Origin of the sequence: Citrobacter sp. Igbk 14 (genome assembly GCF_028069825.1) — a bacterium.
GTDB lineage: Bacteria > Pseudomonadota > Gammaproteobacteria > Enterobacterales > Enterobacteriaceae > Citrobacter.
The window spans coordinates 1-43311 of record NZ_JANEWM010000037.1; the positions used below are offsets into that span (position 1 = coordinate 1).

The following is a 43311-nucleotide window of genomic DNA, read 5'->3' on the forward strand; positions in this document are numbered from 1 at the left end:
TTATAAAATCTGCCATAATGACAGATTTCTTTAATTTATAATTAGAGATTTGCAACGTTATGATATACTTTTTGAACATCATCATCATCTTCAAGGGCATCAACAAGTCCTTCAAAGATTTCTAAATCTTCTGGTGAAAGTTCAATTTCTGATTGAGCTATCATTTCTAATTCTGTGGTTGAGAATTCAGTAATACCCGCTGCTTTGAGGGCTGCAATTCCTTTATGGAGGTCTGTAGATTCAGTGTAAATAATGATGTTGCCTTCTTCTTCGGTGACATCACGAACATCAACTTCAGCTTCAAGCAAAATTTCAAAAATATGGTCAGGGTCAGTGCCTTTAAATACGATCACACCTGTATTATCAAACATGTAGCTGACAGAACCTGCCGCCCCGATATTCCCGCCTTTTTTATTGAAGATTGAGCGAATATTAGCAATCGTGCGGTTAACGTTTGAAGTCAGGGTTTCAGCGATAATCATGGAACCACTTGGACCAAAGCCTTCATAACGTCCTTGCAAGAACGTTTCGCCGCCGCCACCTTTGGCTTTATCAATAGCTTTATCAATAACATGCTTTGGAACCTGGGCTTGTTTCGCACGTTCAATAACGAATTTTAAAGCTGTGTTTAATTCTGGGTCTGGTTCACCTTGTTTAGCCGCAGCATAGATTTCCACACCGAATTTTGAATATACTTTAGACGTTGCACCGTCTTTAGCCGTTTTTTTACCAACAATATTGGCCCATTTACGTCCCACTGGAATAGTCTCCTCGAAAATTTATTTACATGACAGGCAGGTTAATAACCAGCCTGTTTTTCCCGCCATATTATATCACTATATGTAAATTCTCGTCTATGAGAAATAAAAACATCCAAACCTTACGGAGTGTTACTTTAATTTCATCAATAATTAACATTATGGATAAGTTATTCCAAAATTTTATTCTGGTTCGTCTTTTTTTATTTTTAATAATGGAGTCGCAGCAATAATAGATAAGACAAGAGGATCAAAAGTAATAACCCCGGCACAGTCCCGCGTTCACTTTTTATATAAGACGTTCACATTTGCTTCTGACACAAAGCCACTTTTGCGCCCACATACCTGCCCAGTCTGACTGAATGCAAAAAAAACCGAAACACTGCTTTTGAAAAGCGCAGCGTTTCGGCATTCATTCACTCTGAAGGACGTCAGACTTTCAGCAGTTTCACCGTCTCGTCGATGTCGATTTCATCTTCCGAGAAGATCAGCGTCGTGCCCTGGAAGGTTGTGATCGCCAGCTTTTTCAGCGTACGCATTTCACCTGGCTTCACGTCTGATTTCGGTCGGATGCTGTTCATCAGCACGCCGACAGACAGCACCGCGTTTTCTTTGTCGATACGGGTTTCAACCGGCACTTCTTCGCTGTACACCAGGTAAGACTTGATCGCTGTGAGCTTCAGGCGCTCGCCCGCGATATAGATGTACTTGCTGTCGGGTATGACTTTCACCGCATAGGCAGACAGGCCTTTGTTGTTGGTGGTGGGTTCAAAAGTCACCGCCGCGTCTTTCTTGATCAGCTCAGGATTAGCAACCTTAATCACATGAAAATAGCGGTTGTCGCCGTTTTCATCTTTGATAAATCCAAAGCCTTTATCTTTAAACCACGTTGTGATTGTTCCGTTCATTGCTGTTTCCGCCTGATTAAACCGAATACTCGTAGAGTATACCTACTCAATTTGCGCGCAGTGTAAAACACAGGCCCCGTCTTTGGCTACTCGTTACCCCAGCGATTGAGGAACTCCGCGATATCATCAATACGCTGTGCGTCGACGCCGGCCACAGTTGCCATCTCCTGCTGCGCGTCTTCGCTGATCTCTTCGTTGTTCATCAAACGGGTGATCAGTTGCTGGAAGTAGTGCGCCAGCGCATCGCGTTCGGCATCGCTTACCGGCTTTGCGGCCTCGGTCGCGTACTCATCGGCGATATCATAATATTTTAGCGGAATGTCGTTGTTCATCAGGTGCTCCGGGGTAAATGCGTGTGCCAGCAGTTGCCTGCCGCGTCTGGGGTGAATGATAGCACTGTTATTTCATGGTTCGCGATCTGTTTTATTCACTGTAATACGTTGTATTTATCCGCTATATTTTCTGGAACCACTTCCCATTTAATAAATCTGCCCATACTTGATTGACTGTATTTTTATTCAGTTCGGTATAATAGTGGAGGATTAAATAGTGTTATAAAAAAAACATAAGCTTAGTTTAAATCAACTCTCTTTAATCATTTTCCAACGCATTAAATAACTCAGACGATAACCCGGTGATTAAACACAGCCAATAAAGATTCGTTCGGTAGGCCTGATAAACGCCCCGCCCTCTCCTACCGACATCATTGCGTTGCTATTGGCCCAATCCCATCGGTAGTCGCCCATTTGCCCACATTCATCTTCTGGACAACACTCTACGATGACACCACTGACCCAACACGTAGAGCGCACACCATGAACATCACGCAAATCCGTAATGCCACACAGCACATCACCTTTGGTGGAATGACTTTTCTGGTCGATCCTATGCTAGCCGCGAAAGGCGCATATCCGGGTTTTGCCGGAACCGCACGTGCCGAAATTCGCAACCCAACCGTCGACCTGCCCATCGACATCGATACCCTGCTAAATGTCGATGCGCTGATCGTGACCCATCTGCATGAAGATCACTGGGACGAGGTTGCCGCTCGAGTCGTGCCGAAAGACAAACCAATCTATGTGCAAAATGACCATGATGCACACGTACTGCGGGAGCAGGGTTTCACACAACTCACCGTGCTGACGCACAATACCGTGGTCGGCGCTATCACTCTGCGTAAAACCGGCGGCCAGCACGGCTCAGATCGCGCCTATGCCATTCCACAAATGGCAGAGCGCCTGGGTGATGCCTGTGGCGTTATCTTTATGCATCCGGCGGAAAAAACGTTGTATCTGGTCGGGGACACCGTCTGGCGCGACGAGGTGGAAGCCAACATGCATACCTTCCAGCCAGGCGTGGTGGTTCTGAACGCGGGTTTTGCGCACGTCATCGGGTTTGGCCCAATAATCATGGGCGCGGAAGATGTGCTGAAAACCCACTTCACACTACCCGAAGCACAAATTGTGGCGACCCATATGGAGGCGATTAACCACTGTCTGTTGACCCGCGCGGCCCTAAAAGAGTACGCCCGCGACAACCAGATTGCGCAATATGTCCACGTGCCGGAAGATGGGGAAACCCTGACATTTTAATCTCTACAAAGGAATCGTATGCAACCGCTTACCGTCGCTATTGTCGCCGTGGAAGATTTCAGCCCGTTTCACTTCTCGGTGCCGTGCATCATTTTCAGTGACAAAATGGCGGCGAAAAAGCGCTTTGAGGTACAGATGTGCGCCGAAACACCGGGCATCATCTCCTCGCAGGATGGTTTCTCCATTACCGCAACCCATGGCTATGAAGCGGTGGAGGCAGCCGACATCGTGGTAATCCCTTACTGGGGCACCACCGCGCATCGTCCACCACAAAGCCTGCTTGATGCGCTCAACCGTGCGCGGCAAAACGGCGCACAGATTGTTGGGCTGTGCCTGGGGGCGTTTGTCCTCGGCTATGCGGGGTTACTGGATGGTAAACGGGCAGCTACGCACTGGGAGTTCGAGCAGGATTTTCAGGCGCGCTTTCCTGCGGCCCACCTGGATATCAACGCACTGTACGTGGATGACGACGGCATAATTACCTCGGCAGGTACCGCTGCTGCGCTGGATTGCTGTTTGTACGTGATCCGCCAGCGTTTTGGCAGCACGGTGGCGAATCAGATTGCCCGTCGGATGATTGTGCCACCGCATCGTGAGGGCGGTCAGGCCCAGTTTATCGAACAACCGGTAGCGAAAAATACCCAGGATCAACGCATCAACGCCCTGCTCGACTATTTGCGCCAACATCTCCACGAGCCGCATAATCTCGACGTTCTGGCGCAGCGGGTGATGATGAGTCGTCGCACGCTGACCCGTCATTTTATGAAGGCCACCGGGTCAAGCGTGGCGGAATGGCTGATTACCGAGCGTCTGCGCCGCAGCCAGATTTTGCTGGAATCCAGTCAGCTACCCGTTGAACGCATTGCCGAACAGGTAGGTTTTCTCTCCCCTGTCACCTGGCGGCAGCATTTTAAATCCCACTTCGGCGTCAGTCCGGCTGAATGGCGTAAAACCTTTCGCGGCGATTAACCTCTTTTTTGCGCCAGCCAGATGGTGTGCCCGGTACAGTGCGGATCTTCCATCACCCTCTCTATCACCGTAAAGCCGTGTGCCGACAGCAATGCATGGTACTCATCAGGCGCGAGGCTGGCGTGAAACAGCGGCTCGCCCTCAAATTGTCCCATGGCGATGCCATTGCCCGTGCCGCTGGTAAACATCAGCGCGCTGCCGGGATGGCTGAGGCGGTCAAAAATGGGGAACATCTTTTGCTGGTCCAACTGGGTTAAATGGAAAAAGCTGTCCCAGGCGATCAGACCGTCAAAGGTTTCATCAAGCGTTAGTTCGCGCATATCCTGCTCCAGCCAGCGCTGCCCGGGAAAGGCGAGCCGGGCACGCGCCAGCATCGGCGCCGAGCCGTCAATCCCCGTTAGCTGCAAACCTTGCTGGATAAAATAACCGGCAATCGGCTGACCGTTTCCGCAGCCAATATCCACAATATGGCCCTGCCCGCCCATCACCGCGATGAACTTATCCAGCCAGTTTTTTTCAAACAGCGCCTGAGAACGCTGGCGGGCAAAAGCCTCCGCATGACGCCGGTAGATAGAAAGAATGTTGTTTGCCGCAGCATCGCTCACGATATCCTCACTTTTCTGCTGTTCTATCATTATGTTAAGCATAAAGGCTGTTGACCTGCCAGCGCCCAATTCATGTCCCTGGAATGCAACTCGCAGAACCCGACCACAAATAGCCAAAAATAGTCTGCGCTGTGGCATGATAGCGCGTGGATAACGTCATGATCAGGGTGAACAATGTGAAACCGGTAACGCTATACGATGTCGCAGACCATGCAGGCGTCTCTTACCAGACCGTCTCACGCGTCGTAAATCAGGCCAGCCACGTTTCCACAAAAACCCGGCAAAAAGTTGAGGCCGCGATGGCGGAGCTCAATTACATTCCTAACCGCGTCGCGCAGCAGCTGGCAGGCAAACAGACGCCGTTAATTGGTGTCGCCACATCGAATCTTGCTCTGCATGCCCCCTCGCAAATTGTGGCCGCCATAAAATCCCGCGCCGACCAGTCCGGCGCCAGCGTGGTGATCGCCATGGTTGAGCGTAGTGGCGTTGAGGCGTGTAAAGCCGCGATACACAACCTGCTTTCTCAACGCGTAACCGGGCTTATCATCAACTATCCGCTGGATGAAGAAGACGCCATGATGGTCGCCGCCACCTGCGGCACGGTGCCCGTATTGTTTCTCGATGTCTCTGACCAGGTGCCGATTAATAGCGTCGTTTTCTCCCATGATGACGGCGCGCGACTCGGCGTTGAACATCTGATTCAACACGGACATCAGCGCATTGCCCTGCTGGCCGGGCCGCACTCATCGGTCTCCGCCAGGTTAAGGCATAGCGGGTGGCATAAATACCTGGCTCACCATCAGCTACGTCCCATTGCGGAACGTGAAGGTGACTGGAGCGCCCTGTCCGGCTTTCATCAAACCATGCACATGCTTAACGACGGTATCGTTCCAACCGCTATGCTGGTCGCCAATGATCAAATGGCGCTGGGCGCAATGCGGGCAATCAGCGAATCTGGCCTGCGAGTTGCAGCGGATATCTCCGTGATCGGCTACGACGACACCGAAGACAGTGCCTGCTACATCCCGCCGCTGACCACCATCAGGCAGGATTTCCCCACTCTCGGGCAGACCAGCGTTGACAGGCTGTTGCAGCTTACGCAGGGCATGTCCGCCCCCGGCAATCTGCTGCTGCCGGTCACGCTGGTCGAACGGAAAACCGTACTGCCGCCTGACACACAAACCGCCACGCCACAGATGCTGGCGGAGTCGTTGATGCAACTGGCGCGTCAGGTCTCTCTGCTGCCATCCGGCGAACGCTAATTACTGTGAGTCAGTTCACCCATTAAACCCGCCCGGCTTTACAGCGTCTCATCGCACGCCTTATGTTTATTGAATTGTGAGCGAATAACAAACATGAGATACCGCTATGACTCTGAGCTCGGACTCACTCGCCGCCGTACTGGCGCGCCGTGACTGGGAAAACCCCGGCGTCACACAGATAAACCGTCTGGAGGCACACCCACCATTTTGTAGCTGGCGCTGCGTGGATGATGCCCATAACAACCGGCCTTCTTCCCAACGGATTTCGTTAAATGGCGAGTGGCAGTTCGCCTGGTTTGCCGCACCAGAGGCCGTGCCAGAAAGCTGGCTTGAGCATGATTTACCGCAGGCCGATACCCTCTGCGTACCGTCTAACTGGCAGATGAGCGGTTATGATGCGCCAATCTACTCCAATATCACCTATCCATTCCCGGTCAATCCGCCCGCTGTTCCGACGCAGAACCCCACCGGATGTTACTCGCTCACATTTAGTATCGAAGATGCGTGGTTAGATGAGGGTCAGACGCGCATTATTTTTGACGGCGTGAACTCCGCGTTTCATCTGTGGTGCAACGGTCGTTGGGTCGGCTACGGTCAGGACAGCCGCCTGCCGTCTGAATTTGATCTTCGCGATTATCTGCTGCACGGCGAAAACCGCCTGGCCGTCATGGTGCTGCGCTGGAGCGATGGCAGCTATCTGGAAGATCAGGATATGTGGCGCATGAGCGGCATCTTTCGCGACGTTTCTTTGCTGCATAAACCCACAACACAGATCCGTGACCTACGTATCAACACCCGCTTTAATGATGATTTCAGCCGCGCGGTGCTGGAAGCGGAAGTCCGGATAGCAGGCGACGAGCGTGAAGATGTACGCGTAACCCTGCAATTGTGGAACGGCGAAACGTTGGTTGGCGAACTCACCTCACCGCCCGGCAGCGAGATTGTTGATGAACGCGGCGCTTATCACGATCGCACTACGCTGCGCCTCAACGTTCAACACCCGGCGTTGTGGAGTGCCGAAACGCCTAATCTGTACCGCGCCGTGGTGCAGCTTCATACTGCTGACGGTACGCTGATTGAAGCCGAGGCCTGTGACGTCGGCTTCCGCGAGGTCCGCATCGAAAACGGCCTGCTGTTGCTGAATGGTCAACCGCTGCTGATTCGTGGTGCTAACCGCCACGAACATCACCCGCAAAACGGTCAGGTGATGGACGAAGCGACGATGGTGCAGGACATCATCCTGATGAAACAGAACAACTTTAACGCCGTGCGTTGCTCACATTACCCAAACCACCCGCTATGGTACACCCTGTGCGACCGCTACGGCCTGTATGTGGTGGATGAGGCCAATATCGAAACCCACGGTATGGTGCCCATGAATCGCCTGAGCGACGACCCTACATGGCTTCCTGCCATGAGCCAGCGCGTCACGCGCATGGTACAGCGTGACCGCAATCACCCAAGTATCATCATCTGGTCGCTGGGCAATGAGTCCGGTCACGGCGCGAACCACGACGCGCTGTATCGTTGGCTAAAATCGGAAGATCCCTCTCGTCCGGTACAGTACGAAGGCGGCGGCGCGGATACCGTAGCCACCGACATTATTTGCCCGATGTACGCCCGCGTAGACCAGGATCAGCCCTTCCCGGCGGTCCCCAAATGGTCAATCAAAAAATGGCTGTCGATGCCCGGCGAACTGCGCCCGCTGATCCTCTGCGAATATGCTCACGCGATGGGTAACAGCCTCGGCGGCTACGCCAAATACTGGCAGGCATTCCGCCAGTATCCGCGTCTGCAAGGAGGGTTCGTCTGGGACTGGGTCGATCAGTCGCTTATTAAATATGACGACAACGGTAATCCATGGTCAGCCTACGGCGGGGATTTTGGCGACACACCGAATGACCGCCAGTTCTGCATGGACGGGCTGGTATTTGCCGACCGCACGCCGCATCCGTCGCTGTATGAGGCCAAACACGCGCAGCAGTTTTTCCAGTTTACGCTGTTACCGGGTGACGAGCGCCAGATTGAAGTACGCAGCGAATACCTGTTCCGCCACAGCGATAACGAAATCCTGCACTGGTCCATCACCCAGGACGGCAACCCGCTGGCCGCCGGAGAAATCGCTCTGAATATCGCCCCACAGGGCCGCCAGCTGATCACCCTGCCGGCTATCCCGATGCCGGAAACCGCAGGCCAGCTGTGGCTGACGGTTCGCGTGGAACAACCCCAGGCTACTGCGTGGTCAGACGCCGGGCATATCAGTGCCTGGCAGCAGTGGAAGCTGGAAGAGAAACTCAGCCTGGCGCTTAAACCTCGCGCCAACACAGCGCCACAGCTGACGACCCGCGATGATACATTTACGGTAATCGTCAGCGATAAACGCTGGGAATTCTGCCGCCAGACAGGTTTATTGACACAATACTGGCTGGCCGAAGAAGCACAACTGTTAGCGCCGTTAATCGATCAGTTTACCCGCGCGCCGCTGGATAACGATATCGGCATCAGCGAAGTCACGCGCATCGATCCTAATGCCTGGGTCGAACGTTGGAAGGCCGCAGGCCATTACCATGCTGAGCCACTACTATTGCAATGCGAAGCCGAAGCGCTGTCGAACAGCATCCTTATCACCACCGCGCATGCCTGGCAGTATCAGGGTGAAACGCTGTTCGTCAGCCGTAAGTCATATCATTTCGACGGCCACGGCGAGATGCAGATTACCGTGGATGTCGATGTAGCCAACGGCACGCCGCACCCGGCGCGTATCGGCCTGAGCTGCCAGTTGGCGCAGGTGGCTGAACGGGTGAACTGGTTAGGCCTTGGGCCGCACGAGAACTACCCGGATCGCCTGAGCGCTGCCTGTTTTGATCGTTGGGAACTGACGCTGGATGAGATGTATACGCCGTACGTCTTCCCGAGTGAAAACGGCCTGCGCTGCGGGACACGCGAATTACGCTACGGGACGCACCTGTGGCGTGGTGACTTCCAGTTCAACATCAGCCGTTACAGCCAGAAGCAACTGATGGAAACCAGCCATCGTCACCTGCTGCAGCCTGAAGCCGGAACATGGCTCAACATTGACGGTTTCCATATGGGCGTCGGCGGGGATGATTCGTGGAGCCCTTCAGTGTCGCCGGAATTTCAGTTGAGCGCAGGGCGTTATCATTATCAGCTGAGTTGGCGCTAACTCTGCGCCGGATGGCGCGGCGCTCATCCGGCCTACGGTGCGCGGTTTCGTAGGCCGAATAAGGCGAAGCCGCCATCCGGAAACGCCTTACTCCTCGATCGCCTGGCGGATTTGCTGCAACGATGTCGGATCGTCAATGGTGGTCAGATCGCCAGGATCGCGGCCTTCGCAGATCGCCTGGATCGTACGCCTGAGCATTTTTCCGGAGCGTGTTTTCGGCAATTGTGACACAAACCAGACATGTGCCGGGCGGCCAAAGTTACCAATCTGACTGTCCACCAGCGCCATAATCGCCTTCTCTTCAGAATGCGCAATGTCGCGGTCTTCCAGACTGTCACTCTGCTTTGGAATGACAAACGCGACGGCCACCTGCCCTTTTAGCGCATCTTTCACCCCCACTACCGCTACCTCAGCAACGTTCGGATAGCTGGAGATACTCTCTTCTATCTCGCGCGTGCCCAGCCGGTGCCCGGCGACGTTGATCACGTCATCCGTACGCCCCAGAATGAAGTAGTAACCGTCGTCGTCACGAATGCCCCAGTCAAAGGTGGCGTACACCTGGCGGGAGAACAGCGACCAGTAGGTATTCACAAAGCGTTCGTCATCGCCCCAGATGGTCTGAATGCAACCCGGCGGCAGCGGCCCTTCAATCACCAGCATCCCCTTCTCATTTGCAGCACAAGGTTCGCCAGTCACTTCATTGAGGAGTTGCACGTTGTAGCCGTACATCGGCACGCCAGGACTGCCCAGGCGCGACGGTCGGTCGTCCAGCCCGCGGGCAATCGCCATAATCGGCCAGCCAGATTCGGTCTGCCAGTAGTTGTCGATAACCGGAACACCCAGTGTTTGGGTTACCCAGCTTGCCGTCGGTTCATCCAGCGGCTCGCCGGCCAGATACAGCACTTCCAACGAGGAGAGATCGTGATTACGGATCTGCGCGGTCGGAAATTTCTTCAGCACACGGATGGCGGTCGGTGCCGAGAACATCCGGCTGACCTGGTATTTTTCAACGATTTTCCACCACACGCCGCAGTCCGGCCAGGTTGGCAACCCTTCGTACACCACTGTCGCCATCCCCGCCAGCAACGGGGCATAGACGATGTACGAGTGTCCCACCACCCAGCCGATATCCGACGCGCAGAAGAAAACACCGCCCGCTTTGCCACCAAAAATGGTGTCCATCGAGGTGGCCAGCGCTACCGCATAACCGCCTACATCACGCTGCACGCCCTTTGGCTTACCGGTTGTACCGGACGTGTAGAGAATGCAGGAAGTTTCATTCGATTCCAGCCAGACCACCGGCACGCGTGCGCCGAGATGCTGTTGGCGCAGCGCGGCAAAGTCGAGGTCGCGTCCTTCAACCCACGCCATTTTCGCCAGGCCACGATCAACCAGTACCACATGGCGCGGTTGATGCTGAGCCTGCGCAATCGCATCATCAAGCAGCTTTTTATACGGCAGGATCTTGCCGCCTCGCGCCCCGGCATCCGCCGATACGATGACCTTTGGCTGGGCATCGTCGATCCGCGCCGCCACACTGTGCGAGGCAAATCCGCCAAATACCACGGAATGGATCGCCCCAATCCGCGCACAGGCCAGCAGCGTAATGTGCGCCTCGGCGATCATCGGCATATAAACCAGCACCCTGTCGCCGCGCTGTACGCCCAGCGACAGCAACATCGCCGCCGCGACGTTTACCTCGTCATACAACTGACGAAAGGTAAATGTGCGCTCTTCTTCGGTTTCCGATGAAACCGCGATCAGCGCCAGCGCGTCAGGCTGTTTCTCCAGCCAGCGGTCGATGGCGTTATGGCACAGATTAGTCGTCCCGCCACAAAACCAGCGAGCAAACGGTGGATGACGATGATCCAGTACCTGAGCAAACGGCTGCTGCCAGTCAATACGCTGGGCCTGCTCGGCCCAGAACGACTCAGGTTGCGTAATCGAACGCTGATAAAAATCGCTATAAGACATAATGCTCTCCTGTTGAACTTACGCCTTGCCGCACGCAGGTTTAGATAACGAACAAATCAAGGTATTCGTTGACTGGCATCTGCTCCAGGCTTGCTCTGTTCAGGGAGACATCCAGAATGCGCTGCTGCTGACGGGTCGGGAACTGACGCGCCAGGTTGATTTTGAATTTTTCGACCAGTTTCGGCATCCCGTCATGACGACGACGCGCGTGGCCGATGGGGTACTCCACCACCACTTCTTCAAAACGTGATCCATCGGTAAATTCCACGGTGATGGCATTTGCGATGGCGCGTTTTTCCGGGTCGTGATAGTCCGCGGTAAAGGTTGGGTCTTCGAAGCAATTGATCTTCTCGCGCAGCGCATCAATGCGTTTGTCCTGCGCCACACCGTCTTCGTAATCCGCTGCGGTTAAGCGTCCGAACAGCAGCGGGATAGCCACCATATACTGAATGCAGTGGTCACGATCCGCCGGGTTATTCAGTGGACCTTTTTTATCGATGATACGAATACAGGCTTCGTGCGTACGAATGGTCACTTTTTCGATATCCGCCGCCGTTTTACCCGCCGCCTGCAGTTGTTCATACAGCGTCATCGCCGCTTCAACCGCTGTTTGTGAGTGGAACTCGGCCGGGAAGGAGATTTTAAACAACACGTTTTCCATCACGTATGAGCCGTACGGACGCTGGAAGCGGAACGATTCCCCTTTGAAGGAGACATCATAAAAGCCCCAGGTTTTTGCTGTCAGCGCAGACGGGTAGCCCATCTCGCCGGTTTTCGCCATCAGCGCCAGACGCACTGCGCGGGAAGTCGCATCGCCTGCAGCCCAGGATTTACGCGTGCCGGTATTCGGGGCATGGCGATAGGTACGCAGCGACTGTCCGTCGACCCACGCCAGCGACACCGCATTGAGGATCTCATCGCGGGTCAATCCGAGCATTTCGGCAACAACGGCGGTCGAGGCGACTTTCACCAGCAGGACGTGGTCAAGTCCAACGCGGTTAAAGGAGTTTTCCAGCGCGATACAGCCCTGAATTTCGTGGGCTTTAATCATGCCGGTCAGCACTTTTTTCATGGTTAACGGCGCTTTTCCCGCCGCTACCGCATTGCGTGACAACCAGTCAGCCGTCGCCAGAATACCGCCGAGGTTATCGGAAGGATGGCCCCATTCAGCGGCCAGCCAGGTGTCGTTGAAGTCCAGCCAACGGATCATCGCGCCGATATTAAATGCCGCCTGAACGGGATCGAGCTGGAACTGAGTGCCCGGCACACGAACGCCGTTCGGCACCACCGTACCCGGCACAATCGGCCCTAACAACTTTTTACAGGCCGGATATTCCAGCGCTTCCAGGCCGCAGCCAAGGGTATCAAGCAGGCAATAATGTGCAGTGTCATACGCCACCTTTGAGGTGATCTCGTAATTCATAACGTAGTCAACGATATCAACAATTTCACGGTCAAATTCAGGGCGAACGTTCGAAATATGTGCAGACATAGGGTACATTTCCTGTTTTTTTATCTTTAGAGGTTTGGCATTAGCAACGTTTTTCAATTGCGACGAATTCGCGATCTTCCGGGCCAACATAATTGGCAGAAGGACGGATAATTTTGTTGTCCTGACGCTGCTCGATAATGTGCGCCGCCCAGCCAGTAACACGGGCGATGACAAACAGCGGTGTGAACATTTCGGTGGGGACGCCCATCATGTTGTAGGAGACCGCCGAGAACCAGTCGAGGTTAGGGAACATTTTTTTCGTTTCCCACATCACCGCTTCCAGACGGTCGGCGATGTTGTACATTTTCAGCGAACCGCCTTCCTGAGAGAGCTGTTTCGCCACACGCTTAATCACCTGATGGCGCGGGTCGGCAATGGTGTACACCGGATGTCCAAAGCCAATCACCACTTCTTTGTTTTCCACACGTTTGCGGATATCCGCTTCGGCTTCATCCGGTGTTTCATAGCGCTGCTGGATTTCCAGCGATACCTCGTTGGCTCCGCCGTGTTTCGGGCCGCGCAGTGCGCCAATCGCCCCGATAATCGCGGAATACATGTCTGAGCCAGTACCGGCGATCACTCTGCCGGTAAAGGTGGAGGCGTTAAATTCGTGCTCGGCGTACAGCACCAGCGAAATATGCATCGCCTTTTCCCAACTTTGCGACGGCTTTTCGCCATGCAGCAGATGCAGGAAGTGGCCGCCAATCGAATCATCGTCAGTTTCCGGCTGAATGCGCTCGCCGTTGTGGCTGTAGTGATACCAATACAAAAGGATTGAGCTGAGTGAGGCTAAAAGTTTGTCAGCGATGTCGCGCGCGCCAGAGACGGTATGCCCCTCTTTTTCCGGTAACGTACAACCTAACGCGGAGACGCCGGTGCGCATGACGTCCATTGGGTGTGATGCTGCCGGCAGCGCTTCCAGCACGGTACGCACGTTAGCGGGTAAGCCACGCAGCGCTTTTAATTTGCTCTTGTAGGCGTTGAGCTCATCGCGGGTAGGCAATTTTCCGTGGATCAGCAGGTGCGCAACCTCTTCAAATTCACACTGCTGCGCCAGGTCGAGAATATCGTAGCCACGATAGTGTAAATCGTTACCGCTTTTACCAACGGTACACAACGCCGTATTTCCGGCGGGTACGCCGGACAGCGCGACGGATTTTTTCGGCTTAATGACATGGGTACTGTTTTGCAGGATCGTTGTGTCGCTCATGTTGTCCTCGTTATTTTTTATATATAGGGTATTGAGGGTATGCATCGCGTAGTACGTTGTAGGCCGGATAAACGTAGTGCCATCCGGCATTGCCTGATGGCAGCTGCGCCTTATCAGGCCTACGGCTTCGTGGTGTACAGCGCGTCAAGTTTCTCTTCGAACTGGTAGTAGTTGATGCTTTCGTACAGCTCGTTACGCGTCTGCATAATGTCGATCACGCTCTTTTGCGTACCTTCCTGGCGCAGCACGTTGTATACCCGTTCAGCGGCGCGGTTCATGGCACGGAAAGCAGACAGCGGATAGAGCGCCATCGCCACATTTGCACTGCGCAGCTCATCGGTGGTGAACAGCGGTGTCGCACCAAATTCGGTAATGTTAGCGAGGATCGGCACCTGCACCGCGTCTGCAAACTGGCGGTACATAGACAGCTCGGTGATCGCTTCCGGGAACAGCATGTCAGCGCCCGCTTCGACATACGCCTGCGCACGATCGATAGCCGCCTCTAACCCTTCCACCGCCAGCGCATCGGTACGCGCCATGATGACAAAGTTGGGATCGGTGCGCGCATCCACGGCGGCGCGGATCCTGTCGACCATCTCTTCTTTCGAGACGATCGCCTTGTTCGGACGATGGCCACAGCGCTTAGCGCCAATCTGATCTTCAATGTGCAGCGCAGCAGCACCGGCTTTGGCAATCGACTTCACGGTTCGCGCCACGTTAAATGCCGACGATCCAAACCCGATATCGGCGTCCACCAGCAGCGGTAGCGGGCAAACGTCGGTGATACGGCGGATATCGGTCAGCACATCATCCAGCGTAGAGATGCCGAGGTCGGGCAATCCCAATGAGCCGGCCGCCACGCCGCCGCCTGACAGGTAAATTGCCTGGTATCCGGCGCGTTGGGCCAGGAGCGCATGGTTGGCGTTAATGGTACCCACGATTTGTAATGGATTTTCTTTGGTGAGCGCAGCGCGGAACGCCTGCCCTGGGGAGTGTAGAGACATATCCCGTCCTCTTGTTATCAACTTGTTATCGTTCGTTGATTAACCTAAAGCAAGGGGTATGCCAAAGACCTGAATTTTTGCTCAAATTCTATTTTTCATTTTTAAAACAAAGAATTACATTTAAAATCTGCATTTTTTATGTACAAAAGCGTGTCAGCTATCGTTTCATGAAACCGAGATGAACGTTTCATTGCAACATTTATGAAACACAACTAAACCCAATATTCGGTTCCTTACTTTTTGAGTTGGTTATGGCTGATACGCATCTTCCGCCGCGGATGAATGACGACAAACCGGTTATCTGGACGGTCTCCGTTACGCGTCTGTTTGAACTGTTCCGCGACATCAGCCTGGAGTTCGACCACCTAGCGACCATCACCCCTATCCAGCTCGGTTTTGAAAAAGCGGTCACCTATATCCGCAAGAAGCTGGCGACCGAGCGATGTGATGCGATCATTGCGGCGGGCTCCAACGGTGCCTATCTGAAAAGCCGCTTATCAATTCCAGTGATCCTGATTAAACCCAGCGGCTTCGATGTGCTACAGGCATTGGCGAAAGCGGGAAAACTCACGTCATCGATTGGCGTCATTACCTATCAGGAAACCATTCCTGCGCTTCTCGCCTTTCAAAAGACCTTCAATTTACAGCTTGAACAGCGTAGCTATATCACCGAAGAAGATGCCCGAGGACAAATCAACGAGCTGAAGGCCAACGGCACGCAGGCAGTGGTCGGGGCGGGACTCATTACCGATCTGGCGGAAGAAGCCGGTATGACCGGCATCTTTATCTATTCAGCTGCTACCGTGCGCCAGGCCTTTGTCGATGCGCTGGATATGACGCGCCTGACGCTACGGCGAAATGGTCAATACGCGTCTGGCGATACGCTGCGCACCCGCTATGCACTGGGAGATATGCGCGGCCACTCTGCTCAGATGGAACAGGTACGGCACACCATAATGCTCTATGCCCGTTCTCGCGCACCGGTGCTGATTCAGGGCGAAACGGGGACGGGGAAAGAGCTGGCGGCGCAGGCCATTCATCGTGAATATTTCACCCGTCAGGAGAATCGACGCGGTAAACCCTCACCACCGTTTGTTGCCGTCAACTGCGGGGCAATCACCGAATCCTTACTGGAAGCGGAGTTGTTCGGCTATGAGGATGGTGCTTTTACCGGCTCACGGCGGGGCGGACGCGCGGGTCTGTTTGAAATCGCCCACGGCGGAACACTGTTTCTTGATGAGATAGGTGAAATGCCGTTGCCGTTACAAACCCGGCTGTTGCGCGTACTGGAAGAAAAAGAGGTCACCCGGGTAGGTGGACATCAACCGATTCCGGTAGAGGTACGGGTGATTAGCGCCACGCACTGCAACCTGGAACAAGAGATGAAACAAGGCGAGTTTCGTACCGATCTGTTTTATCGCCTGAGCATTCTGCGCCTCAAACTCCCCCCGCTACGCGAACGGCTACCCGATGTTTTACCGCTGGCGGAAGGCTTTTTAAAACAGTCACTGGCGGAATTAGATGTGCCGTTTTCTGAGCCTGTGCGTAAAGGACTGGGGCTCAGCCAACATATGCTGCTGAATTACGGCTGGCCGGGGAATATTCGTGAGCTACGCAATATGATGGAGCGTCTGGCATTATTTTTAAGCGTTGAGCCACAACCAGAACTTAACGTCCATTTCTTGCAGCAATTATTGCCCGAGCTGGCGACTGTCGCCGAAATACCCCAGATATCATCATCACTGACACCACAACAGGTGCTGGCACAATTCAACGGCGATAAAACAGCGGCGGCACGATATCTCGGTATCAGCCGAACCACGTTTTGGCGCAGGTTAAAAGAATAACCCGCCAGTACAGAGGCTGGCGGGTATTTTATCTTTCAATGCAGCGCATTATTTTTTCTTGTAAATATTAGCTGTGCCATGGATTTTGTTATCCGTTTGGCCGGAGGTTAATACCACCACATCAGCGCCTTTCTCTTCGGCTTTCTTCAGCAGCTCTTCTTTAGCATCTGCAACAGAAACTTCATTACTCGTTGAAATATCACCGATTTTTGTGTACTGCGACTCAACCTTTTCAAACTCAAGTTTTGTCATAAATTCCGCAGCATAGGCGTTGGAAAAAACTAAAGCTAACGCACCAATAAGTACTTTATATCCAGTTTTCATATCAAAGCTCCAGGTTTTGTTATATATGCCATCATCGACCCCTGAACATCCATCATGCGAGTCAAGGATGATTAATAAGTAGTTCAGCCTGATTAAAAGATCCAGAGCCAACGGAAATATAAAGAAATCTTGCGCCGTAGCTACAACAGGCGATCCAGCGCTGCCGCGTTATCCAACGATTCCGGTGACACAAATAGTGTTAATGATGACATTGAGAAATTAACTGCGTTTGATGGTGCACTGTGAGTGAATACTCAGAATATTGATTGCACTAAAACTATAGTAGGTGCAGATTCTTAAATGACCTGCGGGTAAACATTCATTTTCTCACTGATGGAATCGTTGTCTATGGAACCTCTGCACGCCGTCGTGCTCACCGTTAGCCTGTTTGTTTTAACCTTTTTCAACCCCGGAGCAAACCTGTTCGTGGTGGTGCAAACCAGCCTGGCGTCGGGACGACGCGCGGGTGTAATGACCGGTCTGGGCGTTGCCTTGGGCGATGCGTTCTACTCCGCGCTTGGCCTGTTTGGTATGGCGACGCTTATCACCCAATGTGAAGAGATATTCTCACTGATAAAAATCGTCGGCGGTGCCTACTTACTGTGGTTTGCCTGGAATAGCATACGCCATCAGGCCACACCGCAAATGCCCACCTTACAGCAACCAATCTCCGCCCCCTGGTACGTATTCTTTCGTCGCGGGCTGTTAACGGATTTATCCAATCCGCAAACCGTACTGTTTTTTATTAGTATTTTCTCGGTCACCTTAAGCGCAGAAACCCCAACCTGGGCCAGGCTGATGGCATGGGCAGGCATTGTGCTTTCTTCTGTTATTTGGCGTATTTTTCTCAGCCAGGCGTTTTCTCTTCCTGCGGTGCGTCGTGCATATGGTCGTATTCAGCGCGTTGCCAGCCGGGTGATTGGTGCCATCATCGGCGTCTTCGCCTTAAGGCTGATTTATGAAGGTATTCGCCATCGTTAATGCGTAAAGAGAGTTTCACTTGACCATCGTGAGGTAATTGTCCGTAATACCGCCTGAATTTTTCAATCACATTTGAGTGGCTGTGAGATGGAACAGGTTGATCCCGTAAACGACACATTACTCCTTACAGAATGGCGGGCGCTAATACGCCAGACATCCCCTGAAGTTCATACGATCCTCACAGGGTTAAGCGACGATGAGATCCGCCATTTAGTGACCGTTTTTTATGACTACATGCTCTCTCACGCGGAGAGCGCGTTGTTTCTGAATACCGAGCAGGTCAGTACGCGCCTGAGCGGCAGTATGTTTGACTGGTTGCGCAGCGTGCTCGGCAGCGCATATGAAGACCCCCCGCTCTTGCTGGCAAAACAGCGTGAAATAGGTGTGGTACACGCCCGTATCGGCCTGCCTATCGATCTGGTTAACCGCGGGGCGCGTAAGCTAAAAGAAGAGCTGTATCAGTTGCTGAAAAGTAAGGCAGACTACTCTGTCAGCCTGTTGAGCGATGCTATCTGTTTCAGCAGCCTGGCGATGGACACCGCACTGGAGGCCATGACCGTTTCCTACTCCCCGAGCTATCAAAACTCGATGCACACGCAGGAGCAGTATCGGCTGCAGACCATTTACGACGACGTCAACGTCGAGCGCGAACGGCAAATCCGTTCGTTTACCGATTGGGAAAATCAGTTTATCTACAACATTGCGACCGGATTACCGTCCGGTGATCTGGTGTTCCTGGCAGACTCTGATTTTGGTATGTGGTTCTCCCATAAGGGAAAACACATTCTTGGCAGCGGTAATCTGCTGGCAGAAATGGAATCCGTGATCGCTGAAATCGATAACCGTCTGACACAGACGCTCTCGAATCAGCATCAGCCTGGCGAAGCCGAACGGATGAGCTTATTGCAGGATGTCCGACAGCTCTCGGCCAAAATCCATTTTCTCCTCGCCTCAATGTTTGAAGCGCTGGTCAAACAGGAAAATGGCAAAGATTCGCTGACCCAGCTGCTTAATCGCCGCTTTATTCCGACGATTATGCGCCGTGAAATCTCGCTGGCGTTACATTCACGAAAACCCTTTACCCTGGCAATGCTGGACATTGATTATTTTAAGCAGATCAACGACAGCTACGGACATAACACTGGCGATATGACGCTGAAAAACGTCGCGGCCGTTATTTATGAGCACATCCGCAGCAGCGATTACGTATTCCGCTATGGTGGTGAAGAGTTTATGATCCTGCTGGTCGAATCAGACGAATCGCAGGCCTCGATTATTCTGGAAACGCTGCGCAAGAAAATTGCCGAGCTGCGTATCGCCGCGTCCGTGACTGAATCCTTCTCTATTACTGTCAGTATCGGCGTTGCCGAATATGACTATCACCCCGACTACAAACAACTGGTTGATAAAGCCGATCGCGCGCTCTATCTGGCGAAAAGCCATGGCCGTAACCGCGTAGAAACGTACCAGGAATGACTGTCGTCCCCCACAGATAAATAAATACCCCATTCAGGGTATTTATCTGACCTGTGATAAATATCGTGCTGTTATTTTTATACATGCCCATTAGCGTGATAGAAATGGCAGCCGATTAATAAGATGCAAATCAAATACACTATATCTTTATAGCGGTAGCATATCCCGGTGATGAGTCTTCCTGAATGCAGGGGGAAATATGAGGGATAATAAGAGATCATGAGCGGGAAGAAGAAAACGCGCTGGCAGCGCCGCCCTGGAACCGTCGGAGGGAAACTGCCGTGGAATGACTGGCGCAATGCCAGTAGCTGGAGAAAAGCCACCCAGTTTCTCCTGTTGGCCATCAATATCTATATTGGCGTGACGTTCTGGTATTGGGTTCGCTATTTCGAAACAGCCGGTACCAGCGTTTATATCCCAAGACCCGGCGGTATTGAGGGATGGCTTCCCATTGCCGGTCTGATGAATATCAGATACACACTGGAAACCGGTTTTCTTCCCCCCATTCACGCCGCTTCCATGCTGCTGCTGGTTGCCTTTATCCTGATGAGTTTGCTGTTAAAAAAAGCGTTCTGCTCGTGGTTGTGCCCGGTGGGGACGCTGTCTGAGCTGATAGGTAATCTGGGCAAAAAAATAGTGGGTCGCAACTTCACCCTGCCTCGCTGGCTGGATCTCCCTTTGCTGAGCCTGAAATATCTGCTGCTGAGCTTCTTTCTGTATATCGCCCTGTCGATGCCAGCACAGGGGATTCAGTATTTTCTGATGTCAGCTTACGGCATGATTATTGACGTTAAGATGCTCGATTTCTTTCGTCATATCGGCACGACAACGCTCATCGTGGTGGCGGTTATCAGCATTATGAGCCTGTTTATTCGCAATGCGTGGTGCCGTTATCTGTGCCCTTATGGCGCACTGCTTGGTCTGTTCTCTTTGCTTTCGCCGTTTAAGATCCGCCGCAATGCCGACAGCTGTATCGATTGCGGCAAATGCGCAAAGAACTGCCCGTCGAATATTCCGGTCGATCGCTTAATTCAGGTACGCACCGTTGAGTGCACGGGATGTATGACCTGTGTGGAATCCTGTCCGGTAGCCTCGACGCTGACCCTGTCACTGAAAACACCGCCTGGCGCACAATCAGGGCACAGCGCAGCGCCGAAACCATGGTGGCGACAAGGTAGGTTATCAGGGTGGACAATGACGCTACTGCTGCTCGGTATTTTGTTTGCCGCCGTAGGCTATGCGGTGTACGCCAACGTCTGGCAAACGCCGGTGCCGGATCATATGTATTTCCAGTTGATCCCGAAGGCCAGAATGATCGGCCATTAATGGTTTGATCTGTCTGCCTTTATGCCGGGTGGTGACGACACCCTACCCGGCCTGCACATCGGGTATCACCGGCTTACTTCTTCGCCCCGGATTTACCAATACCCCGATACAGTTCGTTAATCCGCTTCACAGATTTAATGGACCGCTGCGGCGCGGTAGACGCGACAGACAGCACGATCATTTCCAGACACACCAGTACCGTACCGTGAAGCGGCATTTTCCCATTCTCGCCGCCACGTGGCACGTTAATCACCACATCTGCTTCTTTACTAAAACGGGAGTCCAGCGCGTTCGTCAGTAAAATAACCGGGACACCCAACCGCCTGGCCTCACGAATGGTCGTCAGCCCTTCCCGGTGCGGTGATTTTTGCGCCATCATGATCAGCACATCTCCCCGCTGCAATGCGATCAGTTGCTCCGCGAGGTTAATCCCGGTGCGATTAAACGCTACCGCAGGCAGGCCAATACGGCTAAGCAGACGCGCGGTATAATCCGCCAATACGCCGGATGCGCCAATACCAAAAATCCCCACCTGACGGGCTTCTACCAATAATGCCACCGCCTGCGCAATTGCATAGCGGTTTTGCGGTGTAGAAAGGGCTTCACAGGTGCGCTGATGGCCCTGCAAGACAAAATCAATACTGGAGTTCACATCGCAAGAGAGCGTATTCACCGTGGTGGTCATCTTCTCTTCTGAGGTCACGCCAGGACCAAACCAGTGTTCAATGGTCTGCTTTAAATCGCGCAACCCGGCAAACCCCAGCGCCTGAATTGCCCTGACCACCGTCGCATCAGAGGTTTGAGTGGCGGCTGCGATTTCGATCGCCGTAAACTCCAGCACCACTTCGCGGTTCTCGTTGATATAACGCGTCACGGCCTGCATACGTGGCGAGAGTAAATGCGCCCTGGCGCGAAAACGGTCACCATAGACATCAATACGATTTTTGGCTTTTTTCGCCGTCAGCATGATTATTTAGCCTCCGGTAGCCATCGTCCGGCGATGTGCGTTTGCACCTGCGCCACCATCAGGCTCAGCGAGGCATAGGAATTGGATATCGCCTCTTCACGGGAGAGTAAAACGTAATGTCCGCGCTGGCAGGCGGTCAGGAACTCACACCAGCCAGGCATCACCGCATCCATCGCCGCGATTTCATCCTGCGGTTTACCGCCGGTATCGCCACGCCAGGTCGCGAAGACAAAATCTGCATCCAGTTCAGGCAGACGTTCCGCACTGACATCAATGCGCCCACCCGGCGGAATGCTGTCAATAAGCTTCGGGAAGGTGAAGCCAGCATCGCGTAACACTCGCCCCAGGGAATGATAGGTGTGCAACGCATTAATTTTGCCCTGATTGGCCTGTATTACCGCCACAGAGATGTGCTGCGTATCGACCGTCCGCTTGAGCTGGGCAATTTCTTCACGGTAGCGCCGTTCCAGCAATGCCAGCCGGTTCTGCGTACCTGTCAGTTGCGCCAGCTTGCGGTAGATCTCCGGTGCACCGCCATCGAGATGGTCGATACTGACCGTCGGCGCTATTTTTTCCAGTTGCTCAATCGGCGTGTTACGGCTGGGTTCGGTGATAATTAAATCCGGTTTCGCGGCGACAATAGCTTCAATATCAATGTCTGCCGTACCGATATACGTCATGTTCGAATTATCAAAATCCACGCCGGTCAGCAGCACGCCGGAGCGTAAAAAATGGCTGCCATCCGGGCGCGTTCGGCCGTGACTGGCCACCGGAGGCACGCCCAGCTCGATCAGCGGAATAGTGATGTCGAGATCGTGCAATGACACAATGCGCTGCGGATGTAGCGGTACGTTCACCACCCGCCCGAGATCGTCAGTAAATGACTGAACAGGCCCCGCCGCCTGGACGGTGCAGCCGACCAGCAGCAGCAATGAAAAGATTAAGCGCATATACCCTCTTAACAATTACAAACGATCCCGGCGACGCCAGAGCAACAGTAAAAAGAACGGTCCACCGACCAGGGCAATGACGATCCCGGCTGGGATTTGCAGTGGTGCAAACGCCAGACGACCCACGGTATCGGTCACCAGCACCAGCAACGCACCGATCAACGCACTGCCCCACAGCAGCGCTGTTTGTCCGCCACGCAGCCAGAATCGTGCCATGTGTGGCGCCATCAACCCGACAAAACCGAGGCTACCCACACAGGCAACACTGGCGGCGGTGAGTACAACCGGCGCGAGAAAACGCAACAACGCCAGTCGGGGTAGATGTACACCCAGCCCCGTTGCCGTCGCATTGCCAAGCAGCGCCACATCCGAAGCTCGCGCCGTGGCAAATAAGATAATGGCCGCAGGCAACGTCCAGACCAGCGCCACCAGCAGCAGTGGCCAGGTGGCGGCATGAAGGCTGCCCGTCAGCCAGACCAGCGCAGTCTGTACGTCACGGACATCGGCGGTGGTCATAAATACGCCCATTCCCGCTGCAAAGAACCATGACACACCAATGCCTATCAACACGAAGCGAGGCCGGGAGAAATCACGGGCCAGCAGCATCACCAGTGTGGCGACCAGTGCGCCGCCGGCTATTCCCGCCAGGGGCCGCCAGACCAGACTAGCGGACGGGAAAAGCAGCACCAGGGCCAGCACCACCACGCAACTTCCTTCTTTGACACCGATAAGCCCGGGATCGGCCAACCCGTTGCGGGTGATCGATTGCATTGCCGCCCCGGCCAATCCGAGCATCGCCCCGCACTGAAGCGCCATCAGCAGTCGCGGCAGTCGAACATCCCAAACGACATACTGTTGCTGAGCCGTCAACACCTGAGGATCAAACAACGCCCGTCCGATAGCGGAAGCCGGAACCGGGAGCGAACCCTGCATCACGCCGAACAGCAGTAATGCGATGGCCAGCACCGTCAGGCCGAGGCTGTACAGCACGGTTTTGGGACGAATGACACGAGAAAATCCCCCCACCCGCCATGCACGAAGCCCTGCACGCTGCAGCATATCGTTCATTTCAAAAACCTCGACGCAATGAAAATAAACGCCGGAGCACCCACCAGGGCGGTCATGATCCCTGTAGCCAGCTCCTGCGGAGCCAGCACCGTGCGGGCGGCAATATCCGCCAGCAGCAGCAGCGCCGCACCCAGCAATGCCGACGTCGGTAGCATCTGACGAATATCGTCTGTTACCAGACGGCGGATAACGTTAGGTACTAACAGGCCGATAAACCCCAGCGGCCCCACGACGGAGACTGCCGCACCGCACAGCAGCGCAATGGCGATCATCGCCAGCACGCGTATGCGCAGAATGTTCACCCCTAACCCACAGGCCATACGGTCGCCGAGGGCCAGAATATTCAGGCCCGGCGCGATAGCGAGCGCCAGCACCATACCGGCAAGCGACGGGGGAACGGCGCTTTTGACACTTTCCCAACTCAGACCCGCGAGATCCCCCACCAGCCAGGTGCGCATTGCCAATAGGGTTTGTTCATCCAGAATCAGGATCGCCGCAGTCAGCGATGACACCATGGCCGACAACGCCACGCCGCACAACGTGACCTTCAGCGGCGTTAAGCCACCGCGCCCGGCAGATGAAAGCGCCATCACCAACGAAAAGAGTGCCGCAGCACCGCCTGCCGCCAGCAATGGCTGGCTTGCCCCCGTCACGCCAAGCGCGGCACACAACACAACGACAAACGCCGCACCGGCATTCAGTCCCAGAATATGCGGCTCTCCCAGCGGATTACGAATCAATGCCTGCAACAGCACACCCGCAACACCTAACGCCGCGCCGACCAGCATCGCCGCCGTCATACGCAGCAGACGTAAGGAGACAATAATCCGGTGGTCAAAATTTTTCGCGTCAAAGTGGAACAGCGCCTGTACGACGGTCTGCGGGCTGATAGTGCGTGCGCCAACACCCAGGTGCACCACCGCCAAAACACACAACAGCAGCGTTAACATGGGGAGCGCCAGCATAAACCGGCCACGGCGACGAGCCTGTGTGGTTGCCATGACCGTCATTGCGCTTGCCCGCCCGGCGCGCGGAACGGCATAAAGAACGGTTTGCCGGTGAGAGGATTCACAGACATCTGCACGTCGACGTCAAATACATGCTTAATCAACTCGGGCGTGCAGTTTTCGCCATCATGCACGACGCCCTGCAACGTCCCCTGCTTGAGGAACACCAGCATGTCCCCGTAATTCACGGCAAAATTCAGGTCATGCAGGACCACAACCACTGTACGGCCATGATGGCGAGTCAGTGAATGCAGCAGTTCGAGGATCTCTACCTGATAGCGCAGATCGAGAAACGTAGTCGGCTCATCCAACAAGATGACCGGCGTTTGCTGTGCCAGCGCCATCGCAATCCAGCAGCGCTGACGTTGCCCACCGGAAAGGCTCTCTACCGGTAAATGCGCAAAATCAGCAGTTCCGGTCAACTGGAGTGCCTGCTCCACGGCGCGCTCGTCATCGTCCGTCCATTGCGAAAGCATGTTCTGCCAGGGAAAACGCCCGCGCGATACCAGTTCGAAAACGGTGAGTCCTTCGGGCACCAATGGGGATTGCGGCAGGATCCCGAGCTGGCGTGAAACCGCTTTGGTGGGCTGCTGATGAATGGCTTTGCCATCCAGTAATACGCTGCCACCGTGCAGTTTCAACATACGGGCGATTGTGCTTAACAACGTTGATTTACCCGAGCCGTTCGCCCCTACCAGCACCGTCATTTTGCCTTGTGGGATAGTAAGACAGATATCGTGGACAATGGTGTTATGGCGATAACCCGCAGAAAGCTGTTGTAGTTCAATGCCCGTTCTGTGGGCGGTATTTTCCACATGCTGTGGCATGTTCACTCCTGCGCCGCCGCATGGCAAAGCCTGCATGCGTAACTCTCTAAATAAAAATAAAACTCATTCTCTTTGTGATCTTGCTGGCTTGCACTGTAGTAGTCAAGCAATTACACCCTGTAGTTACATCACTTGTAACCAACAACTAAAGCACAAATAAAAACCGCTGAAAAATCAATAAAAATCATTCTTTTTCAATGTATTGAAAATTAAATACCCTCAAAAAAAAGACGGTTAAATTGCGGTGAATCGCCTGTAGTTTCTTTTTCATTTTTACATTTACTACTACAAACGCCCATGATTGAATGATTCTCAATTACACATCTGACGCCAGTAACGCTGGTTTACAGATGGATAAATGCAGGGCTGGCAAGCCGGGCAATGAATTGAATCAACCTGTTTCCCTGCCCATTTTTGGCAGGGTCTTTTGCGGAATAAATAAAATAATGGCTGAGTTAACGACTTACTTTTCGGGGATGAAAGGGCGGGCATTGTGCTCTGCTCTCTTTCTGGGCATGACAACAACATCTACGGTATTAGCAGCGGAGAAAGAGACAACTCCGCCTAAAGGGGAAGATACCATCACTGTTCGGGCAGATGCGTCTTCTGCCGATCAGGCCGTAACATCGGGTTACCAACCGCTGAGCTCGTCCACCGCGACGCTGACATCCATGCCATTGTTGGATATTCCACAAGTGGTGAACACTGTCAGCGATAAAGTTCTGGAAGATCAGCATGTCACGACGCTGGACGAAGCGCTGTATAACGTCAGTAACGTTGTGCAAACCAACACATTAGGTGGCACACAGGATGCGTTTGTCCGCCGCGGCTTCGGCGCAAACCGTGACGGCTCGGTGATGACCAACGGTCTGAAAACCGTGTTGCCGCGCAGCTTTAACGCCGCCACCTCACGCGTGGAAGTGCTGAAAGGCCCGGCCTCAACCCTGTACGGGATTCTCGATCCCGGCGGGCTGATTAATGTCGTCACCAAACGTCCGGAAACGCAGTTTGGCGGGTCGATTTCAGCAACCTCCAGCAGCTTTGGCGGCGGCACAGGGCAGTTTGACGTGACCGGGCCGATTGAAGGCACGCAGTTGGCCTATCGCCTGATCGGCGAATATCAGCATGAGGATTACTGGCGTAACTTCGGCACGAATCAGAGCACTTTCATCTCCCCGTCCCTGACCTGGTTTGGCGACAACGCCACCGTCAACGTGCTCTACTCACATCGCGACTATAAAGCCCCGTTCGATCGCGGCACCATTTTCGATCTCAACACCAAACACGCGGTGAATGTGGATAGCAAAACCCGTTTTGATGAGCCGTTTAATATCACCGATGGCGAATCAGATCTGGCGCAGTTGAATGCCGAATACCGTTTCAACAGTGAATGGACAGCGAAATTCGATTACAGCTTTAGCCAGGATAAATACAGCGATAATCAGGCTCGCGTGATGGCTTATGATTCTGCCACCGGAAATCTGACCCGCCGTGTAGATGCCACTCAAGGCTCCACCCAGCGCATGCACGCCACGCGTGCCGATTTGCAGGGCAACGTCGATATCGCTGGCTTTTATAACGAGATCCTCACCGGTGTCTCTTATGAGAACTACGATCTGCTACGCACCGACATGATCCGCTGTAAGAACGTAAAAGGGTTCAATATTTATAATCCTGTCTACGGTACGTTGGGTAAATGTACTAACGTTTCTGCCGCTGATAGCGATCAGACCATTCAACAAGAGAGCTATTCTGCGTATGTGCAGGACGCGCTGTACCTGACCGATAAATGGATCGCCGTCGCCGGGATGCGTTATCAGTACTACACCGAATACGCTGGCAAAGGCCGTCCGTTCAACGTCAATACCGACAGTACCGACCAACAGTGGGTGCCCAAATTCGGTATGGTTTACAAACTGACGCCGTCCGTATCGCTGTTCGGTAACGTGTCGCGATCCTTCATGCCGCAATATTCTATTGCCAGTTATATTGGCGAACTGCCACCTGAAACCTCAACAGCGTATGAAGTGGGGGCAAAATTCGATATCTTTGACGGTATCACCGCCAATATTGCTCTGTTTGATATTGATAAACGCAATGTGCTGTACAACGAAATGATCAATGGCGAAACCGTGGCGAAAACGGCGGGTCGCGTGCGTTCACAAGGCGTGGAAGTGGATGTCGCCGGTTCGTTGACCACCAACACCAATATCATCGCCAGCTACGGTTATACCGCCGCGAAAGTGACGGAAGATCCTGATTACAAAGGTAAGCCGCTGCCTAATGTACCGAAGCATACCGGCTCATTATTCCTCACCTACGATATTCAGAATGCCTTTATGGGTAATACCCTGACGATTGGCGGTGGGGGTCATGGAGTGAGTCGCCGTTCCGCAACCAATGGCGCAGACTATTATCTGCCGGGCTATTTTGTCGCCGATGCCTTTGCTGCTTATAAAATGAAGCTGCAGTATCCGGTCACCTTGCAGCTCAATGTGAAAAACCTGTTTGATAAGACCTATTACACCTCATCCATTGCCACCAATAATCTGGGTAATCAGATTGGTGACCCACGAGAAGTGCAGTTCACGGTGAAAATGGAATTCTGATCTTCTTCATCCATTAACCCTGCCAATTCTGGCAGGGTTTCCCGCTTACTCCACCATTTTAAGATAATTGCACTTGTGCTGTCGCCGCCCCGTTTATACAACCCTAAAGATCACCTGTAATACGATGACGTTTATTTTGTTATGGGCGACTGGGGACCACAATAATGCATGGGATAACATTATGACTAAAACAAAACTGACGCTGCTATTACCTTTATTTTTAGCTGGCTGTTCAATGAGTGACGGGGAATTAAGAAATACCTATGCTCAGCATTATCAGCAGCCTGCGGCTTACGTTGAAGTCTATAAGCAAAAAATAGCCGGCATGGATATTAATGCGCTGGCGCAATATGCCGCTACAGAAGATAAGAAAAAAATGCGCGGGCAGCCAAGACTGAAAATTGACGAATTCATTACCATTGAGAACGTTCAGGCGAAAGATAATCGGGTAGTCTACGATTATACGCTTTCAGAACGCTGGCTGGCGCTGTCTGCAGATAAACAGCACGAGAAGCAGAGTAATATGAATAAAGATTTGATCTACCGAACCTGTTCGTTGGAGACAGTACGTCTGGCGCAGGCAAAAGGGCTGGAAGAAGAACATAACTATTACAGTCAGTATCCTGACAAGTTAGCCTTCACCCTGAGAACCAGCGCGCAGATTTGTATGCAAAACGGTTTTACAAAATAGCCGCACTCACTATGCCTGATACGCTGTGCTTATCAGGCCTACAATTTACACGCTGCTGTAGGCCGGATAAGGCGCCAGCGCCGCATCCGGCTAAAAAGAGAGACTCAGAATTTCCAGGATACGCTGCCAACAATGCTGCGTTCTGCGCCAAAGTAACAATAAGAAAGCGAGTTGCAGGCCGCGACATAGCGTTTATCGGTCAGGTTGTTAACGTTGAGCTGCGCACTCAGTCCTTTTATACCGATGTTCGTTAAGTCATAACCCACCGCCAGATCCACCAGCGTATACGATGGCAGGGTGTGAGTATTCTGGCGATCGCTGGTAATACCATTAACGTAGCGCACGCCTGAGCCCAACGTCAGCCCCTCCAGTGAGCCACTTTTCACATCGTAGCTTAACCAGGTGCTGGCCTGATTGCGCGGTGCATAAACGGCACGCTTACCCTGTTCTTCCGGGCTACTTTTCTTATAGCGAATATCGGTGTAGGTATACGCCGCCTGCAAACGGAAACTGTCCGTCAGTTGGCTAATAGCTTCCAGCTCCACCCCTTCAGATTCAATTTCGCCAATCGAACGGTACGGATCGGTCGGCTCTTCTTTGGTGGCAATATTGGTCTGATTAATGCGGAACACCGACGCGCTAAACTGGCTATTCAACCCTTCCGGTTCATATTTCAGCCCGGCTTCCCACTGCTTGCCTTTCATCGGTTCCAACAGGTTACCGTTCTCATCAGCAAAACTGGTTGGCGTAAAGGCGGTGGAATAGCTGATGTACGGCGCAACACCGTTATCGAACAAATAAAGCAGAGCAGCGCGACTGCTGAAGTTATTTTTGTCCAGATCGCTGCGAGTGCCGTTTTGCTTATCAATATTCGATATGCTCACCTGATCGTAGCGGCCACCGAGCGTTATACGCCAGCGATCCCATGACATCTGATCCTGCAAATAGTAGCCCGTCTGGCGCAACTTGTGCTTCTCGCGTGCATACATATTGATGTAATCCGGCTTCGCCCCGTACACCGGGTTAAACGCATCGATCGGCGGAAATGCCCCGTAATAGCCGGTAGTATTGTTACTGCGATCCTGATAATCGATGCCCACCAGCAAGCGGTGATTGACCTGCCAGGTATCAAAACTACCATCCAGTTGATTATCCAGGGTAATCGCCGACATTTTTTCGTCTGAGCCGGAATAACCGCGATTAAGCTCTGTTTCATTCAACCAGCCCGCCGCATACACCTGGTTCAGTTCAACGTCGGTATGCAAATAGCGTAACTTTTGCCGCACCGACCAGCCGCTATCAAACATGTGCTCAATGTTGTAGCCGACCATATTTTCACGGCGATCGTATTTGTCGTATTCGTCCTCGCCTTCGTAGAAGGTGTTGGCGATCTTCTGCCCATAGTGTGGCACAACGGTGCCGTCATACGGCAGGCCAGAGTGGCTGCCACCTTCCGGGTCACGGTGCAGATAGGCCATCAGGTCAAGACGCGTCTGATCGGTGATGCGCCAGGTCAGACTGGGCATCAGCGCGTAGCGCTCTTCTTTCAACGGGCCAAACTGCGAATCAGCATAGCGCGTCATGCCACTCAGGCGCGCCGCCACGCGGTCGTTATCGTCCAGCGCCCCGGTGACATCAAACGCGGCGCCTCGCTGATTGTTGTTTCCGGCAAACAGTTTCACTTCTCCGCCCGCATCAAACGACGGTTTACGCGATGTCAGCGCCACGATCCCGCCCGGAGAAGATCGGCCGTACAGCACGGAAGCCGGGCCGCGCACCACTTCAATATTGTCGAGAAACCACGGATCGACCACCAGCGAACTGTGCGAGTTAGTGTCGCCCATCATTTTCAGGCCGTCGAGATAGACGTTGTCCAGACTACCATCGGAGAAACCGCGCAGCACAATGTAGTCAAAGCGGTTGGAGGCACCAATCTGGTTACTGTACACCCCAGGCGTGTAGCTAACAGCCTGCCGCACGCTGGTTGCACCTTGCTCTTCAAATTGTTCACGGGTAACGATAGAGACCGATTGCGGCGTTTCGATATCCGGTGTGGCAAGCTTGGTTGCCCCACTTTGCATTTGCGAGGTGACAACCACCGTATCGTTTTTTGGTGTTTCCTGCGCCAGCAGAGGAAAAGCCACACTGCCGGTCACCCATCCTACCAGCAGCGCCAACCGAGTCTTCGCGAACATGAACATCTCCCAAGGCATATCTAATTGTAAATGAGAATTATTGCCATTTTTGTATCAGGAGTCGCTATGCCGAATGCCAGGTTGCGTATGCGCAACGCCAAATTATTAATCTGCCACGCGCATAAAACGGGAAAATGGATTAGCAAAGTTTGAGAACATCACCAGGCGGGAAGCCATAGCGACGACGAAAGGCTGTAGAAAAGTTGGTGGCGTGCTGGTAGCCAGACATCCATGCCGCTTGCTGTACGCTATACCCTTCCAACAAATAGCCACGCGCGCGCTCCAGGCGGCAGTCACGCAGGTAGTCAAACACCGAGCAGCCATAGGCCATGCGAAATTTACTGCGCAAACTGCTGGGGCTCATCGCTGCGCGCTGCGCCAGCTCGTTAAGCGTGTAGTCATTTTCAGGGGTTTGCTCCAACAGGCGACGCACACTTTCCAGCCGTTGCTGCTCGCCACTGGCAGCGAGGCATGTACCGCTCTCTACCTGACAAACACTGAGACCGTGACCAAATAATTGTAAAATCAGCCCTTCCAGCATCAACTGGCGGGAAACCTGGCTGAGCGAGCCCTGCTGCGCATATTGTAATCCGCTGAGTAAAAACCCCGGCACCTGCCAAATAAGCGTTGGCGTCTGGCAGCTTTCCCACTCACGCATAAGGGATTCGAGTAATCCTGTGCGCCATGCCCCGTCAGGATATAACCCAAGTGATAGCGTTCGTAGCTTGCAGTCTGCAGGGTGGCGGGCGCTCATCGCCTGGTGTTCACTCAGAGGCGAACTAAACGCCATGCCAGAACGTACCACATGTTCCTGCCCGTTGAGCGTCAGTATCACGCAACCTTCCAGCACCACCAGCATATACAAGGGGCTACTGTGCCGGGAGGTGGTTTCATACGGTTGCAGCACCTGTACATCAGAGTGTGTGACGCACATCCCGCAAGGGAGCATCATCTCCTCGACTTCCCCTTGCAACACAGCACTGGAACACGGAAGACCCGGTTTTTTCGCCAGCAACGGAAAACGGTAATCGATCCCGTAACGCTCACCAAAATCCCTAAACTCACTGACGGAGAAGGTGCGGGTAAAACGTCCGGATGTATTCTGGGCGGTGGTGTTGTTCATGCTGTCTTCTGCACAGGAAATAGAATTTGCAACGTACGACTGGTGGCAACATTACCATTACCCGCACAACACAACAATAATAATGAGAATTGTTATCAATATGGTGTTCGGCGGGTTATTCCAGCCAGAGCAGTTCTGCCATGTCAGCCTCAGGCACAGCTTCTTTTAACCAGCGATACAACAACTCAATATTTCGAAGCCGGGTTGACGCTTTTGGCCAGACGAGGTAATAGCCTTCTCCTGTCGCGACCGCCTGTTTAAACGGTAACGCCAGCATCCCGGTCTGAATAGCCGTCAGGCTTAATAGCAGATCCGCGACCGCTACCCCATGCCCGCTCATTGCCGCAAGACTCCCCTGTTCCAGGGTATCGAACACTTTGCCACGTGCCAGGTTCAACGCAGGAAATGCCCCGGTACGCCGCAGCCAGCGACGCCAGTCGCGGCGATCGGCGGAAGGATGAATCAATTCACAGACGGCGATATCACTTTGCGCCTGAGCCTGCAACGCAGGCGCGCATACCGGGATAAGCCACTCCTGAAACAGCAAACGGCTGTCCGTATCCTCACCAAAATAACCATTCCCCAACAGGATTGCACAGTCATACGGTTCGCGACTGAATGCGACGGAGTCGGTGTCCATCCACACGCTGGAGATTTCAATCACCGGCGTTGGATGGGCTTCCCGGAAATGACGCAGCACATCCAGCAGCCAGCGCATGGTCAACGTTGAGGGTGCTTTCAACCTCAGCTCATGACTGCTGCTACGGAAAGCATGGCAGGCATGTTCTAAACTTTGAAACCCGACCGTCAGCTGTTGCGCTAGCCCTTGTCCTGAAGGCGTTATCTCAATACGGGGGCCGCTACGAACAAACAGTTTGCAGCCAAACCAGGCTTCCAGTGTGCGGATATGACGGCTTACCGCACCAGGCGTGACGTTCAGTTGAATAGCCGCTTTACTAAAGGACCCCAGACGGGCAGCAGCTTCAAAAGCTCTCAGGGCATACAGCGGGGGTAGCGTCATCATCGGCTTCTATGTTGAGTTTTACTCACAGTAGAGCGCAGTTTTATTCGTTTTTCAATGTGACACGCAAGCGGAATACTGATGAGAAATAACGTCAGGATCATCAGATATGAACCTCGCTTTACTGGCTGTATACAGCCTCTCAGTGCTAACACTGTTGCTAACGCCTGGCCCTGTTGTGGCGCTGATTACCGCGACGGCGGTACAGTACGGCTATCGCCAGGCCTTTATGACGCTATGCGGAACGAACGGTGCTTCATTGCTACTGCTCGCGCTTGCTGCGCTGATGCTGGCGGGGGTGGTATCACTCTCTCCGCTGCTGCTGTGTGTGCTGGGTCTCGCCGGATCGCTGTATATCGGCTATAGCGCGTTTTGCAGCCTGTGGGCCAGAAATCAAGCCGCCCGCGAAGACTCTCGTCAGCCGTCTCATGGGGGATTTATCAACGGTTTTCTGATTGGCGTGTCAAACCCGAAAGATATTCTGTTTTTCGTTTCATTCTTTCCACAGTTCATCACCGTTACACATAATTTCGCCACCAGCATGCTGGTACTCACGCTGGTATGGGTCATTTTTGACGTTGCCGTTCTGTCATTTTATATCGTGATTTTCAAACGCTGGATGCCCACGCGGTTTGTCAGATACAGCGTTTTTATCTCATCCCTGTTCCTGCTGGCGGTAGCGGTGTTTGGCATTATCTACAATGTGGCCGCACTGCGGTTACAGATCACAAATTAGCATCACAAGGGTTCCCCTCGAGGGACTGCCTGTTATCATTCACCATGTAAATACCTTTCAACTCAACCCGAGGCTTTGATGCTGGAGAATGTCATCATCAGATAATCAGTTTGCCGACCTTATCAGGCCGGACTGGTTATCAATGCGCCGAAATCGAATGCGGACACCGCAGTGTGTTTGCACGTTTTGCACATGATGATTAAACAGGTTTCCCAGTATGAATTTATCCCGTCAGGAACAACGTACCTTACACGTTCTCGCCAAAGGTGGCCGAATTGCGCACGTCCGAGATAGCGCTGGCCGCGTCACATCCGTTGAATGTTATAGCCGCGAAGGATTGCTGCTCTGCGACTGCACGCTTGAGGTGTTTAAAAAGCTCAGAACCAAAAAACTGATCAAATCCGTCAATGGTCAGCCCTACCGCATCAACACCACCGGATTAAACAATGTTCGCGCCCAGTTAGATAATCGCTAAGGAGAGAGTGATGGATATTCCCAGAATTTTTACTATTACTGGCGTCAAATACCCGCCACGAAAGATATTGCCCAGGCATGCGGGGGCAGTTCGATGGCTGGAGGTGAACCCAAACGATGACTTTACGCAGGAAGTCAGAGAGCAATTGAGGACGTCACCAGGACGCCATGTCACCTTTACCCGGGAATATCTCGGCTGGGGGGTATTCGCACTCATGCAACGGTAATTTTTTGCAGTCGGTATAGCCGGATGGGTTATACCGACCTGCAAAGCCAGTACCCGTTACTTCATTAATACTTCAACAAATTTAGCCAACCAGGCAGGATGGGCAGGCCATGCCGGCGCGGTAACCAGATTGCCATCGACGTGCGCCTGGTCAATCCCGATATCGGCATAATGCCCACCGCTCAATCGAACTTCTGGCGCACACGCTGGATACGCGCTACAGGTCCGATTTTCTAACACCCCGGCTGCCGCCAGCAATTGCGGGCCATGACACACAGCGGCGATAGGTTTACCCGCAGAGTTAAAGTCTTGTACCAGTTGAATGACATCCGGATTCAGACGCAAATACTCCGGAGCCCGCCCACCTGGGATCAACAAGGCGTCATAATCCGCCTCGCGTGCATCAGAGAAATTCGCATTCAAGGTGAAGCGATGCCCTGGTTTCTCACTGTAGGTCTGCGCCCCATCAAAATCGTGAATGGCGGTTTGAACATAGTCGCCTTGTTGTTTATCCGGACAGACGGCATCAACCCGGTGACCGAGCATTTGCAGAGCCTGGAAAGGCACCATCGTTTCATAATCTTCGGCATAATCCCCGACCAGCATCAGAATCTTCTTCATGCACATCCCTCACTCACGGTTATTAATAATGAGAAATAACGGCCATCTTTACTATAGTTCACACGACTCAGGACATTACTAAATACCGCAGAACAATCGGCTGGATCAGCGGTGTATTAAAAATAAACGGCAGGTCAATTTATAGGCATCGATAATGAGTAAAGCATGGTCTGCGCGGTTTACAGCATGCAAGAACCTTCACTCATACCGAGAGGACAGGATCATGAAGATGCACGCCATGACGAAAATACTGCCGTTGATTTGCCTGATCTCAGGCGGGCTGCTCTACTCCGCTGCAGCCAGCGCCATGGGAAATGACGATACCACCACACCAACATGCCCGAAGGGTCAGGTTTACGACAACAAAACCCAAAAATGTTTGCCCGAAAAAAGCAGCATGATCGACGATCAGGATAAAACACAGTATGCGTATCACCTGGCGAAAACCGGCCATTATCAGGATGCCATCAATTTACTCGATACCTTACAGCAGCCCAACACGCGTGAAGCCTGGAACTATCGAGGCTATGCGACGCGCAAGTTAGGGCGTACGGATGAAGGGATAAGTTACTACCAACGATCGATTGCCCTTGATCCGCACTATGCGAAAGTGCGCGAATATCTTGGGGAAGCATGGATGGTTAAAGGCCGCCCTGACCTGGCGAAAGCGGAGCTGGCCACCATTAAGACTATCTGCGGCACCCAATGCGAAGAATATCGCGATCTGAAAGCCGCGATCGACGGACACCCAGAGTCATAGACCGGAAGATCCCAAAAAATCACCGTCAACGATGCGCATTTTCAATGGATACAACCGTTGGATCGCATCGTCGACATACCGTTTATTGTCTCAGAAATTCGCGGAGAATGTAGGCAGTTCACAACTCTGTCGTCCCTCGATTACGGTTCGTATTTTCGCATGATAGGCTTTTCAGATGACCCTTTCTGCTCTGGCCGCTGCGGACTACATGAAACTTAGATTGTCCTTTCAGGTAAAGCTGTTCCTCTCACTGGTGGCTTTTTCCTGCCTTCTGCTGGCGCTGCTTGGCGTATTGCTGTTTCACTTTATCGACCGCCAGTTGCACCACGATTTAGGCCAACGTGCGCGGGTACAGGCCAGCGAAATTGCCCTGATTCCCGGTCTGGCAGAAAAAGTTCAGCAGCGGGATATTCCCGGTATCGCACAACTGATTCAGCCGCTGCGCGCCGAAAGCGATGCCAGCTATATTGTGATTGGCGATGCGCATGAACAGCATCTTTACCACTCAGAATCCCCGGAGCGCCTTAACCTGCCGATGATCGGCGGCGACAATGCTGACGTACTGAAGGGCAAAACCATAATCACAGTGCGCAAGGGCGGGATCGGTGTCTCGTTACGCAGTAAGGCACCTATTTTCGATAACCATCATCAGGTAATCGGCATTGTCTCCGTCGGTTACCTCACCTCCTACATCGCCAATATCAACGCCCGCCTGCTGTGGCGCACCGGAATGTACGGCCTTGCCCTGCTGCTGCTGCTGTTTATTTTTTCCTGGTTACTGACCCGCACGCTGAAAAAGCAGATGTTCGGCCTGGAACCTAAAGATATCGCCCAGTTGGTGCTACAGCAAAAGGCGTTACTGGAGGCCATGTACGAAGGTGTGTTTGCGGTGAATGCCGATAAGCAGCTAATACTCATCAACCGCGCCGCCAGGGAGATGCTCAATATTCGCCAGAGTGAACAAGCGTTGCTCGGCAAACCGCTGGATGAGGTGATTCAGCTGCCACCGTCGTTTTTCGTGCCAGGCAACACCGCTTATGACAGCCGCCATCACGATCATATTACCGTCCTGAATCAACGGGAAACCATCGTCAACCGCGTGGCTATTGAAGTTGAGCCGGGCACCCAAAGCGGTTGGGTATTCAGCTTCCGCGATAAGAACGATATCAATACGCTCAGCAGCCAACTCAGCCAGGTGACCCGCTATGCCGATAACCTGCGTATCATGCGCCACGAGCAGCTCAACTGGACGGCTACGCTCGTCGGCCTGCTGCAGATGCAGCGCTATGACGACGCGCTGCGTTATATCCAGGTACAGTCAGAGGGGGCCCAGCAGGTGCTGGATTTCCTCTCCAGGCAGTTTGTCTCTCCGGCGCTGTGCGGCCTGCTGCTGGGGAAATATGTCGGTGCTCGCGAGAAAGGTGTTGAGCTGGTTTTCGACCCTGCCTGCCAGCTCTCGCGCCTGCCGGAAGGGCTGAGCGAAACGGAGCTGATGTCAGTAATAGGTAATCTGGTGGACAATGCTGTCGATGCCACGCTGAAAACGCCAGCACGTACCGCGCCGGTGGAAGTGTATATATCGGATCGCAACCACGAACTGGTGATTGAAGTGGCTGACCGGGGCTGTGGCGTTGATGAAGCCATGAAGCCGCATATTTTTGAGCAAGGCTTTACCAGTAAACCCACTGACAGCAGCGAACTCACCGGTGCAGAACATGGTATTGGCCTGTACCTGGTCGCGGGCTATGTTCGTCGGGCCGGTGGCAGCATCGAAATGAGCGATAACATCCCGCAGGGTACCGTATTTTCGGTTTTCATCCCGTTCCAGATTTCACTTTCGACAGGACCTTCCCATGACTGATATCCGCCCTCTTGAGGTTGTTATTGTTGAAGATGAGCCACATCTGGCACAGTTGCATCGGGAGTTTATTGAGCAAAACTTCCATCTGCGCATCGTGGGGATCGCGGGATCGCTGGAACAGGCCCGCGAGCTGATCCTCCGTCATCGGCCGCGCCTGCTGCTGCTGGACAACTATTTGCCTGACGGTCAGGGCGTTGAGCTTATTGATAGCCCGCTGCTCAAACAGTTTGAATGCTCGGTGATATTCATCACCGCCGCCAGCGATATGCAAACCTGCAGTCATGCTATGCGCAGCGGCGCGTTTGACTACCTGCTAAAGCCCGTGTTCTCCCACCGTCTGCGGGCCTCGCTGGAGCGCTTTATGTTGCTGGTACACACTCTGCGCCAGGTGAAAGTTGTTGACCAACATGCACTGGATAAACTGTTCAATTTACCCGCGGGTGAGGCATCAACCCAGCCATCAACAAAGGGCATTGAACCGGCAACGCTCGAGCGGGTGAAGCGTATTTTCAGCGAGCATCCTGACACCAGCTGGTCAGTCGAACAGGTAGTAGAAGACGCGGGGATCAGCAAGACCACGGGTCGCCGCTATCTGGAGTATTGCGTGGAAATTGGGTTTGTGGTGATTGAGATTCAGTATGGGAGTATTGGGCATCCGAGGCGGCTGTACCGGAGGGTGGCTCAGGAGTAACAATCACTGTAGGCCGGATAAACGAAGCGCCATTCGGCCTACAACGGCGAGTATTCTATTCTCTCAACCCACAGCCCTCACGGTTTCTATGGTGTTAATTACCGAAACAACGCCAACAATCACATTTCCACCAGCCGGCTCTCTCCCCCCTCTTGTCTCTCCCCTCCCATCCGCTATGTTGACTTTTAGCTCCTCAAATGTAAATAAAAGGTTAATAATAATGGCGAACACATTCCGCATCTCTCTGATCTCTGCAGCTGTTTTCATGTCGTTTTCTGCCCTGTCCGCACTGCCGCAGGGGTATCCGGCTGACTACCAAAAGGTGGTTGATGCCGCCACCAAAGAAGGCAAAGTCGTGGTTTACTCCACAACGGATACCAAAGCGGCTGGGCCGCTGATTCAGGGCTTTGAAGCCACCTATCCGGGCATCAAAGTTGAATATAACGATATGAACAGCACCGAGCTGTATAACCGTTATATCAGCGAACAGGCTGCTGGCGGCGGCAGCGGTGACGTCATCTGGAGCTCCTCCATGGATACCGCGATGAAGCTCGCGACCGACTATGCCATGGAGTATGTTTCAGCAGAGCAGAACCAGCTACCGAAATGGGCTGTTTGGCACAACAAAGCCTACGGCACCACCTACGAGCCGGTGGTGTTTATTTACAACAAGCGCCTCATCCCGGCGAACGAGGTTCCGGATTCTCACACCGCACTGGCCAAGCTGATTGCAGGCCAGGTGGATAAATTCAAAAGCAAAGTCACCACCTACGATATCGAAAAATCCGGGGTTGGCTTCATGCTATCGGTGCTGGATTACAAGGCCGATCCGAACTACTTCAAAACATTGGCCGACGTGGCGAAAGGCGGGTTAGCCGTGCAATCGTCCACCGGTACGATGATGGAGCGGGTTTCATCGGGTGAAAACCTGATTGGTTATAATATCCTCGGCTCTTACGCCGAAGCGCGTGCCAAAAACGATCCGTCACTGGGCATTTCCTATCCGAAGGACTACACCCTGGTGCTGTCACGAGTTTCTTTCATCAGCCAGCAGGCAGAGCATAGCAATGCCGCCAAACTGTGGCTGGACTATGTGCTGTCTGAGAAAGGGCAAAACATCCTCGCCAACCAGGCCGATATTCCGTCTATTCGCAACGATATCGAAGGTAAAAATGACATCGACGGTATGACCAAAATGCTGGGTAGCGCGCTGAAGCCGATCCCGGTTGATGAGTCATTACTTGAATACCTGCAACCGAAAAAACGTCTGGATTACATCAAACAGTGGCGTGAAGCCGCGGCCAAATAAGAGCCAGAACCGGGCGCACGGTTCACTGGTGCGCCTGGTGCTCGTTTCCTGAATACGTGTTACCGGATCTCCGCTTATGAATGCATTACGCAGAAAGTGGCAAAGCTTGCCGCGTGGCATCGTCGTGCTGTTAACCGCGCTGGTTATCTACACGCCGTTGTCGTTCATCGTGATACAAAGCTTTTTGTCCGCGCCGTTCTTCTCGCCGGCAAAGGACTGGAGCCTTGAATCCTTTGGCTTTATTTTTACCGACCCCGACTTCTATAAAGCGCTGAAAAGTGGCTTTATTCTCGCATTCGGGCTGGTCATTATCGCCATTCCTCTGGGCGGTATACTGGCCTTCCTGATGGTACGTACCGACTTACCGGGTAGACGGTTGATTGAGCCGCTGATCCTGGTGCCTATTTTTGTTTCACCGATGGTGCTGGGTTTTGGCTATGTGGTGGCCGCAGGCCCGGTGGGCTTCCTGTCACTGTGGGCACAATCGCTGATTGGCTTCGTGCCGTGGAACATCTACGACATGTCGAGCATCGTGGTCATTGCAGGGCTGACACACGTACCGCACGCTTATCTGTATATCTCGTCAGCGCTGCGCAGCGTGAGCTCAGACGTGGAGGAAGCCGCGCGTATCTCCGGCGCATCCCCGCTGCAGGTCATGACATCAGTCAGCCTGCCGATGGTTCGCCCATCTATTCTGTACGCCGTGGTGTTGCTGTTTTTCCTCGGTCTGGAAGTCTTTGGTCTGATGCTGGTATTGGGCGACCCTGAAGGCAACATGGTGCTGGCAACCTACCTGTATCAGTTGACCAATAAACTGGGTACGCCGTCGTATCACCTGATGGCGGCAGTTGCCGTGGTACTGATCTGCCTGACCATCCCACTGGTCATGCTACAGCGTCGCCTGATGCGTACCGCTAACCGCTTCGTGACCATGAAGGGTAAAGCCTCACAGGCCCGCGCGTTACCGCTGGGTAAATGGCGCTGGATAGCGGGTGCTGTGGTCGCGTTTTGGCTGACCATCACCATTGGCGTACCGTTAATGGGCGTGGTGCTGCGTGCGTTTATCTCCAACTGGGGTGTGGGTGTGTCGCTGTGGGATGAGCTGTCCCTCAGCACCTTCCGTACCATCTGGGAACAGCCGAATCTGTTGCGGGCCATCGTTAACTCCATGGCGATTGGCGTGATCGGCGGCGCGCTGGCGGTAGGTTGCTATCTGTTTATCGGTATCGCGATGCACCGCAAGCCGGATAACACCACGCGATTTCTCGACTACAGCGTGCTGGTGCCCCGCGCAGTGCCGGGCCTGCTCGCGGGTCTGGCATTTCTGTGGGTGTTCCTGTTCTTACCAATGTGGCTCGATAACGCGCTGAAATCCGGCTGGTTATCCGGTATGCCGTGGTCGCAGTGGTTGCGAGACACTTTGATTGTCTGGCTGCGTTCGCTACGGAGCACCATTTTCAGCGTCTGGCTGGCGTATACGGTGGTGTGGATGGCCTACGGCCTGCGCCTCATCTCCTCAACGTTGCTGCAAGTGGGGCCAGAACTGGAGGAAGCGGCACGCAGCACCGGTGCGACGCGTGGGCAGATTACCCGCCACGTTACCATTCCTCTTTCACGTTATGGGCTGATTGGCTCATGGCTGCTGATGTTCCTGATCTTTGAGCGTGAGTATTCAACGGGCGTCTATCTGCTGTCGCCGGGCACGGAAACCATCGGCTCGATGCTGGTATCTCTGTGGGCGGCAGGTGCTATCGACATCGTCGCCGCACTCTCGTTTATCAATATTCTGTTGGTGGTGGTGGGCCTGGGTATTGCCCTACGTTTTGGAGTGAAATTACATGATTGAATTATCGGTCGAGAACCTGCACTTAACCTACGGTGATAACCCGGTGCTAAAGGGCGTGACCATGGACCTCAAACGGGGCGAAGTGGTTTCGTTACTGGGGCCGTCCGGGAGCGGTAAAACCACCCTCCTGCGCGCCGTGGCTGGGCTGGAAAAACCGACACAAGGGTCAATTACCATCGGCAACAACAAAGTCTACGACGGCACCCCGCGCAGCGAAATCCCAGCCGAGGAGCGTAACCTGGGGCTGGTGTTCCAGTCCTATGCCTTGTGGCCGCATAAAACCGTATTTGAGAATGTGGCCTACCCGCTGAAGTTGCGCAAAGTCTCCACCGCAGAGATCAACCAACGGGTACAGGGGGTGTTGGATCAACTGGGCCTGGGACATCTGGGTAAGCGCCATCCGCATCAACTTTCTGGCGGTCAGCAACAGCGTGTAGCGATTGGCCGGGCACTGGTTTATAACCCACCCGTGATCCTGCTCGATGAGCCGTTGTCCAACCTTGATGCAAAACTGCGGGAAGAAGCGCGCGTATTCCTGCGTGAGTTGATTATTAATCTCGGGTTGTCCGCGCTGATGGTGACGCATGACCAGGGAGAAGCGATGTCGATTTCTGACCGCATTCTGCTACTCAACAACGGCAAAATTGAACAACAGGGTACGCCGCAAGAGATGTATGGTTCCCCAAAAACGCTGTTCACCGCTGAATTTATGGGCAGCAACAACCGTCTGCATGGCAAAGTCACTGAAGTGCGTGACGGCAAAGCACGTATTGAAGGACGTGACTGGGTTCTGTGGGGTCAGGCGGGTGACGGCGTTCAGGTTGGCCATGAGGGCACCGCGGTGATCCGCGTTGAACGTGTGGTGCTGGCCGACGGGCCAGGCGAAAACCAGTTGGCTCTGCCGTTGCTCACCAGCATGTATCTCGGTGACCGCTGGGAGTACCTGTTCCGCACCGTCGCTGATGATTTTGTCATCCGCGCCTACGGCAACGAAGTACGCGATCCGCAGCACTGCCACCTGGCGTTACCCGAAAAACATGTTTGGGTGTTCCCAAAATCCTGATGCCAGAAGGGAGCGGCTGTCGCTGCTCCTTTTTCTGCAGGAAGGATAGCGGTAATACAGAAGATATTTTTGAATACAATGAGATGATGCTGCTCATCGTGCTGATGACATCAAACGGGCTGGTCCTGGTACAGGAAAGGGTAAAAATCAGTGCGAAGAAATAGAGAAATGGTGCCGATAATAGGAGTCGAACCTACGACCTTCGCATTACGAATTAGTAGAACCACATTTAACTAACTGTTTTATATAGCCATTACCGCATTCACACGCCTCAAGTTAATGGCACATGCATTAAGATGAATTCTCGTGACAATCCTCGTACGACACAAAACTGGCACACATCCCATCCCATCC

At 53.3% G+C, this 43311-nt stretch carries 37 protein-coding genes and 1 pseudogene; 19 read left to right on the forward strand and 19 right to left on the reverse strand.

Translation table 11 applies throughout. From position 1 onward, the window contains the following. Window positions 1-41 precede the first annotated feature (41 nt). The 3 genes from NNN64_RS14945 to NNN64_RS14955 form a co-directional block, all read right to left on the reverse strand. Entirely contained in the window at window positions 42-758 is a 717-nt protein-coding gene (locus tag NNN64_RS14945; protein WP_271441860.1) for a YebC/PmpR family DNA-binding transcriptional regulator, read from the reverse strand. 431 nt (window positions 759-1189) lie between these two features. Further along, a complete protein-coding gene (locus NNN64_RS14950; protein ID WP_048212495.1) occupies window positions 1190-1666 on the reverse strand; it encodes a cold-shock protein in 477 nt (158 codons plus the stop codon). Between the two features lie 86 nt (window positions 1667-1752). After that, window positions 1753-1998, reverse strand: a complete 246-nt coding sequence (locus tag NNN64_RS14955; RefSeq protein WP_005127954.1) for a YmjA family protein — start codon at window positions 1996-1998, stop codon at window positions 1753-1755. Window positions 1999-2481: 483 nt separating this feature from the next. Here NNN64_RS14955 and NNN64_RS14960 point away from each other — a divergent pair, with 483 nt between their 5' ends. Together NNN64_RS14960 and NNN64_RS14965 are read left to right on the forward strand one after the other, a co-directional pair. Further along, window positions 2482-3258, forward strand: coding sequence for an MBL fold metallo-hydrolase (locus tag NNN64_RS14960; protein ID WP_271441861.1), 777 nt, complete (start codon window positions 2482-2484; stop codon window positions 3256-3258). A gap of 18 nt (window positions 3259-3276) precedes the next feature. Then, on the forward strand, window positions 3277-4227 hold the full coding sequence (locus tag NNN64_RS14965) for a GlxA family transcriptional regulator (RefSeq protein WP_271441862.1): 951 nt from the start codon (window positions 3277-3279) through the stop codon (window positions 4225-4227). On the opposite strand, the gene NNN64_RS14970 is transcribed toward NNN64_RS14965, so the two are convergent. Beyond that, entirely contained in the window at window positions 4224-4874 is a 651-nt protein-coding gene (locus NNN64_RS14970) for a class I SAM-dependent DNA methyltransferase (protein ID WP_271441863.1), read from the reverse strand. The two genes, NNN64_RS14965 and NNN64_RS14970, sit on opposite strands and share 4 nt — an antisense overlap. Before the next feature lie 125 nt (window positions 4875-4999). On the opposite strand from NNN64_RS14970, the gene NNN64_RS14975 reads away from it, so the two are divergent. Both NNN64_RS14975 and NNN64_RS14980 read left to right on the forward strand, forming a co-directional pair. Further along, window positions 5000-6094 (forward strand): LacI family DNA-binding transcriptional regulator, encoded by a 1095-nt coding sequence (locus tag NNN64_RS14975; RefSeq protein WP_271441883.1) that lies wholly within the window; start codon window positions 5000-5002, stop codon window positions 6092-6094. 106 nt (window positions 6095-6200) lie between these two features. Next, complete coding sequence (locus tag NNN64_RS14980) at window positions 6201-9278, forward strand: beta-galactosidase (RefSeq protein ID WP_271441864.1); 3078 nt, start codon at window positions 6201-6203, stop codon at window positions 9276-9278. Between the two features lie 87 nt (window positions 9279-9365). On the opposite strand, the gene prpE is transcribed toward NNN64_RS14980, so the two are convergent. From prpE to prpB, 4 genes are all read right to left on the reverse strand, one after another. Further along, window positions 9366-11252, reverse strand: a complete 1887-nt coding sequence (gene prpE, locus NNN64_RS14985; RefSeq protein WP_137384462.1) for a propionate--CoA ligase — start codon at window positions 11250-11252, stop codon at window positions 9366-9368. Window positions 11253-11292: 40 nt separating this feature from the next. Next, window positions 11293-12744: a bifunctional 2-methylcitrate dehydratase/aconitate hydratase gene (locus tag NNN64_RS14990; protein ID WP_137384461.1), complete on the reverse strand. Its 1452-nt coding sequence runs from the start codon at window positions 12742-12744 to the stop codon at window positions 11293-11295. 40 nt (window positions 12745-12784) lie between these two features. Continuing rightward, window positions 12785-13954: a bifunctional 2-methylcitrate synthase/citrate synthase gene (gene prpC, locus NNN64_RS14995; RefSeq protein WP_137384460.1), complete on the reverse strand. Its 1170-nt coding sequence runs from the start codon at window positions 13952-13954 to the stop codon at window positions 12785-12787. A 119-nt stretch (window positions 13955-14073) separates the two neighbouring features. Further along, the gene (prpB, locus tag NNN64_RS15000; RefSeq protein ID WP_137384459.1) at window positions 14074-14958 is read right to left on the reverse strand and encodes a methylisocitrate lyase; all 885 of its coding nucleotides are present in this window, start codon (window positions 14956-14958) and stop codon (window positions 14074-14076) included. Window positions 14959-15209: 251 nt separating this feature from the next. Between prpB and prpR the strand changes: the two genes are divergently transcribed. Further along, window positions 15210-16805 (forward strand): propionate catabolism operon regulatory protein PrpR, encoded by a 1596-nt coding sequence (gene prpR / locus NNN64_RS15005; protein ID WP_271441865.1) that lies wholly within the window; start codon window positions 15210-15212, stop codon window positions 16803-16805. 48 nt (window positions 16806-16853) lie between these two features. On the opposite strand, the gene yahO is transcribed toward prpR, so the two are convergent. Next, on the reverse strand, window positions 16854-17129 hold the full coding sequence (gene yahO, locus NNN64_RS15010) for a DUF1471 family periplasmic protein YahO (RefSeq protein ID WP_003830901.1): 276 nt from the start codon (window positions 17127-17129) through the stop codon (window positions 16854-16856). A gap of 348 nt (window positions 17130-17477) precedes the next feature. Here yahO and NNN64_RS15015 point away from each other — a divergent pair, with 348 nt between their 5' ends. From NNN64_RS15015 to NNN64_RS15025, 3 genes are all read left to right on the forward strand, one after another. Continuing rightward, window positions 17478-18110, forward strand: a complete 633-nt coding sequence (locus tag NNN64_RS15015) for a LysE family transporter (RefSeq protein WP_271441866.1) — start codon at window positions 17478-17480, stop codon at window positions 18108-18110. An 87-nt stretch (window positions 18111-18197) separates the two neighbouring features. Further along, window positions 18198-19586, forward strand: coding sequence for a diguanylate cyclase (locus NNN64_RS15020; RefSeq protein WP_271441867.1), 1389 nt, complete (start codon window positions 18198-18200; stop codon window positions 19584-19586). A 219-nt stretch (window positions 19587-19805) separates the two neighbouring features. Continuing rightward, window positions 19806-20912 carry a 4Fe-4S binding protein gene (locus tag NNN64_RS15025; RefSeq protein ID WP_271441868.1) on the forward strand — a complete coding sequence of 369 codons (1107 nt, stop codon included), beginning with the start codon at window positions 19806-19808 and terminating at the stop codon, window positions 20910-20912. A gap of 73 nt (window positions 20913-20985) precedes the next feature. Here the strand turns inward: NNN64_RS15025 and NNN64_RS15030 are convergent, their stop codons facing one another. Genes NNN64_RS15030 through NNN64_RS15050 form a run of 5 tightly spaced genes read right to left on the reverse strand, consistent with a single transcriptional unit; the run spans window position 20986 to window position 25731 of the window. Further along, entirely contained in the window at window positions 20986-21879 is an 894-nt protein-coding gene (locus tag NNN64_RS15030) for a MurR/RpiR family transcriptional regulator (RefSeq protein ID WP_271441869.1), read from the reverse strand. A 2-nt stretch (window positions 21880-21881) separates the two neighbouring features. Continuing rightward, the gene (locus NNN64_RS15035; RefSeq protein ID WP_271441870.1) at window positions 21882-22829 is read right to left on the reverse strand and encodes an iron-siderophore ABC transporter substrate-binding protein; all 948 of its coding nucleotides are present in this window, start codon (window positions 22827-22829) and stop codon (window positions 21882-21884) included. 15 nt (window positions 22830-22844) lie between these two features. Beyond that, window positions 22845-23897 (reverse strand): FecCD family ABC transporter permease, encoded by a 1053-nt coding sequence (locus NNN64_RS15040; protein ID WP_271441871.1) that lies wholly within the window; start codon window positions 23895-23897, stop codon window positions 22845-22847. Then, window positions 23894-24907: a FecCD family ABC transporter permease gene (locus NNN64_RS15045; protein WP_271441872.1), complete on the reverse strand. Its 1014-nt coding sequence runs from the start codon at window positions 24905-24907 to the stop codon at window positions 23894-23896. The genes NNN64_RS15040 and NNN64_RS15045 overlap by 4 nt, the downstream gene beginning before the upstream one ends. After that, window positions 24904-25731 (reverse strand): ABC transporter ATP-binding protein, encoded by an 828-nt coding sequence (locus NNN64_RS15050; protein ID WP_271441873.1) that lies wholly within the window; start codon window positions 25729-25731, stop codon window positions 24904-24906. Before NNN64_RS15050 ends, NNN64_RS15045 begins: the two co-directional genes overlap by 4 nt. A 446-nt stretch (window positions 25732-26177) precedes the next feature. On the opposite strand from NNN64_RS15050, the gene NNN64_RS15055 reads away from it, so the two are divergent. Next, a complete protein-coding gene (locus tag NNN64_RS15055; protein ID WP_271441874.1) occupies window positions 26178-28340 on the forward strand; it encodes a TonB-dependent siderophore receptor in 2163 nt (720 codons plus the stop codon). 181 nt (window positions 28341-28521) lie between these two features. Then, entirely contained in the window at window positions 28522-29031 is a 510-nt protein-coding gene (locus tag NNN64_RS15060) for a hypothetical protein (protein ID WP_271441875.1), read from the forward strand. A gap of 104 nt (window positions 29032-29135) precedes the next feature. Here NNN64_RS15060 and foxA read toward each other — a convergent pair whose 3' ends face one another. From foxA to NNN64_RS15075, 3 genes are all read right to left on the reverse strand, one after another. After that, complete coding sequence (gene foxA, locus NNN64_RS15065) at window positions 29136-31244, reverse strand: ferrioxamine B receptor FoxA (protein ID WP_271441876.1); 2109 nt, start codon at window positions 31242-31244, stop codon at window positions 29136-29138. A 121-nt stretch (window positions 31245-31365) separates the two neighbouring features. After that, entirely contained in the window at window positions 31366-32349 is a 984-nt protein-coding gene (locus NNN64_RS15070; protein WP_271441877.1) for a helix-turn-helix transcriptional regulator, read from the reverse strand. A gap of 115 nt (window positions 32350-32464) precedes the next feature. Then, entirely contained in the window at window positions 32465-33370 is a 906-nt protein-coding gene (locus NNN64_RS15075; RefSeq protein ID WP_271441884.1) for a LysR substrate-binding domain-containing protein, read from the reverse strand. 109 nt (window positions 33371-33479) lie between these two features. Between NNN64_RS15075 and NNN64_RS15080 the strand changes: the two genes are divergently transcribed. The 3 genes and pseudogenes from NNN64_RS15080 to NNN64_RS15090 form a co-directional block, all read left to right on the forward strand. Then, the gene (locus NNN64_RS15080; protein ID WP_271441878.1) at window positions 33480-34106 is read left to right on the forward strand and encodes a LysE family translocator; all 627 of its coding nucleotides are present in this window, start codon (window positions 33480-33482) and stop codon (window positions 34104-34106) included. A gap of 217 nt (window positions 34107-34323) precedes the next feature. Continuing rightward, complete coding sequence (locus tag NNN64_RS15085) at window positions 34324-34581, forward strand: YjhX family toxin (RefSeq protein ID WP_048212521.1); 258 nt, start codon at window positions 34324-34326, stop codon at window positions 34579-34581. Window positions 34582-34672: 91 nt separating this feature from the next. Then, a pseudogene (locus NNN64_RS15090) lies at window positions 34673-34807 on the forward strand (SAM-dependent methyltransferase); the annotation flags it as partial. A 56-nt stretch (window positions 34808-34863) separates the two neighbouring features. Here NNN64_RS15090 and NNN64_RS15095 read toward each other — a convergent pair. Beyond that, on the reverse strand, window positions 34864-35433 hold the full coding sequence (locus NNN64_RS15095; protein WP_271441879.1) for a DJ-1/PfpI family protein: 570 nt from the start codon (window positions 35431-35433) through the stop codon (window positions 34864-34866). 223 nt (window positions 35434-35656) lie between these two features. Here NNN64_RS15095 and NNN64_RS15100 point away from each other — a divergent pair, with 223 nt between their 5' ends. The 3 genes from NNN64_RS15100 (at window position 35657) to NNN64_RS15110 (ending at window position 38739) form a co-directional block, all read left to right on the forward strand. Beyond that, window positions 35657-36187, forward strand: a complete 531-nt coding sequence (locus NNN64_RS15100) for a tetratricopeptide repeat protein (RefSeq protein ID WP_413595932.1) — start codon at window positions 35657-35659, stop codon at window positions 36185-36187. Window positions 36188-36395: 208 nt separating this feature from the next. Further along, window positions 36396-38048 (forward strand): ATP-binding protein, encoded by a 1653-nt coding sequence (locus NNN64_RS15105; RefSeq protein ID WP_271441885.1) that lies wholly within the window; start codon window positions 36396-36398, stop codon window positions 38046-38048. Then, the gene (locus tag NNN64_RS15110) at window positions 38041-38739 is read left to right on the forward strand and encodes a response regulator (RefSeq protein WP_271441880.1); all 699 of its coding nucleotides are present in this window, start codon (window positions 38041-38043) and stop codon (window positions 38737-38739) included. Before NNN64_RS15105 ends, NNN64_RS15110 begins: the two co-directional genes overlap by 8 nt. Window positions 38740-38802: 63 nt before the next feature. Here NNN64_RS15110 and NNN64_RS15115 read toward each other — a convergent pair whose 3' ends face one another. Continuing rightward, window positions 38803-39006 carry a hypothetical protein gene (locus tag NNN64_RS15115; protein ID WP_271441886.1) on the reverse strand — a complete coding sequence of 68 codons (204 nt, stop codon included), beginning with the start codon at window positions 39004-39006 and terminating at the stop codon, window positions 38803-38805. Here NNN64_RS15115 and NNN64_RS15120 point away from each other — a divergent pair. From NNN64_RS15120 to NNN64_RS15130, 3 genes are all read left to right on the forward strand, one after another. Beyond that, window positions 38960-40048, forward strand: a complete 1089-nt coding sequence (locus tag NNN64_RS15120; protein ID WP_271441881.1) for an ABC transporter substrate-binding protein — start codon at window positions 38960-38962, stop codon at window positions 40046-40048. The genes NNN64_RS15115 and NNN64_RS15120 overlap by 47 nt on opposite strands. Before the next feature lie 76 nt (window positions 40049-40124). After that, window positions 40125-41894 (forward strand): ABC transporter permease, encoded by a 1770-nt coding sequence (locus tag NNN64_RS15125; protein WP_005133551.1) that lies wholly within the window; start codon window positions 40125-40127, stop codon window positions 41892-41894. Further along, window positions 41887-42957 carry an ABC transporter ATP-binding protein gene (locus NNN64_RS15130; RefSeq protein WP_271441882.1) on the forward strand — a complete coding sequence of 357 codons (1071 nt, stop codon included), beginning with the start codon at window positions 41887-41889 and terminating at the stop codon, window positions 42955-42957. The genes NNN64_RS15125 and NNN64_RS15130 overlap by 8 nt, the downstream gene beginning before the upstream one ends. Window positions 42958-43311 lie beyond the last annotated feature (354 nt).

Bases quoted from the DNA above. Each gene is read 5' to 3' on its own strand.
- NNN64_RS14950 (WP_048212495.1), bottom strand. From the start codon at position 1,666: ATGAACGGAACAATCACAACGTGGTTTAAAGATAAAGGCTTTGGATTT.
- NNN64_RS15120 (WP_271441881.1), top strand. From the start codon at position 38,960: ATGGCGAACACATTCCGCATCTCTCTGATCTCTGCAGCTGTTTTCATG.
- prpE (WP_137384462.1), bottom strand. From the start codon at position 11,252: ATGTCTTATAGCGATTTTTATCAGCGTTCGATTACGCAACCTGAGTCG.
- NNN64_RS15115 (WP_271441886.1), bottom strand. From the start codon at position 39,006: ATGAAAACAGCTGCAGAGATCAGAGAGATGCGGAATGTGTTCGCCATT.
- NNN64_RS15030 (WP_271441869.1), bottom strand. From the start codon at position 21,879: ATGCTGACGGCGAAAAAAGCCAAAAATCGTATTGATGTCTATGGTGAC.
- NNN64_RS15055 (WP_271441874.1), top strand. From the start codon at position 26,178: ATGGCTGAGTTAACGACTTACTTTTCGGGGATGAAAGGGCGGGCATTG.
- NNN64_RS15100 (WP_413595932.1), top strand. From the start codon at position 35,657: ATGCACGCCATGACGAAAATACTGCCGTTGATTTGCCTGATCTCAGGC.
- prpR (WP_271441865.1), top strand. From the start codon at position 15,210: ATGGCTGATACGCATCTTCCGCCGCGGATGAATGACGACAAACCGGTT.
- NNN64_RS15085 (WP_048212521.1), top strand. From the start codon at position 34,324: ATGAATTTATCCCGTCAGGAACAACGTACCTTACACGTTCTCGCCAAA.
- NNN64_RS15040 (WP_271441871.1), bottom strand. From the start codon at position 23,897: ATGAACGATATGCTGCAGCGTGCAGGGCTTCGTGCATGGCGGGTGGGG.
- NNN64_RS15025 (WP_271441868.1), top strand. From the start codon at position 19,806: ATGAGCGGGAAGAAGAAAACGCGCTGGCAGCGCCGCCCTGGAACCGTC.
- NNN64_RS15130 (WP_271441882.1), top strand. From the start codon at position 41,887: ATGATTGAATTATCGGTCGAGAACCTGCACTTAACCTACGGTGATAAC.
- NNN64_RS15035 (WP_271441870.1), bottom strand. From the start codon at position 22,829: ATGCGCTTAATCTTTTCATTGCTGCTGCTGGTCGGCTGCACCGTCCAG.
- NNN64_RS14965 (WP_271441862.1), top strand. From the start codon at position 3,277: ATGCAACCGCTTACCGTCGCTATTGTCGCCGTGGAAGATTTCAGCCCG.
- yahO (WP_003830901.1), bottom strand. From the start codon at position 17,129: ATGAAAACTGGATATAAAGTACTTATTGGTGCGTTAGCTTTAGTTTTT.
- NNN64_RS15060 (WP_271441875.1), top strand. From the start codon at position 28,522: ATGACTAAAACAAAACTGACGCTGCTATTACCTTTATTTTTAGCTGGC.
- NNN64_RS15110 (WP_271441880.1), top strand. From the start codon at position 38,041: ATGACTGATATCCGCCCTCTTGAGGTTGTTATTGTTGAAGATGAGCCA.
- prpC (WP_137384460.1), bottom strand. From the start codon at position 13,954: ATGAGCGACACAACGATCCTGCAAAACAGTACCCATGTCATTAAGCCG.
- NNN64_RS14960 (WP_271441861.1), top strand. From the start codon at position 2,482: ATGAACATCACGCAAATCCGTAATGCCACACAGCACATCACCTTTGGT.
- NNN64_RS15070 (WP_271441877.1), bottom strand. From the start codon at position 32,349: ATGAACAACACCACCGCCCAGAATACATCCGGACGTTTTACCCGCACC.
- NNN64_RS14955 (WP_005127954.1), bottom strand. From the start codon at position 1,998: ATGAACAACGACATTCCGCTAAAATATTATGATATCGCCGATGAGTAC.
- foxA (WP_271441876.1), bottom strand. From the start codon at position 31,244: ATGCCTTGGGAGATGTTCATGTTCGCGAAGACTCGGTTGGCGCTGCTG.
- NNN64_RS14990 (WP_137384461.1), bottom strand. From the start codon at position 12,744: ATGTCTGCACATATTTCGAACGTTCGCCCTGAATTTGACCGTGAAATT.
- NNN64_RS15075 (WP_271441884.1), bottom strand. From the start codon at position 33,370: ATGACGCTACCCCCGCTGTATGCCCTGAGAGCTTTTGAAGCTGCTGCC.
- NNN64_RS15050 (WP_271441873.1), bottom strand. From the start codon at position 25,731: ATGCCACAGCATGTGGAAAATACCGCCCACAGAACGGGCATTGAACTA.
- NNN64_RS15105 (WP_271441885.1), top strand. From the start codon at position 36,396: ATGAAACTTAGATTGTCCTTTCAGGTAAAGCTGTTCCTCTCACTGGTG.
- NNN64_RS14970 (WP_271441863.1), bottom strand. From the start codon at position 4,874: ATGCTTAACATAATGATAGAACAGCAGAAAAGTGAGGATATCGTGAGC.
- NNN64_RS15045 (WP_271441872.1), bottom strand. From the start codon at position 24,907: ATGACGGTCATGGCAACCACACAGGCTCGTCGCCGTGGCCGGTTTATG.
- NNN64_RS15020 (WP_271441867.1), top strand. From the start codon at position 18,198: ATGGAACAGGTTGATCCCGTAAACGACACATTACTCCTTACAGAATGG.
- NNN64_RS15095 (WP_271441879.1), bottom strand. From the start codon at position 35,433: ATGTGCATGAAGAAGATTCTGATGCTGGTCGGGGATTATGCCGAAGAT.
- NNN64_RS15080 (WP_271441878.1), top strand. From the start codon at position 33,480: ATGAACCTCGCTTTACTGGCTGTATACAGCCTCTCAGTGCTAACACTG.
- prpB (WP_137384459.1), bottom strand. From the start codon at position 14,958: ATGTCTCTACACTCCCCAGGGCAGGCGTTCCGCGCTGCGCTCACCAAA.
- NNN64_RS15125 (WP_005133551.1), top strand. From the start codon at position 40,125: ATGAATGCATTACGCAGAAAGTGGCAAAGCTTGCCGCGTGGCATCGTC.
- NNN64_RS14980 (WP_271441864.1), top strand. From the start codon at position 6,201: ATGACTCTGAGCTCGGACTCACTCGCCGCCGTACTGGCGCGCCGTGAC.
- NNN64_RS15015 (WP_271441866.1), top strand. From the start codon at position 17,478: ATGGAACCTCTGCACGCCGTCGTGCTCACCGTTAGCCTGTTTGTTTTA.